The 57,671-nt window shown below is 60.8% G+C and carries 53 protein-coding genes, 1 tRNA gene and 2 pseudogenes (1 of these 56 cut by a window edge); 22 read left to right on the plus strand and 34 right to left on the minus strand.

Annotation, left to right across the window (positions count from 1 at the left end; translation table 11 throughout):
* The 3 genes from KQH60_RS11770 to trmB form a co-directional block, all read left to right on the plus strand.
* Positions 1-835: the 3' portion of a hypothetical protein gene (locus KQH60_RS11770; protein ID WP_237576621.1), read on the plus strand. 122 nt of this gene lie to the left of the window's left edge; the window shows 835 of its 957 coding nt (coding positions 123-957); its start codon lies off the left edge, out of view; the stop codon is at positions 833-835.
* 129 nt (positions 836-964) lie between these two features.
* Positions 965-1,039, plus strand: a tRNA-Gly gene (locus KQH60_RS11775).
* 626 nt (positions 1,040-1,665) lie between these two features.
* The gene (trmB, locus tag KQH60_RS11780; RefSeq protein WP_237576622.1) at positions 1,666-2,454 is read left to right on the plus strand and encodes a tRNA (guanosine(46)-N7)-methyltransferase TrmB; all 789 of its coding nucleotides are present in this window, start codon (positions 1,666-1,668) and stop codon (positions 2,452-2,454) included.
* A 10-nt stretch (positions 2,455-2,464) separates the two neighbouring features.
* On the opposite strand, the gene KQH60_RS11785 is transcribed toward trmB, so the two are convergent.
* The 4 genes from KQH60_RS11785 to KQH60_RS11800 form a co-directional block, all read right to left on the minus strand.
* A complete protein-coding gene (locus KQH60_RS11785; RefSeq protein ID WP_237576623.1) occupies positions 2,465-3,307 on the minus strand; it encodes an undecaprenyl-diphosphate phosphatase in 843 nt (280 codons plus the stop codon).
* A 53-nt stretch (positions 3,308-3,360) separates the two neighbouring features.
* A complete protein-coding gene (locus KQH60_RS11790) occupies positions 3,361-3,882 on the minus strand; it encodes a DUF1439 domain-containing protein (protein ID WP_237576772.1) in 522 nt (173 codons plus the stop codon).
* A gap of 73 nt (positions 3,883-3,955) precedes the next feature.
* Entirely contained in the window at positions 3,956-4,174 is a 219-nt protein-coding gene (locus KQH60_RS11795; protein ID WP_237576624.1) for a DUF6691 family protein, read from the minus strand.
* A gap of 191 nt (positions 4,175-4,365) precedes the next feature.
* Entirely contained in the window at positions 4,366-4,626 is a 261-nt protein-coding gene (locus KQH60_RS11800) for a YkgJ family cysteine cluster protein (protein WP_237576625.1), read from the minus strand.
* 215 nt (positions 4,627-4,841) lie between these two features.
* Here KQH60_RS11800 and KQH60_RS11805 point away from each other — a divergent pair, with 215 nt between their 5' ends.
* Together KQH60_RS11805 and KQH60_RS11810 are read left to right on the plus strand one after the other, a co-directional pair.
* Positions 4,842-5,495, plus strand: coding sequence for a protein-L-isoaspartate O-methyltransferase (locus KQH60_RS11805; RefSeq protein ID WP_237576626.1), 654 nt, complete (start codon positions 4,842-4,844; stop codon positions 5,493-5,495).
* Positions 5,496-5,498: 3 nt separating this feature from the next.
* Positions 5,499-5,822: a rhodanese-like domain-containing protein gene (locus tag KQH60_RS11810; RefSeq protein ID WP_104076705.1), complete on the plus strand. Its 324-nt coding sequence runs from the start codon at positions 5,499-5,501 to the stop codon at positions 5,820-5,822.
* Between the two features lie 121 nt (positions 5,823-5,943).
* On the opposite strand, the gene KQH60_RS11815 is transcribed toward KQH60_RS11810, so the two are convergent.
* The 5 genes from KQH60_RS11815 to KQH60_RS11835 all read right to left on the minus strand — a co-directional run bounded on the left by KQH60_RS11815 (position 5,944) and on the right by KQH60_RS11835 (position 12,516).
* A complete protein-coding gene (locus tag KQH60_RS11815) occupies positions 5,944-7,008 on the minus strand; it encodes a hypothetical protein (RefSeq protein WP_237576627.1) in 1,065 nt (354 codons plus the stop codon).
* Between the two features lie 666 nt (positions 7,009-7,674).
* Positions 7,675-9,012, minus strand: a complete 1,338-nt coding sequence (waaA, locus tag KQH60_RS11820) for a lipid IV(A) 3-deoxy-D-manno-octulosonic acid transferase (protein WP_237576628.1) — start codon at positions 9,010-9,012, stop codon at positions 7,675-7,677.
* 18 nt (positions 9,013-9,030) lie between these two features.
* Positions 9,031-9,915 carry a Kdo hydroxylase family protein gene (locus tag KQH60_RS11825; protein ID WP_237576629.1) on the minus strand — a complete coding sequence of 295 codons (885 nt, stop codon included), beginning with the start codon at positions 9,913-9,915 and terminating at the stop codon, positions 9,031-9,033.
* Between the two features lie 10 nt (positions 9,916-9,925).
* Entirely contained in the window at positions 9,926-10,924 is a 999-nt protein-coding gene (gene waaC, locus KQH60_RS11830) for a lipopolysaccharide heptosyltransferase I (RefSeq protein WP_237576630.1), read from the minus strand.
* A gap of 209 nt (positions 10,925-11,133) precedes the next feature.
* On the minus strand, positions 11,134-12,516 hold the full coding sequence (locus KQH60_RS11835) for a phosphomannomutase/phosphoglucomutase (protein WP_237576631.1): 1,383 nt from the start codon (positions 12,514-12,516) through the stop codon (positions 11,134-11,136).
* Positions 12,517-12,750: 234 nt separating this feature from the next.
* Here KQH60_RS11835 and KQH60_RS11840 point away from each other — a divergent pair, with 234 nt between their 5' ends.
* The 5 genes from KQH60_RS11840 to KQH60_RS11860 all read left to right on the plus strand — a co-directional run bounded on the left by KQH60_RS11840 (position 12,751) and on the right by KQH60_RS11860 (position 18,795).
* On the plus strand, positions 12,751-14,007 hold the full coding sequence (locus tag KQH60_RS11840; RefSeq protein WP_237576632.1) for an oligosaccharide flippase family protein: 1,257 nt from the start codon (positions 12,751-12,753) through the stop codon (positions 14,005-14,007).
* The gene (locus KQH60_RS11845) at positions 14,004-14,828 is read left to right on the plus strand and encodes a glycosyltransferase (protein WP_237576633.1); all 825 of its coding nucleotides are present in this window, start codon (positions 14,004-14,006) and stop codon (positions 14,826-14,828) included. Before KQH60_RS11840 ends, KQH60_RS11845 begins: the two co-directional genes overlap by 4 nt.
* An 8-nt stretch (positions 14,829-14,836) precedes the next feature.
* Complete coding sequence (gene galE, locus KQH60_RS11850) at positions 14,837-15,859, plus strand: UDP-glucose 4-epimerase GalE (RefSeq protein ID WP_237576634.1); 1,023 nt, start codon at positions 14,837-14,839, stop codon at positions 15,857-15,859.
* Between the two features lie 24 nt (positions 15,860-15,883).
* Positions 15,884-16,984 carry a glycosyltransferase gene (locus KQH60_RS11855; protein WP_237576635.1) on the plus strand — a complete coding sequence of 367 codons (1,101 nt, stop codon included), beginning with the start codon at positions 15,884-15,886 and terminating at the stop codon, positions 16,982-16,984.
* 632 nt (positions 16,985-17,616) lie between these two features.
* Complete coding sequence (locus tag KQH60_RS11860) at positions 17,617-18,795, plus strand: O-antigen ligase (protein ID WP_237576636.1); 1,179 nt, start codon at positions 17,617-17,619, stop codon at positions 18,793-18,795.
* A 170-nt stretch (positions 18,796-18,965) separates the two neighbouring features.
* On the opposite strand, the gene KQH60_RS11865 is transcribed toward KQH60_RS11860, so the two are convergent.
* The 9 genes from KQH60_RS11865 to rfbB form a co-directional block, all read right to left on the minus strand.
* Positions 18,966-20,024 carry a glycosyltransferase gene (locus tag KQH60_RS11865; RefSeq protein ID WP_237576637.1) on the minus strand — a complete coding sequence of 353 codons (1,059 nt, stop codon included), beginning with the start codon at positions 20,022-20,024 and terminating at the stop codon, positions 18,966-18,968.
* Positions 20,025-20,210: 186 nt separating this feature from the next.
* On the minus strand, positions 20,211-22,103 hold the full coding sequence (locus tag KQH60_RS11870; protein WP_237576638.1) for a nucleoside-diphosphate sugar epimerase/dehydratase: 1,893 nt from the start codon (positions 22,101-22,103) through the stop codon (positions 20,211-20,213).
* Positions 22,090-23,124, minus strand: a complete 1,035-nt coding sequence (locus KQH60_RS11875) for a glycosyltransferase family 4 protein (RefSeq protein WP_237576773.1) — start codon at positions 23,122-23,124, stop codon at positions 22,090-22,092. Before KQH60_RS11875 ends, KQH60_RS11870 begins: the two co-directional genes overlap by 14 nt.
* 23 nt (positions 23,125-23,147) lie before the next feature.
* Positions 23,148-24,104, minus strand: coding sequence for an NAD-dependent epimerase/dehydratase family protein (locus tag KQH60_RS11880; protein ID WP_237576639.1), 957 nt, complete (start codon positions 24,102-24,104; stop codon positions 23,148-23,150).
* The gene (locus KQH60_RS11885) at positions 24,101-24,922 is read right to left on the minus strand and encodes a glycosyltransferase family 2 protein (protein ID WP_237576640.1); all 822 of its coding nucleotides are present in this window, start codon (positions 24,920-24,922) and stop codon (positions 24,101-24,103) included. The genes KQH60_RS11880 and KQH60_RS11885 overlap by 4 nt, the downstream gene beginning before the upstream one ends.
* 833 nt (positions 24,923-25,755) lie before the next feature.
* Positions 25,756-26,667, minus strand: a complete 912-nt coding sequence (gene rfbD, locus KQH60_RS11890; RefSeq protein WP_237576641.1) for a dTDP-4-dehydrorhamnose reductase — start codon at positions 26,665-26,667, stop codon at positions 25,756-25,758.
* Positions 26,664-27,215, minus strand: a complete 552-nt coding sequence (rfbC, locus tag KQH60_RS11895; protein ID WP_237576642.1) for a dTDP-4-dehydrorhamnose 3,5-epimerase — start codon at positions 27,213-27,215, stop codon at positions 26,664-26,666. The genes rfbD and rfbC overlap by 4 nt, the downstream gene beginning before the upstream one ends.
* Positions 27,200-28,093 (minus strand): glucose-1-phosphate thymidylyltransferase RfbA, encoded by an 894-nt coding sequence (gene rfbA, locus KQH60_RS11900; RefSeq protein ID WP_237576774.1) that lies wholly within the window; start codon positions 28,091-28,093, stop codon positions 27,200-27,202. Before rfbA ends, rfbC begins: the two co-directional genes overlap by 16 nt.
* A 27-nt stretch (positions 28,094-28,120) precedes the next feature.
* Complete coding sequence (rfbB, locus tag KQH60_RS11905; protein WP_237576643.1) at positions 28,121-29,182, minus strand: dTDP-glucose 4,6-dehydratase; 1,062 nt, start codon at positions 29,180-29,182, stop codon at positions 28,121-28,123.
* Positions 29,183-29,702: 520 nt separating this feature from the next.
* Between rfbB and KQH60_RS11910 the strand changes: the two genes are divergently transcribed.
* Positions 29,703-30,578, plus strand: coding sequence for a symmetrical bis(5'-nucleosyl)-tetraphosphatase (locus KQH60_RS11910; protein WP_237576775.1), 876 nt, complete (start codon positions 29,703-29,705; stop codon positions 30,576-30,578).
* A 5-nt stretch (positions 30,579-30,583) separates the two neighbouring features.
* Here KQH60_RS11910 and KQH60_RS11915 read toward each other — a convergent pair whose 3' ends face one another.
* From KQH60_RS11915 to KQH60_RS11950, 8 genes are all read right to left on the minus strand, one after another.
* Positions 30,584-31,465, minus strand: a complete 882-nt coding sequence (locus KQH60_RS11915; RefSeq protein ID WP_237576644.1) for a lysophospholipid acyltransferase family protein — start codon at positions 31,463-31,465, stop codon at positions 30,584-30,586.
* The gene (locus tag KQH60_RS11920) at positions 31,462-32,751 is read right to left on the minus strand and encodes a dihydroorotase (protein WP_237576645.1); all 1,290 of its coding nucleotides are present in this window, start codon (positions 32,749-32,751) and stop codon (positions 31,462-31,464) included. The genes KQH60_RS11915 and KQH60_RS11920 overlap by 4 nt, the downstream gene beginning before the upstream one ends.
* Positions 32,752-32,797: 46 nt before the next feature.
* On the minus strand, positions 32,798-33,862 hold the full coding sequence (locus KQH60_RS11925; RefSeq protein ID WP_237576646.1) for an aspartate carbamoyltransferase catalytic subunit: 1,065 nt from the start codon (positions 33,860-33,862) through the stop codon (positions 32,798-32,800).
* Between the two features lie 112 nt (positions 33,863-33,974).
* Complete coding sequence (pyrR, locus tag KQH60_RS11930) at positions 33,975-34,484, minus strand: bifunctional pyr operon transcriptional regulator/uracil phosphoribosyltransferase PyrR (protein WP_237576776.1); 510 nt, start codon at positions 34,482-34,484, stop codon at positions 33,975-33,977.
* An 11-nt stretch (positions 34,485-34,495) separates the two neighbouring features.
* Complete coding sequence (gene ruvX / locus KQH60_RS11935; protein ID WP_237576647.1) at positions 34,496-34,909, minus strand: Holliday junction resolvase RuvX; 414 nt, start codon at positions 34,907-34,909, stop codon at positions 34,496-34,498.
* The gene (locus KQH60_RS11940; RefSeq protein ID WP_237576648.1) at positions 34,906-35,484 is read right to left on the minus strand and encodes a YqgE/AlgH family protein; all 579 of its coding nucleotides are present in this window, start codon (positions 35,482-35,484) and stop codon (positions 34,906-34,908) included. The genes ruvX and KQH60_RS11940 overlap by 4 nt, the downstream gene beginning before the upstream one ends.
* 66 nt (positions 35,485-35,550) lie before the next feature.
* Complete coding sequence (locus tag KQH60_RS11945; protein WP_237576649.1) at positions 35,551-35,757, minus strand: hypothetical protein; 207 nt, start codon at positions 35,755-35,757, stop codon at positions 35,551-35,553.
* 786 nt (positions 35,758-36,543) lie between these two features.
* Positions 36,544-36,714, minus strand: a complete 171-nt coding sequence (locus KQH60_RS11950) for a rubredoxin (protein ID WP_013436118.1) — start codon at positions 36,712-36,714, stop codon at positions 36,544-36,546.
* Positions 36,715-36,910: 196 nt separating this feature from the next.
* Between KQH60_RS11950 and KQH60_RS11955 the strand changes: the two genes are divergently transcribed.
* Entirely contained in the window at positions 36,911-37,774 is an 864-nt protein-coding gene (locus KQH60_RS11955) for a hydroxymethylpyrimidine/phosphomethylpyrimidine kinase (protein WP_237576777.1), read from the plus strand.
* 195 nt (positions 37,775-37,969) lie between these two features.
* Here the strand turns inward: KQH60_RS11955 and groL are convergent, their stop codons facing one another.
* From groL to KQH60_RS11980, 5 genes are all read right to left on the minus strand, one after another.
* On the minus strand, positions 37,970-39,610 hold the full coding sequence (gene groL / locus KQH60_RS11960) for a chaperonin GroEL (protein ID WP_237576650.1): 1,641 nt from the start codon (positions 39,608-39,610) through the stop codon (positions 37,970-37,972).
* Between the two features lie 42 nt (positions 39,611-39,652).
* Complete coding sequence (groES, locus tag KQH60_RS11965; RefSeq protein ID WP_013436121.1) at positions 39,653-39,943, minus strand: co-chaperone GroES; 291 nt, start codon at positions 39,941-39,943, stop codon at positions 39,653-39,655.
* Positions 39,944-40,116: 173 nt separating this feature from the next.
* Positions 40,117-42,246, minus strand: coding sequence for a TonB-dependent siderophore receptor (locus KQH60_RS11970; RefSeq protein ID WP_237576651.1), 2,130 nt, complete (start codon positions 42,244-42,246; stop codon positions 40,117-40,119).
* A gap of 1,354 nt (positions 42,247-43,600) precedes the next feature.
* Positions 43,601-44,515, minus strand: a complete 915-nt coding sequence (locus tag KQH60_RS11975) for a glutaminase (protein WP_237576652.1) — start codon at positions 44,513-44,515, stop codon at positions 43,601-43,603.
* 364 nt (positions 44,516-44,879) lie between these two features.
* Positions 44,880-45,080, minus strand: coding sequence for a hypothetical protein (locus tag KQH60_RS11980; protein ID WP_237576653.1), 201 nt, complete (start codon positions 45,078-45,080; stop codon positions 44,880-44,882).
* Positions 45,081-45,372: 292 nt separating this feature from the next.
* Between KQH60_RS11980 and KQH60_RS11985 the strand changes: the two genes are divergently transcribed.
* From KQH60_RS11985 to KQH60_RS12010, 8 genes and pseudogenes are all read left to right on the plus strand, one after another.
* Positions 45,373-46,137 (plus strand): L,D-transpeptidase, encoded by a 765-nt coding sequence (locus KQH60_RS11985; RefSeq protein ID WP_237576654.1) that lies wholly within the window; start codon positions 45,373-45,375, stop codon positions 46,135-46,137.
* A gap of 380 nt (positions 46,138-46,517) precedes the next feature.
* Positions 46,518-46,727 (plus strand): annotated as a pseudogene (locus KQH60_RS11990) (MFS transporter); the annotation flags it as partial.
* A 715-nt stretch (positions 46,728-47,442) separates the two neighbouring features.
* The gene (locus KQH60_RS14855) at positions 47,443-48,186 is read left to right on the plus strand and encodes a LysR family transcriptional regulator (protein ID WP_255779120.1); all 744 of its coding nucleotides are present in this window, start codon (positions 47,443-47,445) and stop codon (positions 48,184-48,186) included.
* Positions 48,119-48,556, plus strand: coding sequence for a LysR substrate-binding domain-containing protein (locus KQH60_RS14860; RefSeq protein ID WP_255779121.1), 438 nt, complete (start codon positions 48,119-48,121; stop codon positions 48,554-48,556). Before KQH60_RS14855 ends, KQH60_RS14860 begins: the two co-directional genes overlap by 68 nt.
* 650 nt (positions 48,557-49,206) lie before the next feature.
* Positions 49,207-49,395 (plus strand): hypothetical protein, encoded by a 189-nt coding sequence (locus KQH60_RS15085; protein ID WP_368669347.1) that lies wholly within the window; start codon positions 49,207-49,209, stop codon positions 49,393-49,395.
* A complete protein-coding gene (locus tag KQH60_RS12000; RefSeq protein ID WP_368669349.1) occupies positions 49,389-49,625 on the plus strand; it encodes a hypothetical protein in 237 nt (78 codons plus the stop codon). Before KQH60_RS15085 ends, KQH60_RS12000 begins: the two co-directional genes overlap by 7 nt.
* A 100-nt stretch (positions 49,626-49,725) precedes the next feature.
* The gene (locus tag KQH60_RS12005; RefSeq protein WP_237576655.1) at positions 49,726-50,886 is read left to right on the plus strand and encodes an MFS transporter; all 1,161 of its coding nucleotides are present in this window, start codon (positions 49,726-49,728) and stop codon (positions 50,884-50,886) included.
* A gap of 364 nt (positions 50,887-51,250) precedes the next feature.
* A pseudogene (locus KQH60_RS12010) lies at positions 51,251-51,701 on the plus strand (EAL domain-containing protein); the annotation flags it as partial.
* Positions 51,702-52,013: 312 nt separating this feature from the next.
* Here KQH60_RS12010 and KQH60_RS12015 read toward each other — a convergent pair.
* A complete protein-coding gene (locus KQH60_RS12015; RefSeq protein WP_237576656.1) occupies positions 52,014-52,268 on the minus strand; it encodes a hypothetical protein in 255 nt (84 codons plus the stop codon).
* 42 nt (positions 52,269-52,310) lie between these two features.
* Between KQH60_RS12015 and KQH60_RS12020 the strand changes: the two genes are divergently transcribed.
* Positions 52,311-54,143: a glycoside hydrolase family 15 protein gene (locus KQH60_RS12020; protein WP_237576657.1), complete on the plus strand. Its 1,833-nt coding sequence runs from the start codon at positions 52,311-52,313 to the stop codon at positions 54,141-54,143.
* 150 nt (positions 54,144-54,293) lie between these two features.
* The gene (locus tag KQH60_RS12025; protein ID WP_237576658.1) at positions 54,294-55,847 is read left to right on the plus strand and encodes an efflux transporter outer membrane subunit; all 1,554 of its coding nucleotides are present in this window, start codon (positions 54,294-54,296) and stop codon (positions 55,845-55,847) included.
* On the opposite strand, the gene KQH60_RS12030 is transcribed toward KQH60_RS12025, so the two are convergent.
* On the minus strand, positions 55,819-56,580 hold the full coding sequence (locus KQH60_RS12030; RefSeq protein WP_237576778.1) for an ABC transporter permease: 762 nt from the start codon (positions 56,578-56,580) through the stop codon (positions 55,819-55,821). The two genes, KQH60_RS12025 and KQH60_RS12030, sit on opposite strands and share 29 nt — an antisense overlap.
* Positions 56,580-57,530 (minus strand): ABC transporter ATP-binding protein, encoded by a 951-nt coding sequence (locus KQH60_RS12035; RefSeq protein ID WP_237576779.1) that lies wholly within the window; start codon positions 57,528-57,530, stop codon positions 56,580-56,582. Before KQH60_RS12035 ends, KQH60_RS12030 begins: the two co-directional genes overlap by 1 nt.
* Between the last annotated feature and the right edge of the window lie 141 nt (positions 57,531-57,671).

The raw sequence follows: 57,671 nt of genomic DNA on the forward strand, positions 1-57,671 counted from the left end.
TGATGGGCTGCCCGTAAAAGTACGTACCATCAGCGATGCTGCGACTTCTGAACGACTTCGCGGAAAGTTTACCTATCTAGCCGAAAAGGCTATTAAATTGTCTGCAGCGAACGCACCGCCCCCCTTCGCGTATCGTATGCAGGCTGCCGTTGGAGATGGCACATGGGCTCGGAAAAACGAGAAGTATGCCCACGAAGCGCTGCACTCTGTGCGATTGGCCCTGTATTCGAAAGAATACGGCTCATTTAAATCCTCAAACAAATTTTCCCCGGCACGACGAGAATTGGAAGTCGAGAGGTTGAGGAAAGGGAAATTCGCCCATTGGCACAATCCTTCTGCGATCAACTCCCGTCATAATGTGGCACTTCGGTCGAAAAACATTTGGCAGTCGACCCAAATAAACTGCGATGGACTTGCCGCTGCGGTCACGGACTATATAGCTTATCGGCACCCACTGGCACCCGTTTCAACCGGGGCCTTGCCTGGACACGCTTTTGCCATCATCGGCGCTATTGATCCGGAAAACGTCAATCTTCCGCTGAGTGCTTGGCCGTCTCATATTTACATCTGCGATCCATGGGCGAATATTGCCTGTCCCGCACCGGAATATCCGGATAAATTCGAGCAAAAAATGAAGAAATGGCATGAAAGCGGCAAATTTATCGGAACTGACGGAAAATGGATATCGTCGTTAGACCCAAAGTGGTTGTCTTGCGTCAACGAAACGCCAAAGATTTATACGCGCCGTCAGTTTGCTGATGAGCAATTCGATACTGTTTTACTGGTCGCGCCCCCCGCGAACCTCACCGCGGCTCCGATGGCATCAGGCAATTGAGGCAAATCCACTCCAACATTGTGAGGCCAGCCGGGGCATCCTGAGCAATTACATCGTACACTTTCACGCCAGCACATAAATCACCCGCCTTGCCATCCCGGTGCAAGACTCTGTAAAATGACGCATTCTGCGGGCGTCGTATAATGGCTATTACCCCAGCTTCCCAAGCTGGAGACGTGGGTTCGATTCCCATCGCCCGCTCCACCCCCAGTACACTGCCCACTTTGCCCTAAGGCAAACGCCTACCACTTCGGCGAAGCCGCTTTTCGGCTCCTGCCCACATCCCGCTTGATCGCTGATGCCAGGGCTTTGTTGCCAACCAGGGTGGCCAGCGGTATCGGATTGGAGTGGCCGGCAAATGAAGAATCAGCGTTGTCTTGCGCTCGACGGGCCCATGCTCGAGCGCTTTACGCGACACGAGCCGCATGACCTTGTCCGCCGCGCCGCAAACCGATTGCAGCATGGTAACGCCAGCGGGTTCATTCGTGCGCCATCGGCTTGTGCCTGTATGGATCAAGGCTGTCTGGAGCAAGGCTGTCGGCCAGCGTTGCCACCCTGACCGCGCGCCGAAACGCCAGGCGCACACATCGCGCCCGCCGGTGTCGCGGACAAGAACTGTCCAGTTGACGAAATAGCCAAACCAGGCCACAATCCACGCTCTTCGCGGGAGTTGTACTTTCGCCGGAATGACCGGGACCATGCGTTCATGCCGCATCGCCCACTCGAAGACGCCGAAAGCCGTTCAATCTACGAACGGCTTTTTTGCTTATTAGCCGCATGCCGACCCAACGCACGCGCCGCGCCGAACGGCCTGCCGCAAACGCTGCACGATGACTCACGACCCTTCCGATCGCCACAACGACGCGTCCGCGGACAAACGCGCCGACACCGAAGCCCAAACGGACAGCGACCACGGCGCGACACCGGCCACCGATGCAACCCCGCCGCTGCGCCGCATCCGCAGCTTCGTGACTCGAGCGGGACGTTTATCCAACGCCCAGCGACGGGCGCTGGACGAACTGGGTCCGCGATTCAAGCTGCCCTATACTGGCACACCGCTCGACTGGGAGACGACCTTTGGTCGCGATGCGCCGCGCGTGCTCGAAATCGGCTTTGGCATGGGCACGACAACCGCCGATATCGCCGCACAGCGGCCAGGCGATGACTTTCTCGGCATCGAGGTTCATGAGCCGGGCGTAGGGGCACTGCTGAAGCTGATCGGGGAAAGACAACTGAACAATATCCGCGTGATTCAGCACGACGCGGTCGAGGTCATCGAGCATATGCTGGCTGAGGACAGCGTGGATGGCGTGCACATCTTCTTCCCCGACCCATGGCACAAGGCGCGTCATCACAAGCGCCGGCTAATCCAGCCGCCACTCGTCAAGCTGCTCGCATCGCGGCTGCGCGCCGGCGGCTACTTGCATCTGGCGACGGACTGGCAGAACTACGCGGAGCAGATGCTCGACGTACTGCGCGCGGAATCGACACTCGTCAATGCGTCGGACGAGGCGAGCGGTTATGCACCGCGCCCTGATTATCGTCCGGTGACAAAATTCGAGCGCCGCGGACTGCGGCTTGGCCACGGCGTATGGGATCTGCTATTCACGAAGCGTTGAGCACCGTGGGTCAGTGGCTGAACGTGACGCCCGCCAGATAGCTGGCGACCAGCACCAGCAGTCCAAAACCAATCCGATACCACGCAAACACCGTAAAGTCGTGCGTCGCAATGTAGCGCAACAGCCAGCGCACGCACGCGAATGCGCTGACGAACGCGGTCACGAAGCCGACCGTGAAAGGACCTATGTCCGATACGCTCAGCGCGTCGCGCGCCTTGACCAGTTCATATACGGTGGCGCCGAAGATCAACGGGATGGCGAGGAAGAACGAGAATTCGGTCGCGACACGCCGCTCCAGGCCGGCAAGCAGTCCTCCCACGATCGTTGCCCCCGAGCGTGACGTGCCAGGGATCAGTGCGAAGCATTGCGCGAGCCCGACTTTCAATGCATCGACGACGGTCAACTCATCGATCGACTGCACACGGGCAACATACGCGGCGCCATCGCGACGGCGATGCGCCGCCTCCACCCACAGCAGGATGATGCCGCCAACGATCAGCGCAACCGCCACCGGCACCGGCGAAAACAGCAGCGCCTTGATGTGCTGCTCGAACAGCAGCCCCATCACGACCGCGGGAAGACAGGCGACGATGACGTTGAGTGTAAAACGCCGGGCTGGCGGCTTGGTGGCCAGGCCCCACACAACTTGGCCAATACGTTCGCGATATTCCCAGCATACCGCGAGGATGGCGCCAAACTGAATCGCAATGTCGAAAACCTTGCTGCCGTCGCCGGTGAAATCGATTAATTCGCCCACCAGGATCAAATGTCCTGTACTGGATACAGGAAGAAATTCCGTCAAGCCTTCCACCAGGCCAAGCACCAGCGCCTTGAGCAACAGCAGCAGATCCATTCAATCGTCCTTTGAAGAAGCAACCTGAGCCGGGGCGGCGGCGCGCGACGCCTTTACTTCTCGACGATCTGCACGCGTATGCCATCTGAAAGAATTGTAATTGTACCGGGTTCATATTGCTGTCCGGCAAATTGCAGTTGTTCAGGCTTGAACGTGTAGACTGGGTAGTCAGCCAGCAACTGGGCCACAGCAATCGATGCGGCAGCATGGATCTGTTGCGCGTACGATGCCGCATCGCCGCCGACCTCAATCTGCTCAACATTCGGATTGCGCAGCACGACCGAGCGGCTAGGCGCGTCGTACGCCAGTTCGCTGGACAAGCTCACGACACTGTCCACCGGACGCCCCAGCAACGGACTGGCCAAGTGCGCGTCAACCGTGACCACGACGCGGTTGGCGTCCGCGCGCAATGCGACGACAGGACGGGCCAGCGTCAGGTCCAAAAATGGACCAACGCTGCGCTGATACGGAAACTTGCGTTCGATCGCCCGCTGCACCTGCCGCTGCGAGAACGTGTAATGATCAGGCACGAACGGGAAAATTCCGGCATGCGCGACACCGGGCGCCACGGCCATCGTCACCACCACGCCAAGCGCCGCGATCAACGACAGCGCGGTCGCTGCCCGCACCAGTGCACGGACCACCATTTCAACCATGCAATGTTCCTCGTTCGGCTCGCACGCAGCCCTGCGAATATCGCCGCGAGATGATTTCGAAGACGGCCATGCCGACCAGCATCGCCGTCACGAAACCCGTCGCCTTCGGATAGCCGACGCCGGGCGTCACGAGCGCAGACACCAGACAGAAACCCGTCAAGCGACAGCCGATGCCGAACGCAGCACTGCTCGGCACCAGCCGCGACGTCACCACGCTGCTCGCCGGAAACTGCAGGGGTGACCCGAGCAGCGAGCAAGCGCGCCGCTTGGATGGCGAGCGCGCCGACCGTCTCCCTTGCGGCAGCCGACACAACAGCATATACCGTTGACACGCGTTTCGCACACGCCGCCGAACGCTCGCTACGGCCCGGGCACCACATTCAACGACGTGCCGCCCCCCCGTTACGCCGAGGGGACGGTCAGTTGCTCAAGCTGCGTCAGCCAATGCAGTGCATAGGCGCGGGAGCGTCCGCACATTTCCTCAGACGCCTGCAGGCCACCACAGCACCGCGGCCTGTCAGGAGCGCCAAAAATCCGGCAACGCATGTCCGCCTCCAGCTGAACACATGCCACGCCCGCGGGCTTACCGCCCGGCATGCCGGGAATCGGACTGGAAATGGAAGGCGCAATGCAACAGGCACCGCAGTTGGGACGGCAGTTCATGGGATCCGGCAATGGACGATCGGCGACGTAGCCGGCGCGCTGGAGCGGTACCGCACGCGCGGCCTACGACACCAGACTTGCCACCAAGACCTGCGAGATCAAGCCTGCGGCAGGGGTCTGCAACAGCGGCCTGCGACGGGGGAACCGGCAACGCCCTCAAAGGGTCGAGTATAATTCCAACGCTTACCTTCGTCGATTCGGACCGTCAAGACACCATGAACATCGAGCAAGCACGCTTTAACATGATCGAACAGCAAATCCGCCCGTGGGAGGTGCTGGACCAGGACGTGTTGAACCTGCTGGCGATCGTCAAGCGCGAGCATTTCGTGCCTGCGGCTTATCGCAACATTGCGTTCGCCGATCTTGAAGTGCCGCTGCCCGCGGGCCAGCACATGCTCTTGCCGAAGATCGAGGCGCGGATGCTGCAAGAGCTGGCCGTGAAAAAGCACGAAGTGGTGCTGGAGATCGGTGCCGGCTCCGGCTACATGGCGGCGCTGCTCGCGCATCGCGCGCGCTCGGTGTTGACGCTGGACATTGTCCCGGAGTTGGCGGAGCTGGCCCGGGCCAATCTAGCGGCGAACGACGTGACCAATGCACAAGTTGAAACCGCAGACGGCTCCCGCGGCTGGCCCGCGCAAGGGCCGTATGACATCATCTGCGTATCGGGCGGGCTGCCGATGCTGCCGCAAGCAATGCTGGAGCAATTGAAGATCGGCGGCCGGCTCGCGGCGTTCGTCGGCGTGGCGCCGGTCATGCGCGCACAGATCATCACCCGTGTCGACGACAACCAATACCGGATCGCTGACATCTTCGAGACGTTCGTCGCGCCCCTCACCAACGCGGTCGAGCCGCCTCACTTCAGGTTCTAAGCCATGCAGAATCTCACTGCCTCCGACCTCGCCGCCTGGCTTGCCGACTCGTCTCGTGCCGCGCCCGTGTTGCTCGACGTGCGCGAACCGTGGGAGGTATCGACAGCTCGGCTCGACGGTATTGTGCATATCCCGATGAAGGACATTCCGGCACGCAGCGAAGAGCTCGATGACGACGCGCAGATTGTCTGCATCTGCCATCATGGGGCCCGCAGCGCGAACGTAGGCATGTTCCTCGAGGCGCGCGGCTTCAAGCACATCTATAACCTGCAAGGCGGTATCGATGCGTGGTCGCGGCAAGTCGATCCGTCGGTGCCGACATACTGAACTGCCGCCGGCATACTCTCATCGACAATCGTACACCATGATCGGCCGTGCTGGAGAAAAGGCCGATCAAGTTGGGCCTCCTGCATTCATCGTCCGGCACGACGGCGATTTGCGGGCTGGGCTATTTCGATATGTCCCAACCATTCACGGCGAAGAGATACCGGCGCACGCGCGGGTCGATGTCCACGACGGTATCGACTTCGCGCTGGGGGGAACGCGTGATGATAGTCCCGACCGCCTCCGTTGCAGGATGGCTTTGACCGGCAATTCTTTCAGTTAGTGCCGCTACGTATCGGTCGTACTGGCTCTTGAACGGTGCCCACTTTCCGCCATCAGCCACGTCTTTTTCAAATGCCTCGACGTGTTCCGCCCATCTGCCGGCTGCGGCGGGCTTACCGTTTATCACACAAACCTTTTTATAGGCCGTACATATCACTGCGATAACAGGCAGTGTTCGATCATTTGTGCTTTCCGCCCATTTCATCGCGCACACCATCCCTGGAATGGCTGCCTGTACATCTCTGACGTCCTTTAGTTCTTCCGGTGGCTTGCTGAGCAACTGACGATATTGAAGATCGATCTGCTTGCTTAGTTCGACATATGAAAGGGGCAGAGGATCAGATTTGGAGCGAGTTAGCCGGGGCAGCCGCTTTCGCAACGAGGCCATTGAGTTCGAACGCTCCAGTTTCTTCCATGCGCCTGCAGTCCAGTTCTGAATTCGCGTCGCATTAGCCTTGTCGCCATCCGACAATGAAGTCTTGTTACTTTCTACTTCGGTAGATGAACCATTGCTCCCCGCTCGCCCGCGCTGTGCCAAAGTGGCAGAGCGCGACGTCAATATTACCGTTGAGCCCGCATTCGATGTTAACGTGGCACGGATGCTACAAGGCGCTGGTGTCACATTAAAGCTCCATGCTACCGGTCTACCTCGCTTAATCTGTACGCCGTCTTCGTTGTTATCGTCATGTTTTAAAAGTACAGTACGGCCATCCATCCGTAAGATTTCTGGCCTAGAAATGCATAGCTTTCCTAAAAATTCCAGATCATTCAGCTTACCATTAACGCCCGGTGTACTGGCACCGATGCTCGGTTTCTCCGACTTACAATCTTTGCCGATTTTTCCTGCTTTTTTGATAAAGGATAAAAGGGGTGTGAAACAACCCGTCATCTTCAAATCGGCTGCCACAAAGTCCTCCTCGGCGCACCACGCCGCCACGTTGTATGACTTCCATCAAGCGTTGGAAGAAATCCGCCGTGCAGCGAACTGGCTTGCACTATTGCACCATACTCTCACTACATTGAATGGACGAGAACAACACGAATCCTTCACATAACGAGCGCAGCCAACAGATATGGGGGGCGCTCAATCAATTTTATATCCGCCATATTCGATATATTTTTTTCCAATGCTTTCGCCGATAACATGCGTAGCGCTTGGCCGGCACGCTACGATAAGACTACGTTGTCCGTCGTATGACAGCATGGCAATGTAAACAAGCATCGTTGAAACATCGCCACTTAGGAATCTCAAGTGTCATTTTGATGAAGCGACAGGCTGCCTGCTGGGACGTACATTGGCGTCAACCGCAACTGCGTATCGGACCCATCACCCGTCATTGGAATGTACCGCTGACCCTGCGCTTTGCCAGCAAGGGATCGCGCAGGACTTGAGCGACCTATCGGCCCTTGCCACCACGAAGTCCGGCTTACTAATCTTCGATAAGGCGAACCTTGCACCGATGGCTAGCGCATCGCTCGACGCGATGACGTTGGACACTCGCAACATTGGCGATGTCAAGCCATTCGCGATAACGAAACTGAACGAGCAAAGCGGACAGAACGAGGTGCGCCTTTATCGAGAAGAACAGCCTGTTCGCGGCTTGACGGGCGGCAGTAACGCCTCCAGCGCATCGATCGTGCGACGGGTTGCGCCACGATGACGCGCCGCGAACGCGGCCCCGGCGGCGCCCATCGTCACACGGCGCGCGCGATCAGCCAGCACCGTGCGCACGGCCTGCGCCAACGTGGCCGGATCCCGCACCCGCAGTGCAGCGCCGGCCGCGATCGCGTCGGCGCTCGCCTGTGCAAAATTAAACGTATGAGGTCCGATCACGACCGGCACGCCGACAGCGCATGCCTCAATCAGGTTCTGACCGCCGAGTGGCAGCAAGCTTCCGCCGATGAAGGCCACATCCGCCGCCGCGTAGTAGGCGCGCATCTCGCCCATCGAATCGCCGAGCAGCACTTGCACGTCGGCCGGCATCGGCTCGATGGCGGCCGTCTCGCGCGAGCCCGACCCGACCGATGCGCCGGCCCACTGCGAGCGGCGCGCCAACTTGAGTCCGGCACGCTCGACCAGCGCCGCAACCTCATCGAAGCGCTGGGGATGGCGAGGCACCAGTACCAGCAGCGCATCGGCAATGCCGAGCTGGCGGTAGGCGTCCAACACGAGCGCCTCTTCGCCCTCGCGCGTGCTGCCCGCCACCCACACCGGCCGCCGGCCCATTGCCGCATGCCAGGCGCGGCCGCGCTCGGCCAACTCGGCCGGGGCCTCCATATCGAACTTCAAATTGCCGAGCACCGCGACGTCACGCGCGCCAAGCGCGCTCAGGCGCTGCGCGTCGGCCGGGCTCTGCGCCAGCACACGCGTAAAGCCGCCGAATACCTGACGCGCCGCCGCGCCAAAACGCGAGGCGCGCCGGTATGAGCGCTCCGACATTCGCGCGTTGGTCAGCACCAGCGGCACGCCCGCATGGCGACACTCGTCGATCAGCGTCGGCCACACCTCGGTTTCCATCACGATGCCCAACGTGGGACGCCATGCGCGAAGGAACCGCCGTACCGGGCCGCACATGTCATAGGGCAAATAGCAGCGCAACACGCGCGAGCCGAACAGTTGCTCGCCGGTCGCCCGTCCGCTCGGCGTCATGTGCGTGAGCAGCACCCGCACGTCAGGACGCTCGTCGAGCAGCGCTTGCACCAGCGGTTGAGCGGCACGCGTCTCGCCGAGCGACACCGCATGAACCCAAACCAGCGGGGCGTCGTCGCGCGCCGCGCGGCCCGCTGCATGGCCGAACCGTTCGCCAATGTGCTCAATGTAGCCGCGCTCGCGCCGCGAGCGTGCCACCAGGCGCACGATGGCCAGCGGTGCCACGATGTACCAAAGTGCGCGATACAGAATTCTTAGCATCGATCGTCGGCTAACGGGTTAGACAAGCACGTGGCCCGCGAGACGCTCCAGGATGCCCAGCGGCGCGCGCTGCGGCTGCACCATTGAGCGCACCGGCAGGAAGAAGGTCTGCTCGAGCATGAACTGGCCGGACATCACGGCATGCGACGTCTGGTCCGAAAAGCACACCCAGACGCTGCCCGGCGGAAACGGCACCGTCTGCTGCGGCGCGTTGCGCTGGTAGTCCAGGTCGGCCTTCATCGCGTCATGAAGATGCAGCATCAGATGGTCGTACTCACTGCGCCGCGTCTTGGTCACGTGCAGCAGCTTCAACAGCCATGCAGCCCCAGGCATCGGTTTCGGGATATGAGGCAAGAACCGGCGCGCCACGTCCTCGAACGGCTCGCCGACCCGCCACACGCGCGGCTCACCGTGCGGGTTGACGTTCGTGAACACGCGCAGGATTCGCTCGCCATAGTTCGGCCGCGACGGAAATGCGTCCACGTGCAACCGGCTGTCGTCCTTGCGCCATGACGTCTTACGTGTTTCGACACGATGCAACCGCAGGCTGGTGGGCGCGACACGGAGCTTGCCCGTATATTCCGGAAACAGTCCGTCAATCAGTTCGCGTGCATTGCGTTGGTAACGCGACACCAACGCGCGCACGGCTGATTGCGTGAGCGCATCGCCCAACACGCCATGCAACGCGCCGCCATTGGGCGCCAGGCTGATGTTCTTGCGCTTGGGGTCGGCCATCGCCGGATCCAGCAGCGCTTGTTCACCCCCTTCGATCATAAAGCGCAAGTGGGGGAAGTACAGCACTTTGCCAGATTCAACCGCGACCAGCAGTGTCTCGCGTGGCACCGATAGGTGCTGCCCGTGCCAATCGGCGGCCTGGACCTCGATGATTTGTGATTCGCTCATGAAAATATCGCTACAGCAATCCGAAGCCGACCAGCGCACGCTTGACGTCAGCAAGGCCCGGTGAGGCACCCGCCGTCCCCAGGTTGATGATGGCAGGCGACCAATAGCCACCGGTGCGCCATGCCGTCGCGAAATTGTATAACTCGATCGTCGGGCGCTTAAGCGCCGCGGCGATGTGGACCAGACCGGTGTCAACGCCAACAGTCGCCGCCGCGCCATCGATCAGCCCCGTGACCGCCGGCAGGGATAAGCGCGGTGGCACGATCGCGGCAGCACCGAATTGCTGCGCGAGCCGTTCGCTGGTCGCGCGCTCGACGTCGCTGCCCCAGGGCAGCACGATCGACGCGCCGCGGCGAATGAGCGCCTGGCCCAAGTCGATCCAGCAGCGCTGCGGCCATTGCTTGTCCTCGCGCGAGGTCGCATGCACGAACACCACGTACGGCACCGGCAAGTTCAGCCCCGTGCGCGCCAGTTCGAGCGCCGCGCGGCGCCGGTCAATGCCGAAATTGATGTTTTGCCCATCGGTTAGCGGCGGTGGATCACCGAGCGCGCGTGCGACCAATTGCCGGGAGCGCTCGACCACATGCGTACGCGCCTCAATCGGCACACACGTGCGGTAGAACCAGCGTACCGGCCACTCATAGCCGGCTCCGTCGGTGCGGTTGCCCAACCCAACGAGGTTGCCGTGTGCCCAGCTCGCGACCCATGCGCTCTTAACCAGTCCCTGGCAATCGATCACCACGTTGTACTGCTCAGCGGCCAATGTGCGCCTGAATTGCCGCACTTCTCGCCACGTCGCTGCCGACAGCGGCCGCTTGCGCCAGCGACGCAGAGAGAACGGGATGGCGCGACGCACGCCTTGGACGAGTTCGACAAGCTCGACGAAATTCTCCTCGACCAGCCAGTCGATGACCGCATCGGGATGGCGCCGCCGGATGTCGGCGACCACCGGCATGTTGTGAACGACGTCGCCCAGCGACGACAGCCGAACGATTAGGATTTTTTGCACGCGGATCAATACGCTACGGGAACCACACCGGCCATGTCGCCGGCGAAAGAGGATCGCCGGCGGGCTCTCGAGCACCGGGCGAAAAGTAGCGAATTGTAGCGCGGATAGACACGGCTATCGCGTCGGACCCGAACCTCGTCGGTAGGCCAGCCCCACGCGGCGCCGATAGACGGGTCGCGCGGCCCGACGGCCGCGGTGTGCCGGACCGCCTAGAACGGGAGTTTTGCGTCCGGCTTCTGCGCAATAATCACGCGCCTGAAGTCTTCCTGGATCCGCTTGAGCGCGGCATCATTGTCGGCCTCGAAGCGCATCACGACCACAGGCGTGGTATTAGATGAGCGTGCGAGCCCAAAGCCGTCCGGGTACTCCACGCGCAGGCCGTCGATCGTAATCACGTCGTCGGCGCCGTCGAACGTCGCATGCTTTTGCAGTTGGCCGATCAACTCGAAATTCTCGCCTTCGTTGAGCTTGAGCTGCAATTCGGGCGTCGAAATTGAGTTCGGCAAGCTGTTGAGCAACTGACTCGGGTCAGCCACGCGTGACAGAATTTCCAGCAGCCGTGCACCGGTATAGAGACCGTCGTCGAAACCATACCAGCGGTCCTTGAAAAACACATGTCCGCTCATCTCGCCGGCAAGCGGCGCGCCGGTTTCGCGCAGCTTTGCCTTCACTAGCGAGTGGCCGGTCTTCCACATTACCGGCTCGCCGCCCTGCTCGCGTACCCACTTGGCCAGGTTGCGCGTACACTTCACATCATAGATGATCTGCCCACCCGGGTTGCGCGACAGCACCTCTTGCGCGAACAACATCAATTGCCGGTCTGGATAGATAATCTGGCCGTCCTTGGTCACGACGCCGAGCCGATCACCGTCGCCGTCGAACGCAAAGCCGATCTGCGCGTCGGTCTCCTTCAGCGCGCGAAGCACGTCCTGCAGGTTTTCAGGATGGGCCGGGTCCGGATGGTGGTTCGGGAAATTGCCGTCCACGTCGCAGAACAGCTCGACCAGTTCGCATCCGAGCGCCTTGAACAGCCTCGGCGCAAGCGAGCCCGCCACGCCATTGCCTGCATCAACGATGATCTTCAGCGGCCGAGCCGGCTTGATGTCAGACACGATCCGCTCGACGTAGGCATCACGCACATCATGTTCGCTATAGTTGCCGGCGCCCGTTGCAAAATTGCCGTCGACGATGCGCTGATACAACGCTTGAATCTGCTCGCCGTAGATCGCGGCGCCGCGCAACACCATCTTAAAGCCATTGTAGTCCGGCGGATTATGACTGCCCGTGACGACGATGCACGAATCCACCGGCCGCCCCGCGAGCGGCACGCTGGCCGCGAAATAGCCGAGCGGCGTCGGCACCAAGCCGATATCGATCACGTCCACGCCCGCCGCGCGCAGGCCATCGGCTAGCGCGGCAGACAACTGCGGACCCGACAGGCGCCCGTCGCGACCGATCACCACCGCATCGCCACCTTGCGCGCGCACTTCGCTGCCGAACGCGCGGCCGATCTGCCGCGCTACATCGGCATCGAGCGTCTTGCCAATGACGCCGCGAATGTCGTAAGCCTTGAAAATCGATTGAGAAATCATGAGTGAGTGCCTGTTGGAAACGAAAATTCGAGGGGCCGCCAGAGCGTCGCGCAACGAAACTACGCAGTCTGTTCGCAGTGCCGCTCACGGGCCGCCGGTTCGGGACCCAATCCAATCTATAATTGCAGCTTACTCAGACCCCTTTGTCTGGCCATTTTAACGTGATTAAAGGCCACGATCGCCCAATGGCGGTCCGCACCACGTCAGGACGCGTACTTTCCGCCCCGCCGGCGCATGCTAAACCGAATCAAGAACAATCCGGATGTCGCCCGCGCGCTCGCCAACCTCGGTTGGCTCGGCCTAGAGCGGCTCACGCAAATCGGAGTCGCGATTCTGATTAGCGGCCTGCTCGCCCGCTATTTCGGCGCGGAGTTGTTCGGCAAGTGGCAGTACGCCAACACGCTGCTACTCGTACTGGCACCGCTGACCTGGGTGTGCGGCGCCGAAATCCTGGTCCCCACGATCGTGCACAGCGGCAAGCAGCGGCTGGGCACGATCCTCGGCAGTGCGTTCGCGCTGCGCTTTGCGGTATCGGCACTCGCGCTCGCGCTGACGTGGGCCGGCATCGCCGCCGGGCTGACCGAGCCGACCGTCGGCGCAATACTGGCCGCGTTGGCCGTGACAATGCTGCTGCGCGAGCCACTGGTCGGCGTGGTCAATTCGTGGCTGCAAAGCATCACCTATGCCAAGCCACAGTTGATCACGAGCATGGTCACCGCGCTCGCTAAAGCCGGCGGCGTCTGGCTGCTAGTGCACGTCGCCGCGTCGGCGGCTGGCTTCGCATGGCTGTGGGCGGCGGAGGCAGCGATCGTCGCCGCCGTACTGCTCATCTATTATCGCGCGCGCCACGGCCGCTTGGACTGGCGTGTGGAACGCGCGCTGCTGCGCACATTCGGCAGCGCCGGGACGGTCTTTTGGCTCGGACTTGCCTGCATGTACCTGTTCCTGAAGCTGGACCGGCTGGTGCTGGAGCGCTACGTGTCATTTGCCGAACTGGGCCGCTATGCAGCCGCACAGCAATTGAATGAGAACTGGATCGCGCTCGCGCTGATGCTTGCGCAAACGCTCGCGCCAGCATTCGTTTATCGCGTCGCCGACGTAACGCAGCTACGACGCAATATGGGGCGGCTGCTGTGGATGACAGCGGCGCTGATGAGCGCCGGCGCGCTGCTGCTGGATCTAGCGGCGGGCCTGGTCGTGCGGACCGTGTTCGGCCCCGGTTTCGACAGCGCTGTGCAAATCCTGCGCGTGGCAGTCTGGCTGTCTGTGCCGGCCGGCGTCGAAGCGATCGGCAATCTAGTCGTGCTCAAATACCAGGCCAAATTCGTCTTGCTGGCCAAATGGGTGCTGGCATTGGCCGTCGCGCTCGCGCTGGACTTCGTACTGATCCCGGCATTCGGTGCACGCGGCGCGCTAGGCGGACTGGCCGCGGGCTACATCACGGCGGCCGCGGTAAACTTTTACTATATCCGGCTCAAGCTCAAGCCATGAACGAGGTTAATCACGACGCGCTTGCGGGCGTGAGCGTGCTGATTCCCGCCTACAATTGCCAGCTCGACCTGGAGCGCACGCTTTGCTCGTTTCAAGAGCCAGCGCCGGTGCACGTGCTGATCGTCGACGACGGCAGCACGCCGCCGATCAGTGTGCCCGCTATCGATGGCTTGTCGGTCGAAGTCCTGCGCCTGGCGCGCAATGGCGGGATCGAACGGGCGCTGGCCGCCGGCATCGATGCGCTGGCGGCACGCGCGGTGCGCTACGCGGCCCGTATCGACGCCGGCGATCTTGCCTGTGCGCGCCGGCTTGCGAAGCAAGCCGCCTATCTGGACGCGCATCCGCGCGTGGCCGCGGTCGGCATGTGGGCGCAGGCCACCACGCGCAACGGTGCGCCGCTGTTCACATTGGCCCCGCCGAGCGAGCCGACCGACATACGGCGGCGGCGCTTTGCGCGCACCGCGTTGATCCACCCGGCAGTCATGCTGCGCGTGGACGCGGTCCGGCAGGCCGGCAACTATCGCACGGCGTACCGCGCAGCCGAGGACCTGGACCTGTTCCTGCGGCTGATGCGCACGCACGAGTGCGCGAACCTGCCCGAGGTCGGGTTGGTTTACGAACTGAACGAAGGCGGTATCAGTGCTACAAAGCGGCGCACGCAGATCATCTCGACGCTGAGACTGCAGCTTATCTACTTCGAGGCGGCCAATCCCTACTGGTGGCTCGGCCTGGGCAAGAACCTGCTGCATTGCGTGACACCGTACCCAGTATTGCAATCCATCAAGCGCGTACTGTTCCGTGCGCGCGCGCGTCAAATATGAGGACAACGATGACGAATCAAGGCACGATCCTGGTCACTGGTGGTGCGGGCTTCATCGGCTCGCATACCTGCGTCGAGTTGCTCAACGCAGGCTACGACGTCGTGGTAGTCGACAACCTGGTCAACAGCAAGGTCGACGCGGTACACCGCGTCGAGCAGATCACCGGCAAAACGGTTCAGTTCCACCAGGCTGACTCGCGCGATGACCGCGCGCTTGGACAAGTGTTCAAACATCGCCCGATCCGCGCGGCGATTCACTTTGCCGCGCTCAAGGCGGTCGGTGAATCGGTGCAAAAGCCACTGGAGTACTATGCGAACAACTTGGACAGCCTGCTAGCGCTGCTGCGCGTGATGAATGAGCATGATGTGAAGCACATCGTGTTTAGTTCGTCAGCCACCGTGTACGGCGTGCCACAAAGCGTGCCGATCGACGAGTCCTTCCCGTTGTCCGCGACTAATCCCTATGGCCAGACGAAGCTAATGGCCGAGCAGATTCTGCGCGACCTGGCACACGCCGATGCCAGTTGGAAGGTCGCCACGCTGCGCTATTTCAATCCGGTCGGCGCCCACGAGAGCGGGCTGATCGGCGAGGACCCGAACGGCATCCCGAACAATCTGATGCCGTTCGTCGCGCAGGTGGCCGTCGGCAAGCTGCCGCACCTGCGAGTCTTCGGTGCAGACTACGACACGCCGGACGGCACTGGCGTGCGCGACTACATTCATGTCGTCGACCTCGCGCGCGGACACCTTGCCGCACTCGATACGCTGTTCGACCAAGGCCGCAGTTTTACCGTGAACTTGGGCACCGGCAAAGGTTATAGCGTGCTGGATGTGGTGCGCGCCTTCGAGCGGGCCAGCGGTCGCGAGGTCCCGTACGAGATCGTCGCACGCCGCCCCGGCGACGTTGCGGCCTGCTATGCGGATCCAGCGGCGGCCGAGCGGGTCATCGGCTGGCGCGCCGAGCACGGCATCAAAAGGATGTGCGCGGATCATTGGCGCTGGCAAGCGAACAACCCGAATGGCTACGCCTAAGCGCTGCGAGGAGACGCGGCATCTATGCTTAGCTTCGCTATTGCCTTCTTGATTTCGCTGCTGGTCACGCTCGTCATCGTCCATTACGCGAACACGCACCAGCGCCTGTCAACCGATACCGATCTGCGGGGCGTGCAGAAATTCCATGTCCGGCCCGTGCCGCGCATCGGCGGCGTCGGTATCCTGCTCGGGCTGGCGGGCGGCGCCGTGCAGTTGCGCGGCGCGTATCCGTTGGTGGCTGATAGCATTCTGCTGCTGGCCGCCTGCGGCCTGCCGGCGTTTGCCTCCGGGCTGATCGAGGACCTGACCAAGCGCGTGAGTCCCTTGGCACGGCTCGTCGCGACGATGGTCGCCGCGGCGCTAGCGTATTGGCTGCTTGACGCAGCCATTACCCGTATCAGCGTGCCGTGGCTGGATTTTGCACTCGCATATCCGTGGGTATCCGCGGTGATCTCAGTACTCGCGGTCGCCGGGCTGGCCAATGCGATCAATATCATCGACGGCTTCAACGGGCTCGCCTCGATGGTCGGCTTCATGATGTTCGCCTCGCTTGCGTATGTCGCATTCCAAGTCCACGACCCGATCGTGCTGTCCGGCTCACTGGTCATGATGGGGGCGATCATTGGCTTCTTTCTGTGGAACTTTCCAGCCGGACTGATCTTTCTGGGCGACGGCGGCGCGTATTTCATCGGCTTCATGCTGGCGGAGTTGGCCATCCTACTCGTGATGCGCAATCGCGACGTTTCCGCTTGGTATCCGCTGCTGCTGTTCATGTATCCGATCTTCGAGGTCTGCTTCTCGATCTACCGTAAGCGGTTCGTGCGCGGCATATCGCCCGGCATGCCGGACGGCGTGCATCTGCACATGCTCGTCTACAAGCGGCTGATGCGCTGGATGGTCGGCGCGCGCACCGCACGGGAGTTGACCCGGCGCAACTCGCTGACCTCGCCTTATCTGTGGCTGCTCTGCTTGATCGCTGTGATCCCGGCAACGTTGTTCTGGCGGCACACCGTCCACCTGTTCTGTTTTGTCGTGCTATTCGTGGCAACCTATGTGTGGCTGTACGTGAGCATCGTGCGCTTTAAGGCCCCCCGCTGGCTCGTGTTTCGCAAGCGCCCACACTGATTCGTTGCGGAGTGCTACTGAAAATACGGACAGTTTCCCGATGACGCGGCGGCACGCTGGCTGGTTTGATGCATTGAATCACCAAATGCAAGCATTCACCGTCCCGCCCCGCTGCCGCCGACGTCTGCTGTGCTATTCATGACCAGCAGCAGTGACGAGAAGGACATCGTATTGATGCTCAATACCCGTGCGGATGACTGCATCATGAGGCACGCCAGAAACCGCGGCGCGGCCTGCTGCGCCGCGGTTTAGCACGCGACGCATACTGCTGCTCTTCAGCCCTACTCAAGCCGTTCTATCGTTAGGAACCCCTGCCAGGCACCGGTACGCTTGACGAGATGGCCGGGGGATCGTCTTGCTGCCGCAGCCGTACTTGCAGCCTGATAATTATTAAATCTATTTGCGGGATGTTGTACTAAGATAAGTTAATGCCGCCGATCGTCGCGTCGCGTGGGCAGCAGTTATAATGGAAGCTCTTGCGTTCAAAGTGCCTGGCATACTCAGCATCCAGAATGCCCCCGCCCGGGGGCATTGAAGAGCAAACCATAGCAACTGTATTAATGCAGCGGAACCGATTCCTCACCTTAATCGCCACTGCGGCGATCATTCTTTCGCCAACGTTGATGTTGTCGATGAAAGGAGGCACAGGTTATTGTTTCTTTGTCGTTTTTGCTCTGTCCCTGGTACATCTGGCTTCGTCGAACAATCGGCGCCACGCGGCCGAACTGCTAAGTACGTATCGGCTCTACATTGCCGGCATGACCGCATTGCCACTCGTCATTGCATTCCAGGTCCTGGTATTGCACGAAGGCCGACTTGCGGCGCTGGATCCGATGCTACGGCTAGTGCTCGTCATCCCCAGCTTCCTATTTCTTGCTTCAATGCCATCTCGCTGGCTGCGCCGGATTGAATGGGGTTTCGTGGCCGGGGCACTGCTTACCGGCGTCTGGGCGCTATACGTGTTGGCCAATCCCGGTGCATATGAACCGGGCCGCCTCGGCAACCCGTTCACTAACCCCATTCCGTTTGGCGACACGGCGCTGCTACTCGGCTTTCTCGCACTCGCGTCCATCGAGCGGGGCAAGCGCGTAGGCAGTGCGGAGTTGGCGATCAAGGTACTGGCGCTACTCGCCGGATGTCTGGCGTCCTATCTTTCCGGTTCGCGAGGTGGATGGATCGCACTGCCTTGGCTCATCTGGATGACGGTCAGCGGCCGCCACTGGATCTCCTCTACGCGCTCGCGCATCGCACTGGGCGCCCTGTTGCTCGGCTGCCTTGCAGTTGCCAGTACGACGTCGATGGTGCGAGAACGCTTCGACGCAATCGGCACCGACCTGCGCAAGTTCGAGCAAGGAGAAGTCAGAACTTCGACCGGACAACGGCTTGAACTGTGGCGAGCCTCGCTTCAGTTATTTGTCGAGCATCCGCTGTTCGGCGTCGGCAAGGGGCAACTGGAACCAGCATTGATCACGCTGGCTGATCGCGGCGAGACGCCGCGTTTCATCGCGAACCAGCATGCCCATAACGAGTTTTTTTCAATGCTTGCGGAAGTGGGCGCGGCTGGCATGATTTTGCTGCTGCTGCTCTACGTCGGAACATTCCAATCATTCTGGCGCGAACGCAAGCACAATGATGCGACCATTTCCACCGCGGCTTATCTCGGGCTTACGCTAATCGGCAGCACAATCATTTTCGGGCTGACAATTGACGTGCTGCCAATCGTGATGAATGCGGCGTTTTTCGCGCTGACCTCAGCCACGCTGCTCGCGACGATTGCGAGCCGCAAGAGAGAGCTGGCCGGCACACTGTAGTGGAAGCACGCGGTTAATACCGCAACCTTAACTATTTCTATTATTATGGTGCATGCTTGGGAATCGCCAGTGCGTCCAAACTATCGATCGCTGGCAACACGACAACAAATGCTTCTCGGCCAAATCTCCCCTTTCCTATGGGGACGCTGGTGCCGGACACCAGCCGCATCTCATTTCTTTCCATCTCCCTCTCGCCATCGCACCGCCAAGCGCTTGATTGCAAAAAAAGGGGAATAGATGGCTGGGCACACAGCATATAAGAACATCCGGACACGAAAGCCAATCTTTACTCTACTCGAACTGACAAGCAACAACACTTTGCGCACGAGCGTTGGCGTCTCAAACACTGCATTCGTGTAATTCTCCCGAGCTAGCTTGCTCAGCAACACTACACGCATCCGTTCACCCACCCCAGCCGTATCAGCATCTTTGAGTAACTGTGTGACTTCTGCTATCGCAAAGCGATTAGTCAATCGAATCCGCTCAACAAATTCCTCGACCCTTGCCCAGCGGCGTTTGCGCGACAGCCCTCCACGCCGGTACATCACAAGCGGTTCACGCAAACTGCGCGCACCACCTGACATGATCGCACGGAACGTCATGATCTGATCTTCAGCCATTGCACCCGGCATCATATCGCCAAAGCGGTCGAACAATCTGCGTGACCATGCGTGGGCCGCGCCGACGACATATGGACGATGCCTCGCCCAGTCATCAAAGGAACGATAGGTACTTAGGTCAGTTGGACTCAATCGACCGTGAGCATCGCCCGCGTTGTCAAAATCGACTAAATCCGACGCAATCAGGTCAGGGCGACGGCCCTGCGACAACCAGTAGTCGCACAACACCTCACAACGGTTTGGCAGCGACACGTCGTCACCGGCAGCGACAACAAGCAGTTCACCCGAGCTCATGCGGGCAAGCCTTGACAAGTGCGCGCTGATGCCCTCATTGCGTTCGTTGCGGTTCAAAATGATCCGGTGCGGTCCACAGTAACCTTTCACCGCGCGGCGAATCTCTTCGAACGTATCGTCACTCGAACAGTCATCGGAGATCAGAATCTCGAGCGGAGAATAGGTCTGCTGAAGCGCGCCGCGAACGGCATCAGCCACTACGGCGGCTTGGTTGAACGCAATGAGAAGAACTGAAATCAGTGGCCGAGTGGCGTCATTCATTGGCTCTGCACCGACCGCAGCGATCGTTTCGGGTATCTCATTGGAACTGGTCATAAGGATTGGAGAAAGGTCGTGGATCCCGGGCGAATATAGTGTGCCATCCTGCCCTCCACGGCAATGCCTTCTATCAGCCTTGTTCAATCGAAAGTAGCGTAATCCTGAGTCTGAGTGCTTGACGACTTCCAGTTTCCAAACCTAGTTTGGACGAGTTCTGGATTCAATAGTATTGAAGTTTCACACCTAGGCCGCTCCAGTTAGTTTGTTGGCCGTCTCAAGCGGCAAGCTGCTCAACTGCGCGCCGATCATGGGCTGATATTCGGGCACCCAGCGCCGCAAATCCCGGCGCACTTCATCGTCGGACGGCACGCGATGCTGCATCAGCCACGGCAGCATCGCATTCAGCAAATTCGCAGGTACCTCACGCGCCTTCGCGATACGCAGCTTCGGATGCGGCGTGCGGATCGTCGTTTCTTCGTCGGCGAGCAACTCTTCGTACAACTTCTCGCCCGGCCGCAAGCCTGTGAAAACGATCTTGATTTGATCCTCGTTGAAGCCATACAGGCGGATTAGGTCGCGTGCGAGATCGACGATACACACGGGTTCGCCCATATCGAGCAGGAAGATTTCCCCGCCTTGACCCATGCTTGATGCCTGCAAGACAAGTTGCGACGCCTCCGGGATCGTCATGAAAAAGCGCGTAATGCTTGGATGTGTGACGGTCACCGGTCCGCCACGCGTAATCTGTTCCTGGAACTTCGGTATCACGCTGCCCGCACTGCCCAGCACGTTGCCAAAGCGCACTGTCTCGATCTTGGTCGTATTCGTGCTCTGCTGCAACACCTGGCAGACCATTTCCGCCATCCGCTTACTGGCCCCCATTACGTTGGTTGGATTGACGGCTTTGTCGGTTGATATCAGCACGAAACGGCACACCTTGTGCCGGATCGCGGCGCTGGCAACGCGATACGTGCCGAGCACGTTGTTGCGTATTGCTTGCCATGCGTTAAGCTGCTCCATCAGCGGGACATGCTTGTATGCGGCGGCGTGAAAAACGATATGAGGCGCGTACCTGGCCATCACCTGGTCTATCAGCAACGAATCCTTGGCGTCACCGATTACCGGTTTGATTGACACGTCTGGATAATGGTCGTGCAACTCTTCGTTGAGTTGGTATATCGCATATTCAGACAGGTCTAAAGCAATCAATTGAGCGGGACCAAAGCGCAGGATCTGCCGGCACAATTCCGCCCCGATCGATCCTCCAGCCCCAGTCACCATCACCACTTGGCCCTTCAATAACGCTTCGACATGCGCGGTATCGATTGACACCGGATCGCGTCCCAACAGGTCTTCTAGATCGATTTGACGAACTCTGGACAACGAGGACTGACCTCGAGTCAATGCAGTCAGTCTCGGCAGAACAAAGGCTTGGACCCCTGCTCGCACGCATGCGGTCGCGATACGTCGATGCGCATCGACCGACGCAGACGGAATTGCGATGATAACGTGCCCCACCTTCAGTTCAGTCGCAAACCGCTTCAATTCCGATATAGGCCCAAGCACTTGGTAGCCGTAAAGCTCACGCCCGTGCTTTACAGGATCGTCATCCAACAGGCCAACCAGCCGCCATTCCCCCGACCGTTTCAGCTCACGAACAATACCTGCCGCCGCATTACCCGCTCCCAATACAAAAACTGGTTTGCCTTGGCCAACCAGCCCACCGTATAGATAAAATTCCTTTGCTGCACGATAGATCGCACGAGCGCCGCCCATTCCCAGAAAAAGCAACATCGGCGAGACAGCTAACACAGATCGAGGAATGATAGGAGCCGGCTGGATCATCACGGACGCAATCATCACCAACACGGCGCCAAACCAGATCGCTTTGGCGATCCGCACAAGGTCTGGCAAGCTTGCGAACACCCACATGCCGCGATATAGGCCAAGCAGTCGAAACATGGCGCCATACAGCGGCAACACCCAAACCAGTGCATACAACGCGCCGGTGCGAAAATCGTCCGGAACCGCTCCATTAAACCGGATGATGTAGGCGCAGGCCCAGGCCAACGCAACCGAGCATAAATCAAATGCAAAAGCACTGATCGAAAGCCATGAGACTTTAAGTTTGATCATCGGCGTCAAGACCTTCAGGAAGAGTAGACTTGGCTACATAGCTCCGCCAACGCCGGTCAACCCAATAACCTATCGTGACGAGCACCAGCGCCCAGCCGAACACTGCCATCCACTGATAGAGGGGGGTAAACCGCAAAGCGACAATGGCAAGCATTATGCCAGCCACCATCACCCAATACCAAATTAGCGCCGTAGTCGCATGTCCCAACCCCGAACGCACCATTCGTTGATAGTAATGCTCTCTGTGGGCGTGCCAAAATCGCTCGCCACGCCACAACCGCTTCAGCAGCGTCACAGAAGCATCGCCAATGAAAGGTGCAAATGTCAGCGCCGGAAACCACACAGGCCAGACTCCACCTCTCCATCCCCAATAGCCCAGCGCTCCAGCAAGAAACCCCAGCGGGATCGATCCGGCGTCGCCAAGGAAGACCCGGGCCGGGTGGAAATTGAAAAGCAGAAAACCTGCTACAGCACCGGAGATCACTGCGCTCGCGGCAGCAAGTTGTACGTCTGGATGGTTGACGGAAAGCGCTGCGTATGCATAGCCGCCAAATCCAAATAACGCCATGCCTCCCGCGAGACCATCTGCACCGTCCATGAAGTTGTAAAGGTTGACTAACCACAACAGCAAGAATGCCATGAGCACCAGCGCCCACCAGGGGACAGGCATCCGATAAACACACACTAACGACACCACCGCAATCAAATGACCAGTGAAACGTATCCGAGCAGGTAAGCCGCGCCGATCATCAATCTGTGACAGCGCCGCCAGCAAACCCGCCGCTGCGGTCGGCATCCACAGCTCTGGTGCGCTCATCCAGATGAGTAACACCACGACAGGAACGATACCCCATCCCCCGACGCGTGGCGTCGGCCGCCTATGTAGCGAGCGATCGTTCGGCACGTCTGTGGCAAGACGCCATGCAAGGCCGGTTTGGAGCAAGTAAGCTAAGATGGCAGCCACAGCGACCAGCCCGGCCACGGCGAGCAGCACACACGCCTCTAAAGGGGGGAGTTTCAAAACTTGCACAGGAGACATCCGTTTCAGTGAGCTTCTCGATACCACATAGCGGTTTTCAACAAACCTTCTTCAATGGAGTATGGAACACGCCATCCTAAAACTTTGCTGATATGCGATATATCAAGTCGCAAGTCGTTTACTAGGCGCTCAACCGCTTCTGAGCGGCCAGTAAGTCGGCCCGCAATCCGCAGCATCAGCACCGGCACCGAAATAAGCCGCGCAGGTACATTCAACTGCAGTGAAAGCATCCGCACCCATTGTGCCACCGTCAAATCCAAGCCATCGCTCACATGAAACGTTTCACCTGCGGCAGATGGGTGGAGTGCACAACGCACCAATGCGTCTACAAGGTTATCTAAGAAGATCATGCTGCGGCGCGCGTCGACGGAGCCAAGTGGCAATGGAATCCCGCGGTCAATCGCTGTCATTAATTGTAAAAAGTTGGCGCGCACGCCTGGCCCATACACTAGCGGCGGGCGCACAATGACAATTTCCATCCCGGTGCTGTGTCCGAACGTGATAAGCGCCCGTTCTGCCTCCAGCTTTGACAAGCCATAGGGATCAACCGGCACAGGAGTGACCGTTTCCTTTAAAGGGCTACCGCCATCCGTTTCGCCCGCGGCCTTGATGCTGCTGACGAAGACAAAGCGGCGCGCTCCTGCGGCGCGCGCCGCTTCTGCAACGCGAACTGTGCCGCCGACATTCGTCGCGCGATACGCGGCAAGCGGGTCCGCAGCCTCATCACGCATAACATGAACGCGGGCAGCGAGATGGATTACGCAGTCGCTGCGGACGCGACGCGGCCAAATACGTTCCAGCCCATCAAAATCGTTCCCTACACTCAACCAGTTATGTACGCCTTCACAAGCAGACTGGCCATGACGAGCCACCCCGATGACCCGACCGCCGAGCCCGAGCAACGCTTGGCATAGCCGCCGGCCAATGAATCCATTCGCTCCTGTTACGACGAAACCAGTCATATCCACTTCCAGCCAAAACGGCGGTAAAATTTAAACGCTGATTGGGCGAACATACCGATGTGCTTAACGCCTTTACGCGACGCTCCGCCACCGTGGTGCACGATGCGCACGGACGGCACGTATGCGATCCGCGCAACGGCGTGAGTACGCAGGCTCAAATCGTAATCCTCAAAGTACAAGAAATAACGTGGATCGAAACCGCGAAGTCTCTTGAGAATGTCGGTACGGAATAGCATAAAGCAACCACTAACGATTGGTGGATCCCAGACGACGTCGTGATCGTTAATAACTTCTCGCATCTCATAGTTGGCAAGACGATGATCAAACCAACTTTTAAGAGCTGTAGGAGCAAAGCCACGCAATAGTAAATCGGTGATGGAGGGATGTCGGCGGCAAAGGTATTGCTGGCTACCGTCGCCACCGACGATCAGTGGCGCTATAAGACCGACATCGGCATGCTCGCTGAAGAAAGCGATTGCGCGCCAAAGCGCATCTTGGTCAATCTCGACATCTGGATTTAATATTAAGTGAAAGCACGATCTTGTGTCTTTAAGGGCGAGATTATGCCCTTGCCCATAACCTACATTACCGTGGCCAGAAAGAACAAAAACTTTAATATTGGAATCTGCGAGTGCGGATTCATAGTCTAAAGCATGTAGATCTGAACCGTTATCAACCAGTGTCAGCATAGCGTAAGGCTGAGTGGCTAATCCCTCCAGGCTTTCCAAGCGTCTCAATGCAGCGCCAAGACTTGTTAGCGTATTGCGCAACACTTTCAGCGGCTGACGATAGGTGACAATTGAAACGGAGATCAGCATGGAGCTCTACAATGTATAAGTTAATCAAAGTGCCCTATCGAGGCAGCCGCAACGCAGCCTTTCCACGCAGTGCTGCGCTGCTATTTTACCCCGAGCGTTTCGCGCCGAACTAACCGCAGTGTAGTGGCTAATGCCGCCTTCATGGGCAGCTGCATGGACTAACTCTGCCGACTCGACAGATCGCTAACGACAGTGAGATACAAGGCTGCACTGCCGCTAGATAGGTAATGTCGCTTACCCAGAGCCAGTTGGCCATCGCGGCGGTGGAGTTGCGCACCTAACCCGACCCCAGAAAATCGCGGCAGCCAGACTCTAGTAAAGTTCGTTTTTGGAGAAGAAGACGAACATGAAGAAGCGCTTTACAAAAGAGCAAATCATCGAGTTTTCGAAGAAAACCGGGGCCGCCATGTCGATCAAGGCGCTATACAGGAAGCACGATTCAGTGACGCGTCGTTCTACACGAGGCGCGCAAAGTTCGGTAGACTCCTGTTGCGCCGTTGGGTGGCCGCGCAGCAAGAGCAGGACGCGGCGTGGTTGCAAGGGAGACTGCGATAATGCGCATCGACGAGATCTGATTGGCGACCGAGCCGATCGATATGCGTGCGGGCATCGATAAGATCCTAGTGCGTGTCGTGCCGATTGCTTATCCACCGAACCGACGACATCGCCGCGCTTTTACCGCATCGCTGGTCACCTTGCGCAGCTTAATTGCGATAATTTACGCCCCGGGCATGCCTTTGTCGGGTGCTTATCCTTGAACAAATCTGGGGGGCTTCTATCAAACGGAGCGACTTTGTAAGCCAGAGTCACTTGTGGAACATTGATTTGCACTGTCAATGGAATTGAAGACACCACTTCAACGCCTGATCCCATCGCGGTGGCCGCAAACCAAACACGCTCGCTAACTTATCGTTAGACAAACAAGAATTCGCGGGTCGCTCCGCTTGTGTGGGAAAGTCGGATGCGGGTATCGGCATAACAGTCGGCACACGCTCCAGAGCTATCGCATCAAAGATGGCTTGGGCAAAACCATGCCATGATGTGGAGCCGGCCGCAGTCAGGTGATAAAGACCTGAACGCTCTTGCCACCATTGTCGCGTATCGTGGGCGGCTAGCGCCTGGGATACGATATGTGCGGTCAGCGTCGCGATGGTGTTGCTCCATGTCGGCGAGCCGAATTGATCAGCTACCACTTTGATTTCATCGCGTTCCTTACCGAGACGCAGCATCGTTAGCAAGAAATTTCTGCCACGCATGCCATAGACCCAGCTCGTGCGCAGGATTAGATGGTGCGCACCGGCGCTTGCAATCGCCCGCTCCCCAGCTAGCTTGCTGACGCCATAAACATTCCTGGGGTCAGCCTCGTCTTCTTCAACGTACGGTGAGTCTTTTTCGCCGTTGAAGACGTAGTCCGTCGAATAGTGAATTATCGCAGCCCCCACCCGCCTCGCCTCGTCGGCCAACACGCCGGGAGCCTTCGCATTGACCTGCATCGCTAAGCCGGGATTGTTCTGCGCCGCATCGACCGCCGTGTAGGCAGCTGGATTCACAATCACCGCGGGTCTGATGGCGCGTATGACGGCACGCATCTGATCGGGTTCAGTCAAGTCAAAAGCGACTCTATCCACAGCGATTACTTTGCCCAAGCCCTGCATTGTGCGAACCAGTTCAAAGCCGATCTGTCCCGTCGCACCCGTCACCAGGATCGTCGCTTCGCCGCGCCGTTTTTGCTCGCCGACCGTCATGCATACAGCTCCGCGTCACTCAATCGCTTACCACCCGCGTCCTTCGCTGCGACAATAGGGTTGCCTTGTAGCGGCCATTCGATCCGCAGTTCCGGGTCGTTCCATAAGATGCTGCGCTCGAACTTGGGATACCAGTAATCAGTGGTCTTGTACAAAAACTCGGCACTGTCTGACAATGTCAGAAAACCATGAGCAAATCCAGGCGGCACCCAGAGCTGTCGCCGATTCGCAGCGGACAAATACACGCCAACCCATTGGCCAAAGGTGGGGGAGCTTTGCCGAATGTCCACTGCGACGTCAAAGACTTCTCCATGCACAACGCGTACAAGCTTGCCCTGCGCGTGCTCGATCTGGTAATGCAGTCCGCGCAAAACGCTTTTCACCGAACGCGAGTGATTATCCTGGACGAAAACTGCGTTGGCATCAACCAGTCGTGCGAAATCGCGTGCATTGAAGCTCTCAAATAAAAAGCCCCTCGCATCATCAAACACTTGTGGCTCGATGAGTTTGACCTCGGGCAGTGAAGTGGAGCTTACCTGGATTGCCATGCAATTGGGTCCGTCAGTATTGTTTGCAAATATTGGCCATACTGGCTGTTCGCAAGGGGTGCCGCGAGCTTGCGCAACTGGTCTGCTTCAATCCATCCCAGCCGATATGCGATCTCTTCCGGACACGCGACAACAAGCCCCTGACGCTTTTGAAGCGTCGCGATGAACGCCGCCGCGTCGATGAGCGAATCGTGCGTTCCCGTATCAAACCACGCAAAGCCACGTCCCATCACTTCAACATTGAGCTTGCCGGAGTTAAGATACGCACAATTCACATCGGTAATTTCAAGCTCGCCGCGCGCCGAAGGCCTGATCGACGCGGCAATATCACAGACATTGTTGTCATAGAAATACAATCCTGTGACAGCATAGTGGGAACGAGGCTTAGTCGGCTTCTCTTCGATCGACAGCGCACGAAAGTTACTGTCGAAGTCCACGACACCATAGCGCTCGGGATCGTGTACATGATACGCAAATACCGTGGCCCCCTCCTGCTGTGCATTGGCATACGCCAATTTCTTCATCAGGTCGTGACCATAGAAGATGTTATCACCCAGGATGAGCGTCGAAGCATCGTTGCCAATAAAGTGTCGCCCGATGATGAACGCCTGAGCCAGACCGTCGGGGCAAGGCTGTACGGCATACTGTATGTTCATCCCCCACTGTCCACCGTCTCCCAGCATAACCTCGAAACGCGGTGTGTCATCAGGCGTTGAAATCAAGAGTACATCCCGGATTCCGGCCATCATCAATGTCGACAGCGGATAGTAGATCATTGGCTTGTCATACACTGGCAGTAATTGCTTGGAAACCGCGAGCGTAATGGGATACAGTCGCGTACCGGATCCGCCGGCAAGAATAATCCCCTTACGTTTAATTTTCGTCATGCTTAACGACCTCGACCATTACGCGCGTTGAGTGTAGTTGACCTCGACCCACTTGCGGTACTCGCCGGACTGCACTTCGTTGACCCAATCCTGGTTATTAAGGTACCACTGGACTGTTTTTTTCAAACCACTGTCGAATGTCTCGGCAGGTTTCCAGCCGAGTTCGTCCTCGATCTTACGCGCGTCGATTGCATATCTGCGGTCGTGGCCTGGACGGTCCGCGACGAAGGCAATCAGATCACGATATGAACCGCTGGCCTTTGGGTTCAGTACATCGAGCAGGTCGCACACCGCTTGCACGACCTCAATATTCGTCTTTTCGTTCCAGCCACCTACATTGTATGTTTGACCAGGCGCGCCATGGGAAAGCACCTTGCGTATCGCCGAGCAGTGGTCACGAACATACAGCCAGTCGCGCACGTTTTGCCCATCGCCATAAACAGGAAGCGGCTCGCCCGCCAATGCCCTGATGATCGTCAATGGAATGAGTTTTTCCGGAAAATGATAAGGGCCGTAATTGTTCGAACAGTGTATCGTGACAGTGGGCAAGCCGTACGTGTGATGATATGCACGAACAAGATGATCCGACGCGGCCTTAGTCGCCGAATATGGACTATTCGGCGCATACGGCGTCATCTCGCAGAATTGGGGATCGTCCGGCGACAATGACCCGAAGACCTCGTCGGTCGATACGTGCAGAAAACGGAATGCAGTCCTCGCGTCGGCACCAAGGCAGCTCCAATACGCGCGCACGGCCTCGAGCAGCGTAAATGTACCCACCACGTTGGTTTGTACGAATGGTGCCGGGCCATGGATGGAGCGGTCCACATGGCTTTCCGCGGCAAAATGGACCACCGCGCGCGGCGCGTGTCGAGCAAACAATACATCCAGTGCAGGCCGATCATTGATATCAACGCGCGCAAACCAATGTAACGGGTTGCCTTCAAGCGACTTCAGCGTGCGAAGATTGCCGGCATACGTTAGTTTGTCCACATTGAGTACCGCCTCTTCGCTGCGTTGCAGCCAGTCGAGAACAAAATTGCCGCCAATGAAACCGGCGCCTCCCGTGACAAGGATCATTGAGCTACCTTTGGTTTGGATGCCAACAGACGCGCACGAGCCCGCTACGCCTATCGCGGTTCGGGCCGAATCCGTGCCCGAAAACAAATGTCTAAACGTAAATTATAAAGGGAGAGCCGGCAAAACCTTGACCTGCGGCAAAATTTTGTCCTCGCCATTGACGCGAACATTGCTGGCCTGTGTAGTATTGCAGGGTCCCGATGCGTTTCGTCTGTCATTGCCCTTCCCCGAAAAGGTTTGAAGCGGCACGCACGGTTACTGGCTTACGCGAGGCGTTTAGCCATGAAGCAACGGTACCAGCGCTGCCCGCTTGAGCGATGCAGAAAAATGCGAATGCCGATCCTATTGCAGCCTACAACCTTTTTCACGCTCTAACGGCGCAGGCGAAATGATAGTGCGCAATAATTGAGTGCTTGGGATCGTTAGCCTATTTTAAAAAACGAGCGCCGGATCTGTGTTCTGGCGTCTATTCAGCCGCCCCTTGATGAAGTCGCTTACACGCATGCTGAAATCGCTGCCGATGAACTACGTGGTCGAGCCGCACGCTGTGGCTGGACTCGGCCCCGACGCCGCCAGCCCCCCACCGATTGGCATCGGCGACGTCCAGGGTTGCTGCAACGCATTGGATCGGCTACTCGACAAGCTGGGACCAGCGGCCGATACGCCGCTGTGGTTCGCCGGCGACCTGATCAACCGCGGCCCCGCATCGCTTGCGGCACTACGCCGTGTCATCGGGCTCGGCGACCGTGCCGTGGCCGTGCTCGGTAACCATGACCTTCACTTATTGGCGATCGCGGCCGGCGTGCATCGAGCCAAGCGCGGCGATACGCTCGATGACGTCCTCGCCGCGCCAGACGCCGCCGACTTGATCGACTGGCTGCGGCATCGGCCGCTTGCGCACTACGATGGGCAACGGCTGCTCGTGCATGCCGGCGTGCTGCCGCACTGGGATGTCCGCGTCGCGCTCGGGCTGGCGCACGAGATCGAGACGCAACTGCGGGGCAACGCTTGGCAAGCGTTCCTGCAGTCGCTGTGGGGCAACGAGCCGGATACGTGGAACGATACGCTGCAAGGCGAGGCGCGCTCACGCGTAATCGTCAATGCCATGACACGCATGCGCTTCTGCGATGCGCACGGACGGATGGAGTTCAGCGCAAGCGGCGCCCCGAATACCGCACCGGCTGGGTTCATGCCATGGTTCGATGTGCCGCAGCGCCGCAGCGCCGATACGCTGGTGGTGTTCGGCCACTGGGCGGCGCTCGGCCTGGTGGTGCGCGACGACGTGATCGCGCTGGACTCGGGCTGTGTCTGGGGAGGAAAGCTGTCCGCCGTACGATTGGACGCCGATCCACGGCACCGGACCGTGGTCCAGGTCGACTGCGGCAAGCAACGCTGATGCGCTCAAGGCGAGGCGCGGTCCAACTCTTCGTCCAGCGTCGGGGCCGCGGGCAGTGCCGGACCGCACGAACGCGCGTCGCCCTGTCGCTTCGCATACGCCGGCGCCTGCGCCAGCACCGGCCGTGTCAGCGGCGGCTTCACACGCTGCTGCAACTCGCTCAGCGCATCGCTCACCACGCGTTGCGCATCACGGGCCACGACCCGTCGCGGCGAACCCGCCTCGAGCGCGGCGCCAACGTACAGGTGCACGGTCAACGGCCCGTGGCATAATAGCGCGTCTAAAGATTGTCCAAGCGTGATGTCGCCCACATACGCGGGTGCGGTGGACTGGCGCCCGTGCGCATCCTCGTACATCAGGCAAATCGGTTGGACCAGCGCGCCGGCCGACACCGCAGCTTGGAACAGGTTCGCATGAAAAGGCAGCACCTCGACGCCGTCGGACGTCGTGCCTTCCGGAAATACACAGATCGGCCGCCCGCTTCGAAGTCGCTGCGCCAGTTCATGCATGATCCGCTTTGCGTCGCTGCGCTTGTCGCGCTGCACGAACGCGGTGTCGAGCTTGGCGGCCAGCCAGCCGATCACCGGCCAGTCGCGCACCTCCGCCTTGGAGACGAACGATGTCGGCCGCCACGCATTGATCACATAGATGTCGATCCACGACACGTGGTTGCCGACCACCATCGTGCCGGCGTCGACGCGACGCTCGTCATGGTGTACGACGAGCCGCACGCCGGCGAGCGCGAGAAAGCGCAGGCTCCACTGCCGCGTCAATGCCCGGCGGCCGTCGTCGTCGGTGCGCGAAAAGCGCGTCGCAACCGTCCATGCGCCATGCAGCACGTGCGCGATGAGCCGTGTCTTGCGCCATGCGACTGAAAACCAGTTCACGCCTGCCGGCCCCCGCTGTCGTACGCGACGCGCCCTGCCACAATCGTGGCGCGCACTCGCGCCGGCAATTCGTAGCCCAGGAACGGCGTATTGTGCCCCTGGCTTTTCAGCGCACACGGCTCGACATGCCAATGCGCGGCGGGATCGAACACGCACAGATCCGCAGTGGCGCCGGGCTCGAACTTGCCCGCCGACAGCCCAAGCAACTCAGCCGGCGCACAGGTGATCTTAGCCAGCGCATGTGCCAGCGACCGCTTCTCTTCCGCCGCCCACTTAAGCGTCAACGACAGCAGCAGCTCCAGTCCGGTCGCCCCGGGCGACGCCTCACCGAAGGGCCGCAGTTTTTCGTCGTCGTCCACGGGCGTATGATCCGAGCAGATCGCATCGATGGTGCCGTCAGCGAGCGCCGCGCGGATCGCCTCGCGGTCGCGCTGCGAGCGCAGCGGCGGATCGACGCGGAACTGAGCGTCGAAGTAGCCGATGTCCACGTCGATCAGGTGAACGTGGTTGATCGTGACGTCGCATGTGACCGGCAGTCCTTCGCGCTTTGCCGCGCGCACCAGTTCGAGGCCTGCCGCCGATGACAAGTGTTGCAGATGAACCCGTGCACCCGTGGCTCGCATCAACTCGAAGATCGTGTGCAGCGCGATCGTCTCGGCGGCCACCGGCACCCCCGACAGCCCAAGCCGCGACGCGACCGGTCCGCTGGCGGCGACCCCACCGCGGCCCAGGTACGGGTCCTGCGGCCGTAACCAGACCGTATAGCCAAACGTGTTCGCGTATTGCAGCGCCCGCAGCAACACCGTAGTGTCGACGATCGGCCGGTCTGCCTGCGTGAAGCCGACGCACCCCGCCTCGGTCAACTCGGCCATCTCGGTGATCACCTCGCCCTTCAAGCCCACCGTCAATGCCCCGAGCGGATACACATGGACTTGGTCCAGGTTGCGGGCACGAAACTTCAGCATCTCGACCAGCCCCGGCTCGTCCAGCGGCGGGTCGGTATCAGGCGGACACACGAGGCTAGTCACGCCGCCAGCCAGCGCCGCGGCCATCTCGGACTCCAGCGTCGCGCGATACTCGTACCCCGGCTCGCGCAGCCGCGCGCATAAATCAACCAGTCCCGGGGCGATCGCCAGCCCCGTGGCATCGAGGGTGTGGGCATCGTGAAATGGCGCCGTGGCGGCGCCAATCGAGACAATGCGGCCATCGGCGATCCAAACATCCGCCTGATGCTCGGTGCCCGCCACCGGGTCGATAACGCGACCACCCTTGATATGAATCTTCATGCTCGTAGACGTGTTTTCGAATGCTTGCCGCTGCGTTTGCTGCGTTTCAGTCATTGTTGCCCGCGACGATGCCCATCACCGCCATGCGCACCGCGATACCGAACGTGACTTGGTTTAGGATCACGGCCTGCGGGCCGTCCGCGACGCTCGATTCGATCTCGACGCCGCGGTTCATCGGTCCCGGATGCATGACGATCGCATCGGGCTTGGCATACGCGAGCCGCTCCGACGTCAGGCCCCACGTCTTAAAGTACTCCTGCGCAGACGGCAACAGTGCGCCACTCATGCGCTCGTTCTGCAGGCGCAGCATGATGACTACGTCAACGTCGCGCAAGCCCTGCTGCATGTCGTGAAAAACCCGCACGCCGAGGTGCTCCAGCCCGCCAGGCAGCAGCGTGCGGGGCCCGATCGCACGGATCTCAGGCACACCAAGCGTGGTCAACGCGTGGATATCAGAGCGCGCGACGCGCGAATGCAGGATGTCGCCGACGATGGCCACCCGCAACTGCGTGAAGTCGCGCTTGTAGTGGCGAATCGTATACATGTCCAGCAGCCCCTGCGTCGGGTGCGCGTGGCGACCGTCTCCGGCATTGATTACATGCACGTGCGGCGCGCAGTGCTGCGCGATCAGGTACGGCGCACCGCTTTGCGCATGCCGCACGACGAACATATCCGCATGCATCGCCGATAGATTGTTGATCGTGTCTAGCAGCGACTCTCCCTTGCTCGTCGATGACGCATTGATGTTTAAATTCAGCACGTCCGCGGACAGCCGCTTCGCGGCAATCTCGAACGTCGTGCGCGTGCGCGTCGAATTCTCGAAGAACAGATTGAACACCGATTTGCCGCGCAACAATGGCACCTTCTTGACGTCGCGGTCCGTCACGCTGACGAACTGGGCCGCGGTGTCCAGGATATGCGTGAGCACCGCGCGAGGCAGGCCTTCGATCGTCAGCAGATGCTTGAGCTCGCCGTGACGGTTCAATTGCGGGTGGCCGCGCAGGAAACCCGGGCGGAATGCGGCGGATGCCGGTGCAGCGGGGCGCTGCCCGTCAGCATGCGGCGCGGCAACGCGCGTCGGTTCGGCGGGCTTTGGGGTAGCGGTATTCATGGATAACGCAGTTCAGTCATGAACGTGGTGACAGCCGCACAGCCGTCACTGGATGAAATAAGCAATGCAACGCCGGCCAACGCGGGGTACGCCCATGCGCACGGCGCCGTCGTCACGCTCGCGCTTCGATGACGAACGCCAGCGCACCGTGGCTGTCACGCCGCAGCACAAGCGTTTCGGTCTCCGGCACGTCGAGCACCGCGCCAACGAAGCGCGCAGCGATTGGCAACTCGCGGCCACCGCGATCGACCAGCACGGCCAACTCAACGCACGCCGGGCGGCCATAGTCGTACAGCTCGTTGATCGCGGCACGGATCGTGCGCCCGGTGAATAGCACGTCATCCACCAGCACGATGCGCATGCCATCGACGCCGAACGGCAACGACGTAGGCTGCGCCTGGCTGTGCAGGCCTTTTTTCGCATAGTCGTCGCGGTGCAGCGCCACATTGACTACGCCAAACGAGGCCGCGCCCAGATCTTGGGCAAGCCGCTCGGCAATCCACGCACCGCCGCTATGGATCCCCGCCAGTGCGGTCGTGCCCGAGCGTATCGCATCGCCCAGCGCAGCCTGCAACGGGTCGCGCATCGCGCGATACAACTGTTCCGCGTCAATCGACGCGATAGCGGCACTCATCATCGGCTCTCGGATCGCTGTTCGTCAAAATACTGTTGAAGGATGATGCATGCGGCCTGTGCGTCCACGATGGCACCGCGCGCGCCTGCCGCTTCGGCCTCGACTGATGAATAGCGCTCGTCGACCCAGGTCACCGGCAGGTTGAAGCGTCCATTGAGTTGGTTGCCGAAACGCCGCGCCTGGTGCGTCATCTCGTGCGGTGCGCCATCAGGATGCACTGGCAGCCCGACGACCAGCCGCAGCGGCTGCCATTGGGCGATCAATTCGCCCACCGCGGCGAAACGGTATTCGCGATTGCGGTTTGGGACAGTCGTGAGCGCCCGAGCACAGCGGGTCAGCGTGTTGCCAATCGCCACGCCGATACGCTTGTGTCCGTAGTCGAACGCGAGCAGCGTGGCCGCCGCCGTACTCATGCGTGGCCCGCCTCGCCGGAGAGCATCGTCGCCGAGATGCCCAGCAGCGCGAGCGCCGCATTGAAACGTTGCTCGGCCGGCACGTCGAACACAATCTTTGGATCCGCCTCGACACTCAGCCAGCCATTCTTCGAAATCTCGTCCTCCAGTTGCCCTGCGCCCCAGCCGGCATGCCCAAGCGTCAGCAAAAAGCGCTTGGGCCCGTTGCCATTCGCGACTGCTTCGAGCACGTCCTTCGACGTGGTCATCTCCAGCCCGCTGGGCACCGACATCGACGACGTATAGTTGCCGCTGCCGACCGGCTCATGCAGCACAAAGCCGCGCTCGGTCTGCACCGGCCCGCCGAAATAGACGGGTACGTGCAACAATGGCTCGATCTCCAGCTTCAGGTCGATGCGAGAAAACAGCGCCTGCAGGTCGATATCGGTCGGCCTGTTGATCACCAGCCCGAACGCGCCGCGCTCGCTGTGATCGCAGAGGTACACCACCGTTCCGGAAAAAGTGGGATCGGCCATGCTCGGCATGGCGATCAAGAACTGGTTGGTCAGGTTGATGCGATCAGTGGTCTTTGACATGTTTCGGATTTTAGCAAAGACCCGAGGGTCTCTAACGACTTCGACGATGGCACTTTGCCGACTCCACTATAGCCCGGCCACGCGCCAACTGCCTTTGATTGCACGGGCCAGGTCGAACAACACGGTAGCCGGATCGGACACCAGACTGCCAGCGGCAATCTGGTGCAACCGCCGCTTGCGCGCCTCGCCCGAGGTTTGCCGCACACTTGCCGGCACCACTGGCCGCCCCGAGGCATGACCCGTTGACGCAGCCAGCGTGCCTGTGCCTATCACGCAGCCAACGTGCCTATCGCGGCATGCAAACGCGTCGCCACGCTAGCCCCACCGCTGCGGCGAGGCTCGACAACCCGCCCAGGCCCAACGTCCACGCCCGCGCGCCAAGCCGATACGACGCCTACGCGGCACCCAGCGCCGCATACGCATCGGCACCGTGGAGCGAGGGCCTGCATTCGCGCCGTGGGGCGAGACCTGCATCGGCGCCATGGGAAAGGCCTGTGCCACGCCGCTGGCCTCGCCTAGTTGGTCCATTGCGGCATCGACCCGTTGCAGGAAGTCATCGAATGCGCACGCCGGATTGATCCGCGACGGGCCTATCCGGCTCGGGTCAGCGCGGGCCGGCTACCGGGCGCGCGAGCAGTAGGTAACCATGCGATCACGCGCTTGGCATGGGCCTGCGCCACATCGCTGCCAACCTGCAGCCGTTAAAACGCGCGCAGCGCACCGGCGGCCAGCCGCCACACGTTTTAAGGAGCAGAACACACTCACTCCGCGATGCAACCCTGCAACCTGCCCAGATAGCCGCCCCCATACTCAAGCAACGCCGGCGTGTCGTCGACATAGGCTCGCAGCATCGACAGCAGCGCGTGCTTATACCGCACGCCGCACGCGCAGGTGAAATCACGTATCCGGGCACGGCCTCACAGTTCGGCACCGCGCCGCCGCGCGGCTCCATCGTTGCAAGGCTGCAGCCATCGGGCAGCAGCCGGGACTTCATGGGCCCGCCAATCGATGCGCATTCGCATCGCTCGCTACCGCTGCAACGTGTCAGCGCTCGGTGGTTCAGATTTGAACCATCTCGAAATCTTCCTTCCGTGCACCGCACTCGGGACACGTCCAGTTGATCGGGACATCCTCCCAACGCGTGCCGGGCGGGATCCCTTCTTCCGGAAGACCGGCTTCTTCGTCGTAGATCCAACCGCAAATCAGGCACATCCAACTCTTGTATTCCATCTTGTTGCCGCGTCGAGCGAGTGATCCGTTACAATGAAAGACACGATGGTACCTTGTCGTCGCGTCGCTGCCTAGCAACGACTATGCAGCTTAGCAACGACTACGCTGCACGGCTGGTCGATTCGAAGCGTGTGACGCGGGTTCATGCCGCCCATGCCACGGCCATCGTCACTCCCTGTAACGCTTCATGCCCTTCATGTCCAGCGACGCCCCTCCGATCGTTCTCACCTTTGGCCTGTCAGACCCGACCGGCGCATCAGGCCTGCAGGCCGACCTGCTCACGCTGGCCAGCATTGGCTGCCATGGGGCGTCGGTGTTGACCGGCTATGCAGTGCGCGATTCGGCGGCCTCCGGCGACGTGACCGGCCTGGACCCCGAGGCGGTCGCGTCGCAGGCCCGGATGCTGCTCGAGGACATGCCAATTGCCGCTTTCAAGGTCGGCGCGACGACGCGGGCCGAAATTGTCAGCGCGATTGCCGAAGTTGTCGCAGATTATGACGATCTGCCGCTGATCCTAGTTCCGGACTTCACGCTCGACGAGCAGCACGTGCTGGCCGGCGACGAGTTGCGCGAGTCGATCGCGGAACTGCTCGCGCCGCAGACGACGGTGCTGATCGCAGACCCGACGACGCTCGTGCAATTGGCACAGCCGGATTCCGACGCCGATCCGATTACGCTCGACGGTGCTATCACTCATCTGCTCGGGCAGGGCTGCGAATACGTGCTATGCACCGACGCGCGGCCCTCGCAACTGCTTAACACGTTGTTCAGCGAAGAAGGTCAGGTTCGGCAGGATGCATGGGAGCGCGGCGGCGAGCGGCTGATCGGACTTGCCGATACACTGGGCGCCGCGCTCACGGCTCTGCTCGCCAATGGCCAGGACCCGGGCGAGGCGGTGCGTGAGGCGCAGGAGTACGTGCACCAGGCGATCCGGCACGCTTATCGACCGGGCATGGGCGGATACATGCTGGACCGCTTCTTCTGGGCCCGCACCACGGACAAAGGACAAAGTCCGCCAGCTGCGGAGCCGAACACGCCAACCGGCGCATTGCGCCATTGACCCGGCCCGCTACTGTTCACGCGGGACCCAACGCCGTGCTGTCCTGGCCGCCCTGACCAGCGATTAGCGGCAGCAGTCGGCACACTATAAAAAAACCCGCATCGCTACAACCAGTAGCGATGCGGGTTTTTTAGGGATCGGGCGAACGGCGCCCCCGACGGGGCGCCGCCCGGACTCCATCCGGCGCGAGCCGAATTACATGTCCATGCCCATGCCACCCATGCCGCCCGGCATGCCAGCCGGTGCCGGTGCGTCTTCCTTCGGCAGCTCGCACACCGCCGCATCAGTCGTCAGCAGCAGACCCGCAACGGACGCAGCGTTTTGCAGCGCGGTGCGCGTAACCTTCGTCGGATCGACCACGCCGGCCTCAACCAGATCGCCGTACTCACCGCTTGCCGCGTTGTAGCCGTAGTTGCCCTTGCCGGCCGCCACGGCCGCGACCACCACGCTCGCCTCTTCACCGCCGTTCGCCACGATCTGGCGCAGCGGCTCTTCCATCGCACGCAGCACGATCTTAATGCCGGCTTCTTGGTCGGCGTTCTCGCCCTTGACGCTGGCGATCGCCGTGCGGGCACGGATCAGCGCGACGCCACCGCCCGGCACGATGCCTTCTTCAACGGCGGCACGCGTGGCGTGCAGCGCGTCTTCGACACGCGCCTTCTTTTCCTTCATTTCGACTTCGGTGGCCGCGCCGACCTTGATTACCGCCACGCCGCCCGCGAGCTTCGCGACACGCTCTTGCAGCTTTTCGCGATCGTAATCCGACGTTGCTTCTTCGATTTGCGTGCGGATCTGCTTCACACGCGCTTCGATGTTCTTCGCTTCGCCCGCGCCGTCGATGATCGTCGTGTTTTCCTTCGCGACTTCGATCCGCTTGGCTTGGCCCAACTCCTGCAGCGTGGCCTTTTCCAGCGACAGGCCAGTTTCCTCGGCGATGACCTGGCCACCGGTCAGGATCGCGATGTCCTCGAGCATCGCCTTGCGACGATCGCCGAAGCCAGGCGCCTTGACCGCGACGGTCTTCAAGATACCGCGAATGTTGTTGACCACCAGCGTCGCGAGCGCTTCGCCTTCGACGTCTTCCGCAATGATCAGCAGCGGACGGCTGGCCTTGGCCACTTGTTCGAGCACCGGCAGCAGGTCACGGATGTTCGAAATCTTCTTGTCGTGCAGCAGCACGTACGGATTCTCGAGGACAGCGACTTGCTTGTCCGGGTTGTTGATGAAGTACGGCGACAGGTAACCACGGTCGAACTGCATGCCTTCGACCACTTCAAGTTCGTCGGCGAGCGACTTGCCGTCTTCGACGGTGATCACACCTTCCTTGCCAACCTTGTCCATCGCTTCAGCGATGCGCTCGCCGATCGACGTGTCGCTGTTGGCCGAGATCGAGCCGACTTGCGCGATTTCCTTGCTCGTCGTGCACGGCTTGCTGATCTTGCGCAACTCGTCGACTGCGGCGGCAACCGCCTTGTCGATGCCACGCTTCAGGTCCATCGGGTTCATGCCCGATGCGACATACTTCATGCCTTCACGCACGATCGATTGCGCGAGCACGGTCGCCGTCGTCGTACCGTCGCCGGCGTTGTCGCTGGTCTTGGAAGCCACTTCCTTGACCATTTGCGCGCCCATGTTCTGCAACTTGTCCTTCAGCTCGATTTCCTTTGCGACCGACACACCGTCCTTGGTCACCGTCGGGCCGCCGAAGCTGCGCTCGAGCACCACGTTGCGGCCCTTCGGACCGAGCGTCACCTTCACTGCGTTGGCGAGAATGTTCACGCCCTCAACCATCTTCGCACGGGCGGAATCGCCAAATACGACGTCTTTAGCTGCCATCTTCTAACTCCTTGAAATCTTTGGAAAGCCGAACCGCGACCGTTACTTCTGGACGACCGCCATGATGTCTTCTTCGCGCATGACGAGCAACTCTTGCCCATCGACCTTGACCGTCTGACCGGCATACTTACCGAACAACACACGGTCGCCCACCTTGACGTCGAGCGCGATCTGCGCGCCCTTGTCGTCACGCTTGCCCGGGCCAATGGCCAGGACTTCGCCCTGATCGGGCTTTTCAGCCGCTGCATCCGGGATCACGATGCCCGACGCAGTCTTGGTTTCCTGGTCCAGACGCTTGACGATGACGCGATCGTGCAAAGGACGAAGGTTCATACACACTCCTTTTGTATTTCAGGCTGAAGAACGCTTGTTTAACGTTGGCGCCCGGCAAGCCAGGCACCCTGGCGGCACGGGTTGTTAGCACTCACGTGCAGCGAGTGCTAATTATATGGACGGGTGAAGACTATTTCAAGAACCCTAATTTTCCCTGGAGCACAGCATCGCGCTTACAGATGCCACTTGACCGTGGCCGTCAGCGTACGGGGTTCGCCAGGCAGGTTGAACATATCAGCATTGCCATGCGCCGAGATGAAATAGCGGCGATCGAACAAATTGTCTAGCGTCAGCGTCACATCCATTTTCTTACTGCGATAGCCAGCGCCCAAATTGAATACAGTAAACGACGGCAGCGCGACCTGATTGCTCGCCGATGCGTAGCGCGCCGATTGGAACTGTGCGCCGGCGGCCGCGTAAAAGCCGTAGGGCAGCTCGCGCTTGAGCCACAGGCTCGCGCTATGGCGCGGCATCAGTCCCGGCGTGTTGCGGGCCAGCGCCAACCCAGCCGCCGTCGACTGCGGCGAGCCGTCAACCGTGCCGTTCAAATACGCATAACCGGCGTAGACGGACCACTTCGGTGCGATTTCGCCGGAAAAGCCCAGCTCCAAGCCCCGTACGTGCTGAGTGCCGATCGGCAGCGCATATCCAGGGTTGGCCGGATCGCCGATTTGCTGGTTCGTCTGCCGCATGTCGAACAGCGCAACGGTAGCCGTCGCCTTGCCACCGAGGTCGAACTTCGAACCGACTTCGTATGCGGTGGTCTTTTGCGGCGCCAGCGCTGCACCATTGGCAAACGTACCCGAACTGATCAACGTATCCGCAAGCGGCGAGAAAGACTGGCTGAACGAGCCATACAGCGTCAGCCACTCGAGCGGCTCGTAGATCAGTCCGACGCGCGGACTCCACGCGCGGTCGGTACGCGCAAGATTCACGTTGGACGACGTGTAGTCGTGGCGAATCTGATCCAAATAGTCAAAGCGCAGGCCGGCGAGCAGCTTCCACTGCGGTGTCAATGTCATGAGATCCTGTGCATACACGCCGGCCAGGCCAACGACCGTCGCAGCATTCGTGCGTGCCGGCCTCCCGGCCGGCACGCCGGGTAAATCGATCAGCTGTGGATGGAGCAGATTGTACGTTGCCACTTTCGATACGCCATAGATCGTGTCGAATTTCTGCTGCTGCGACAGTTCGATCCCATACAACAGTTCGTGGCGCAGGCCAAGCAGCGTCGTTTGCTGCGTCAGCTCCAATACACCATCAACGCCATGCTCGCTCCGCTGACGCGTCGTCTGGTCGAGCGTGACGCTTGGACGCACAGCCGCCTGGATCGGCTGGAACGTGACATAGTTCTTCCGCTCCAGTGAGAAATCATAGGCACGCAGCGCGCCGTGGAAGGCTAACGAATTACTGAAACGGTGATCAAGCGACACCGTTGTGCTTTTTGCCAAGACGTCATTGTATGAGCTGTTCGCCGCATCGGCAGAGCCGTAGTAAGTGTTGATCGGCACTTCGACCGGCCGCCCCATATAGGCAGGCAAACCCTGATCGGACGTTCGGCGATCGTGTAGGTAGTCGAACTCGACATTCACTACCGTATCCGGACTCAGCTTGAATTGCGCCGAAGGCGCGACTGTTTGGCGGTTCAACGCGAATTGATCGCGAAAACTACGTGAATTCTCAGCAGCGCCGGTGATCCGGAAGCGGGCCGCATCGTTCGCGTTCCAGCCCATGTCGATTTCACCGCGACGCTCGCCACGCGTACCCAGCATCACGCCGATATCCTGCACTGGCTCGGCCTGTGGCCGCTTCAGCACACGATTGACGATGCCCCCTGCCGAGCCACGCCCGTACAGTACCGCTGCCGGTCCTTTTAAAACCTCGATCCGCTGTACATTGGATAAGTCGCGATAGTACATCGCGTCGTCGCGTAGGCCGTCGACATACTGGTCCGTGAGGCTGTTAAAGCCACGGATCGTGATTTGGTCGCGCTGGCCATCGCCAACAGAAAAACCGACTCCCGGCACGTTGCGCAACGTGTCTTGCATCGATACCGCATTCTGGTCATCGATCATCGCACGTGGCACGACGTTGACGGTCTGCGGCACCTCCATCAGAAGCATGTCCGTCTTAGTCCCGGTACGCGAACGGCTTGCATCGTATGATCCGTGCTCGGCTGGCGCGCTAACCGCAATCGTGGGCAGCACGGGCTGCGCAACCCCGTTCTGTGCAAAACTCGGCTTGACGCTGACGAATAAAGTGGTGATCAGCAGAGAGCGATAAGTCTTTTTGTTACGCGTCATGGAAAAGTATACGTACGAGTTGCGGCGAAAAGGCGCGCTAGAGCCCTCGTCCGGGCAGCGCGGGCACTTGGAACGGGGTACGAACACCCATAATTATAATGATAATCATTTGCATTATTAATCACAATAGCATGGCAGGCACGACGCGCCGTTACGCACTCACGACAACCCGTATCGTAATCACACACGTCACCCACAGCACCGCAACGATGCACGTCGAGCCTTTTATGCGGCTCGTCGCGGTACGACCCTAGCCGATTAACGACCTTAGGCTGACATGCCACTAGACACGTCGATGCGAGGCTAATCAGTACAATGCCACCGGCTGCCGTCGTACCTGAGAAGTATCAGCGGAAGGCACCCTCCAGAACACCGGATGCGCGATACGTGCGCGGATCGCACGACGCGGCACCGAGTGCGTACAAGGCCAGCGATAGAACGTCATCAATGCCTTCCGTCGAAACGAAACTATATATAACGGGCTGGCCACGACAGGGCGCAGCGCCTGCGCCCCGCTGCGGCACTTGCTAGAGCAGAGCGACCAGCATATTGAGCCATGCGCACAGCGGCGCGTCCAGGCCAGGCGTGTGCACTCATGCTGCGCAGATGTGGACGTGCCGCGAGATTGGCCGCCCCGAATCCATTACGCCATGCAGATCCGATCCCGACTGTTTCGACGCACGTGCATGATGATCGTGGCGAGTTTGCTCGCTCCCGGCCGGAGTCTTCTACGAGCGCTTCTTCAACCTGGTTGACCACTTCCTGAAGATCGATCCGCGATTGCACGGCCGGGCTGCCGCCAAGGCCGCCCAGAAGGAACCGGTTGCGCCGCTGCCCGAACCCGCCGCCACTCCAGCCGACGCCCCGCTCAAGATGAGCACGTCCGTGGTGCCGACTCCGTCGGCCATGCCATTGCGGGCCCGTTCGGCCAGCACAGGCGTCGACGCGGCTGCCGCGTCGGCTGAAGCAACACAAAAACTCGCGCCAGCATCAGGCTCTACCGCGGCGTCGGACGCCGTCGCAGTCCCGGCTTCCAACGAGGGTGCCCGTCCCGCTCAAGCGCCAACCTCTACATCCATGCCGGCGCCAGTATCGACCCGGGCCTCGGTGTCCCCCGTAATGTCTAACACGGCACCCGCGTCGGCGTCGGCTCCGGCACCCTCATCGCCCTTGGCGCCCTCCTCTCAAGCATCAGCATCCGCTCCGGCGCCAAGCTCCACGGTGGCAACGGCTGCCCCGCCATCCTTATAGGTCATCGCAGTATCAGCGCCGCCCGAAACGTACCGGCGATCCAACGCGATGCATTCCCGCTGCCGCAGCATGAGCGCCGCCCGCGCCAGGCCTGCGCGACGCGTCAAAATATCGACCGTCCGCTGAGCGTCGTCAGCCACTCGAGCGCTTGCATGCCGGCCAGTGAATTGCCGTTCGCGTCCAGTGCAGGGGACCACACGCAGATGCCGAGCTCCCCTGGCAATACTGCAACAATGCCGCCACCAACGCCGCTCTTGGCGGGCAATCCGACGCGGTAGACGAAGTCCCCGGCAGCATCGTACGTACCGCAGGTGAGCATCAATGCGCTCAATCGTTTCGCCGGGCTCGCGCCGAGCACGCGCTCGCCACTGTGCGGCACCACGCCACCGTTGGCCAGGAATAAAACCGCCCTGGCCAGGTCGACACAGTTCATTTCGATAGCGCACTGCCGGCAATACGCGTCGATCACAGTGTCCACTGACATCTGCAGGTTACCAAAGCTCTTCATGAAATGCGCCATCGCGCGATTTCGGTCCGAATGCGCGAGTTCCGATTCCGCGACATGGGCGCTGTAGTCAATATCCGAGCGCCCGGCCAGACGACGCATGAATTGCACGAGCGCTGTTTCCGCCTGGACGAAACGTCGGCACAGCACGTCAGTGACAACCAAGGCGCCTGCATTGATGAAGGGGTTACGCGGCACCCCGTTCTCATGCTCGAGTTGCACCAGTGAATTGAACGCATTGCCCGAGGGTTCCCGGCCGACGCGTTGCCACAACGCATCACCTTGCAACTGGAAGGCCAGGGTGCACGCGAACAATTTCGAGATGCTCTGGATCGAGAATGGAAACCAAGCGTCGCCGACGCAGAAGACCTCGTCTCGCAACGTGACGATTGCCATGCCGAAATGCGACGGATCGACCTTGGCAAGCTCGGGAATATAGTCCGCGACGCGGCCTTTGCCGAGCCACGGCGTGACGTCGTGCTGGATTTTATGAAGGATCGCCTGATAGTCCATTGCGGCAGGCCGTCGGAGATCGCGGGACCGCGATTCTATCGGGGCCGCGCACTGCTGTCGAGCCACTGTCGAGTGCGCCATACGCAATGCACACGTAGACGTCATCGACGAGACCTGTGCGGACTTGCCGGGGTGGTCCATCGCTGCCTATATCGGCATTCGGGCTGACGTCGGCCACGTCTGCGCCGCCGCTGCGTTCCGGCACCTTGGGATTGGGCGCCGCCGCGTACCTAGCGGCACGCCGGCAGGTAACGCGAACTCCGACGGTGCGGCACGGTCTATCGGCGATGCAAAAAACACACCATCCATCCCCTATTCACCATCGATCAACGCACAACGCACAGCTCCCGGCTTGCGGCCGCGCTCAGTTCGACTGCGCTTCAGTCAGATTGCCACACGGCCGTATGCTCGCGCTCGCATGGATTGCGCTGACGCTTTGGACACCGATGCCGGCGGTGAGCTCATCACAGCAGTCCGACGCAAGCGTCGGCGCAACGGCGGCCGAACCTGCGTCGTGGCCGAGATCGGCCGCGCCATCGACCGTCGAAACAGTCAAATCGATCATCGAAGTAGCGTCCATACCTGTCGCATCGCCCGCCCCCAGCTCATCGGCTGCCCCGAACTCATCGGCTGGCCCGGGCTCATCGGCTGCCTCCAACTCATCCGCCGCCTTAGGCTCACCCTCGGCCTCGGGTCAACCAACTGCCCCAAGGCAATCGTCTGCCATTGGCTCGTCCTCAATGCCGGCTCCAGTGCAAACGCCGGCTCCGTCACCCGCGCGGCCACCGGTCCAACCTACGGCCTCGGCCACCCACGCGCCGCCGCCCGCTCCCCCCATCCTGCCACGCTATACCCCTGTGCCCTCCGCGCTCGATTATCGAAAACTGTATGCGCAGACTGTCGACCTCACCCTATCGGTACCCGCCGCTGCCCAAGCGCACTATGGACAACTGCTGCAGAACGCGCTCAGCCAAGCCGGCTTGCCCGACGTGGCAAGCGAATTCGTCGCCGTCGTGGACTGCAATCCGTTCGTACAAGCATTTATGCTGATGTGGCGTCAAGCGTCGTCGGACCCTTGGCAGGTGATCGGTGCATCGCCTATTTCCACCGGCATGCCGGGTCGCTATGACCATTTCATCACGCCACTCGGGGTGTTCCGGCATACTCCGGACAACATGGACTTTCGCGCCGAAGGCACGTTGAACGACAATGGCATTCGCGGCTATGGCGCGCGCGACCAGCGAATCTACGACCTCGGATGGACGCAGGCACAGCGTGGCTGGGGTCATCGTGCAACGAGCCAGATGCGGCTGCAAATGCACGCTACCGATCCCGAGCGGCTCGAATCGCTACTCGGCATGCGGCACTCGAAAGGCTGTATCCGAATCCCGGGCACGCTTAATACGTTTCTGGATCACTACGGCATACTGGACGCTGACTATGAGACGCGCATTCGGGAAGGCCACCTCCTGTGGGTGCTTAAGCCGGATCGCGAGGCATCGCGCTGGGCCGGGCGCTATATCGTGATCGTCGATGGCGGTGCAACACAGCGTCCGACGTGGTCGCCAGCGCCGCGCGGCCCCAAGGTCAAGCATGGTGCGCGGATCGACACCGCTGACTGATAGGACCCGCATCCAATAGCGGCCTGACGCACGCCGGCGGTGGCACGCTATCATCACTGCGATGCCGGCGCGGCGGCCTCCCAATGGCGACAGCATGCCCCCGCGAAACCCTAACGAGCGCCCTCGAGAATACCGCCCGACCGCCCCGGCGAACGCAATCGCCTGCAAGCACTCCGCTTTCTCGCCCGCTACGTGCATGTGTATCGTGGCACCAGCGGGTCGTCACCGTATCGCCGATACTCGTGATCCGCGCGTTGGCGGTGTGGGCGGCGATCCGCTTGGTGCAACCCGCGCCCCTGACACGAGCACGATGACTATGAGCCCCGCCGGCAGTACGTTCTGGACGCGTACGATCGTGCATCGACCGGTGGTACGGTACGCTCATGCCAGCAGCCAACTGCGGGGCGGCGTTGTCCGCCTATTGCGTGTTCCTTGATTTGTCGCTGGGCATCACCGAACCTTCAGCTGGACTGATCGCCGGCAACTTCGAGTATGAATCAGTCTATTTGTTTGCCGCGGTCGCCGCCATGCCAAGTATTGTATGGCACGTACCCGCAAAATACATTGGAGCGCGTCGCCGGTCTAGCTGAACAGCTTCGAGGAACGCCGGCTCCATCGCGCCAGCAGAAAACAAGACTGAAACAATATAGCAAAAAACTTTCCAATTGACACGAATATCGAAATCAAAAAACTAAAACGACCGAACATACCAATACAATATTCCCCAAAAATGCATGACCGCTGTATCTTTAGACTCCAGCAATCCTGCAGCACAAGGCCACCGATATAAGTCGAAACAAAGCGAGGCGTTATAGGCGCAAACTGTTTTCCGACCGTGGCCAATCGTCGGCTGCATCACGATAAAGTAGTCAAGCCGGGCGAGCCGGTGAAGATATTCATCTTAGGCGTCTGCCAATGGCGGTGTATGCAGACGGTTACTCATTGAATGCAACAACGGAACACAATTGCGCGTGCCTGTTGACGCTTTTGAAATAGCTTGCACAAAACGCCGAGGTTGCCTCCACCCCGTGTACGGGAACGCGGCTGCATGAAAGTGCCGCGATACTGGGGGGGATAACGTGATATCGGAGTGCATTACGCGCTGAGGGTACGTCCACGCGTTGATGCAATCCGCATACGAATTGTCGATTTTTGTCGCGCCCCGTTTGCTTGGGCTGCGCAATCCTCTATAAACTGTGTGAGATCCCGAATGGATTTCCCCAACGGAACACCGAAGGCCGGGCAACTTTAATATGGGAAAAACAATCGGCTGTCAAACATAATTTTCTCGACCACGAGCTCAGAATGAATCAGATCCAGGCCATGCGCGTGTTCACCCGGGTCGCGGAAACACAGAGTTTTCGGCGCGCGGCACAGCAACTGAATGTCTCCAATGCCCTGGTCACGCGTTCGATCGCGACATTGGAAGCCCACCTGAACACGCGGCTCATCAATCGCACGACACGCAATGTGTCGTTGACGGAGGCAGGATACGTTTACCTACAGGGTTGTCGTCGACTGCTCGAGGAACTTGACTTCATCGAAGCAACCGTGGTCAACGGTGACGACGAGCCTCGTGGCACGTTGCGCGTCGCCGCTTCGGCATCGCTTGGCGACGAATTAATCGGACTGGCCGAAGGGTTCCGCCAGCGTCATACGCGAATCCGCTTACACGTCACACTAGGTGACCAGGCCGTGGACGCGCTCGGCGACAGCTACGACGTTGGCCTGGTGCAAGCCACGGTGGCACCGGGCAATGGACTCTCCTGCCAGGTCCTGAGTTCTTGCGCGTCGTTGATCGTCGCCTCGCCGGCTTACCTGCTCGAGCACGCCGCGCCGCAAGCGCCGAATGACCTGCCTGCGCTGTCGTTGCTGGCGCAATCGCACAGTGACCGCAGCCGGCTTTGGCACCTGCGCGATGCGCATGGCACCGAATCAGTTAGCGATGCCCGAGCCGGTCTACGTGGTCAACAACGCGCAGATGCTACGCGCCGCGGCTGTCGGCGGCATGGGCATCGCGTTGCTGCCGCAGCACGTGGTCGAGCGTGACATGGCCAGCGGCAAGCTGGTCCAGCTATTGCCCGACTGCGAGATCCTGGACAGCAAGACGACGCTGTCCGTGGTCTACCCGGAGCGGCAATACATGGCGGCCAAGACACGCGCATTCGTCGAGTTTGTCTGCGCACACTACGGCCAGGCTGGCGACAGTGGCTATGACGCCGAGCAAGCCTGCCATGCATCGCAGCGCGACATCGGCTGCGGCACGTCAGAACGACAGCACCCGGCCGATGCGATGGTCACACGCGACAATGCGAGCGGCTCGATCAGCAGCACGAAGAGCCCGCACGCCACGGCGCAACCGGCATCGCGTCCAGCGGCGCCATGGCCTTTTGCGACGGGGGAATGGCGCGTCAGTTGACCGGCGACGCCTGCGGCCGGACGCGGACCGCGTCCGGCACACCATGTCGCCGCGTCAATCCGTGTCACCCTGCGATAGACATTCGTCGGCGTCACCATGATAACCGCGGTACTCGGCCAGCGCATCGGCTTCGCGTTCAGGCCAGGGTACGGGTCGGCACCCCCGGCGGCAAACCTCCGCCTGTCACGATCGAATCCGCGGTGTCCTGGCAACGGCACGAGCCCAATATTTGGAGCCAGAGGCAGTGCAGATACGAATTCGCGAGCAGCGAGAGCGATGGCCATCGAATACGGTGACATGAGTGCGCGTGCGGCGGGCATCGCACCTTTCCTGTCCGGCCCGCGCCTGGCCACCCGCGGCACCGTTGAAAAACGGCATACACCTTTCCTTTCTTGTGGTATCTGCCGGCTCCGCCGCCCATTGTGGCTTTCGCACAAAACGGCCATCGCGATCGACGGCGTCCGGCAGCAGGGTTTTCCCGGATACAGTAAGATGGCGCTTCACGGCCTGCGTGCACGCACATCCCGCGCGCCCCGAACCACGGTTCCCCACCACGAAGCCTGCCCATGCCCTTGCCGCTCGTTGCCCCCGCCATTGCCGCCTTCGGCATCGGTACCACCGAGTTCGTGATCATGGGATGACTGCCGGACGTGGCGCGCGACCTGCGCGTATCGATTCCGACCGCTGGCATGCTGGTGTCTGGATACGCGCTGGTCGGCGTTGCGTGTGCGCTGGCGGTTTTCTCGTTCACAATCAAGCTTTCAGCGGCGGCCATCGCCACCGTGTTCGTCTGGGGTAACCTGTCCTTCGCCGTGTGGTACCGCCGGTTTAGATGCTGATCGTCGAACGGGCGAGCGCGGCCCCCAACCTCGCTTCGACGTTGAACCAGGGAGCGTTCAACCTTGGCAATGCGAGCGGCGCATGGCTGGGCGGCGCCACGATTGGCGTGGGCTGGCCACTATGTTGGCTGCCCTACGTGGGCACCGCGATCGCGCTCGGTGCACTTGGACTGGCAGCTTGGCCCTACAGTGTGGAGCAGCATGCGCCGGCCTGCTTGACACGCTTTTGAGCACCTAGACAAGCCGCGCCGCCTGGTGCGATCACCCGCAGGCGCGGCGTCACGACAACGGGTCCGCCGCCATGGGTGCGCCGGCCCCATAATATTACGAATGAAAGTTATCTTTACACGCGACTTCTTCGCGTTGATCGCCAGCGTTGCCGTTGTTGGTTTAGGCATCGGCGCCACGCTGCCGCTGACCGCCCTGGCGTTAATGCAGGCCGGCTATGGCTCGCACGTGATCGGCATGCTGACCGCCGCCCAGGCGGGCGGCGGTATCGCGATTGTGCCATTCGCGTCGCGCATCACGTCGCGTATCGGCGCGCGGCGCGCCATCATCGGCACGGTGTGGATAACGTCGATCGCGACGCTGGCAATGCAATTGACGGTCAACCTCGTTGCCTGGACGCTCCTGAGGGCGATTGCTGGCGCCGCGTTGATGCTGCTGTTCACGATCACCGAGGCCTGGGTAAACCAGCTCGCCGACGATCGATCGCGTGGGCGCATCGTCGCGCTGTACGCGACCAATTTCACACTGTTCCAAATGGCTGGTCCGCTACTGGTCCGCATGATCGCCGACTACCCGGAATGGCGTTTTGCATTGTGCGGCGCGATCTTCCTGCTGGCGCTGCCGGGCCTGTGGATGATGCGCATCGCCCGCGACATCGGCCCGGCCGACGACGAACCCCATGGCGCCTGGCAAACGGTATTACCACGCATGCCAGCACTGGTGGTCGGTGCGGGCTTTTTTGCGCTATTCGATACACTAGCTTTGTCGCTGCTGCCGTTGTTCGCGATTCATCATGGCGTCGCAACGGAAGTGGCCGTCGTGTTCGGCTCCGCGATCCTGCTTGGCGATACGGTGTGCGCGTTTGCCCTTGGATGGCTGGCCGATCACATCGGTCGAGCGCGCGTGCACTTGGGCGCCGCGCTGGTCGTGGCGCTGCTGCTGCCGACATTGCCGATGATCGCCGCGCAGCCATGGCTGCGCTGGCCTGTGCTGATCGTGCTCGGCGCAGCTGCGGGCGGGGTTTACACGTTGTCGCTGGCGGCGATTGGTGAACGTTTTCGCGGCCCGGCGCTGGTCACCGCCAGTTCGTTGATCGGCGCATCGTGGAGCGTGGCGAGTTGCTTTGGGCCGATGATTGCTGGCGCGCTGATGCGCACGATCAGCCCCGACGCGCTGGTCGGCGTGTTGTTCGCCGGCGTCGTCATGTTCATCTGTGCGCATCTGTGGGAACAACGCGCTGCGCAGGCCGCGACGCAAGATTAAAAAAGCGCCGGTGAACCGCCCGATTTGCCAGCCCGAGCAGAAGCCCCCGGTATCCGCGACCTTCGAGTGCCCGGCGCGCCGGCGCGCGACCGGCGGCATGCCGCTCGGCGCGGCCGCGTCAGTCAATCTTCAACGCCGGCAGCACCGTGCTACTAACTAAAACGGCCGAAACCGATCCGGTACCCGTCGCCCTGGCACTATCCGATCAGAACCAGGTCATCGCCGTCATCGAGAAAAGTGCGCGTCGAGCCGTCCGCCCACTTCAACGGCTCGCTGAACCCCCGTGACGCACAGCGTCACCTGCAAGTTTAGGTCGACACCACGGAGGCCGGACGCGCGCAGGTACAGCAACAAGGGTTGCGGCGGCCTGCTGTTCCTGAACGTGCACGAACGGTTATTGAAGAGCGTCAAGTACGACCACGGACGCCATTTCTCGACCGTGCTCGTGTCGCTCGGCTTAAATCCGGCGCGTGTGGTCATCGAGCTGCCGGAGGCGGCCGTTGCGCATCGCACGTTTCTTGGCCACTTGACAAAAAGCTACTAAAGCTATGGCTTCAAGGTCGCGGGCAACCTGCCCAATGCCGGTCAGATCCTGTTAGTCAGTGTCGGACATGGCGCGGCTGGACTTCATCACGATGAACTCGGGCTCGGCGTTGCGCGATGCAGTGGTCAAGCCACGGGTGAGCTACGCCAGCCGGCGGAAGATTCCGCTGATCTTCACGCACGTTATGGACGAGGCGCAGTTCGAGTTGCTACAGCAATACGATGTGCGGTACGTACAAGGCCCGGTGTTTGACTCGGTCGGCTCAATCTAGCGGACCGTGCGGGCCCCATCTATCCGATGTCGCACAGCCGGGGCATCGCCCCCCTCAGTGACGGGCACAGCGATGAGTATACGCCGAGCAGTTGGACATAGCACGCACGCCGCGCGGGGTCCGGCACGGCGCGCGCGCAGCGTAACCCTGCCACCCATCGAGTTGTCGCGCATCCACACCCGGCGCCCAGGCCAGCGAGCCATGCCGCACCAAGCGCAGTCTCGACTTCCTGCTCGATCGTGACGACCGGATAGCCGGTCACATCGGCGATGATCCGCCTGCATCAGTTTGAATGCTTGCGCATTGCGCCGCTCACGGCAGGCACGGCGTATCGAAATAGGCGCGACGTATCGGGAGGTTGCGCCCGGGCGTGCCGCGCGATATTGCGCGCTCACGCGTGGCCAGCAGCGCCTTCGTGCTCGGTGCGTTGCGTTCCGCATCGCGAATCGTGCGTGTCGATTTCGCAACCGACGTGCGTTCAACCTTGCGCGACACCGCGGGGCTGGCGCAGACTGCACGCTGCGCGCCGTGCACGGTGCGGCCATAGTTGAGCCACGCGCCGTGCACGCGCCTGCTTCATCCCAACTTAGAACGCCGAGGTATTTCGCGATGATCCCGTTCTCCACCGAGTCATCCCCGACGCTCCCCCTGCGTGCCGCCCCTCATCGCTCGCTCGATGTCGGCGTCATCGGCAATTGCGCGTTCAGCGCGCTGATCGACAAGATGGGCTGCGTCGTCTGGAGCTGCTTGCCGCGCTTTGATGGCGATCCGGTCTTCAATGCACTCATCGACACCTCGGACTACGCTGGCCTGTGGAGCATCGAACTCGAGAACTATGTGCATGGCGAGCAGTTCTACGAGCCGAACACCGCGGTGCTGCGCACGCGCCTGTACGACACGAACGGGCAGGGTATCGAGATCACCGACTTCGCGCCGCGCTTTTACTCGCGCGGGCGTTATTTCCGCCCCACGACGATGGTGCGCCGCGTGAAGCCGCTGCAAGGCGCGGTGCGCGTCACGGTACGGCTGCGTCCGCGTTTTGACTGGGGCCGGCTGCCACCGACGATCACGCACGGCAGCCACCACATCCGCTATGTCGGCCCCGCGCAAACGCTGCGGCTCACGACCGACGCGCCGTTGTCCTACATCGTCGCGGAACAGCAGTTCCTGCTCGATCGCGAGGCCAACTTCATCCTCGGGCCGGACGAGACGCTGGCCACGGGCATCGAGAACACCGCGCGCGATTTCGAGCAGGACACGATCCAATACTGGCGCACATGGACCGGCCGGCTCGCGATACCGCTGGAGTGGCAGGACGCAGTGATTCGCGCGGCGATTACGCTGAAGCTGTCACTATTCGAGGATACCGGCGCGATCATCGCCGCGATGACCACCAGCATCCCGGAGGCGCCGAACAGCAGCCGCAACTGGGACTACCGCTATTGCTGGCTGCGCGATGCATTTTTCGTCGTGCGTGCGCTGAACAGTCTGTCCGAAGTCGGCACGATGGAGGACTACCTGCGCTGGCTGCGCAACATCGTGCTGCGCTCCAAGGGCGGACATATTAAACCGCTGTACGGCATCGGCCTGGAAGCGTCGCTGCCAGAGTCAATCATCGAGCATCTGGGCGGATACCGCGACCACGCGCCGGTGCGCGTGGGCAACCAGGCGCACGAGCACTTCCAGCATGATGTGTACGGCAACATCATCCTGGGGGCGACACAGGCTTTCCATGACCGGCGCCTAATACGCCCGGCCGGCCTGTTCGAGTTCGAGCACCTGGAGGCCGTCGGCGAGAATGCCTACCGAATCTATACGAAGCCGGATGCCGGCATGTGGGAGCTACGCTCGCGCGCGCGCATCCATACGTCGTCGGTACTCATGAACTGGGCCGCTTGCGACCGGCTCGCAAAGATCGCGCATACGCTCGGGCTGCCCGAGCGCGAGATGCTGTGGCGCGGGCGCGCCGACGCGATCCGCGAATATCTGCTGAATAACGCGTGGAACGAGGCACGCGGCGCGTTTACCGAAAGTGTCGGTGGCCAGGACCTGGACGCGAGCGTGCTGCTCATGGCCGAAGTCAACATGATCGACCCGAAGGATCCCCGCTTCGTATCCACTGTCGATGCGCTCGAGCGCTCGCTGTGCGATGGGCCCTACATGCGGCGCTATGAAGCACCGGACGACTTCGGCAAGCCGGAAACCGCGTTCAACATCTGCACATTCTGGCGCATCGACGCGCTGGCCAGGATCGGCCGTCGTGAAGAGGCGCGCGCGATCTTCGAAGCGATGCTGGCGGCGCGCAACCATCTCGGATTGCTATCAGAAGACACGCATCCGGTCACCGGCGAGATGTGGGGCAACTTCCCGCAGACCTACTCAATGGTCGGTATCATCAACTGCGCGATGCGGCTTTCCGCGCCGTGGGATTCGGTCATCTGAGCGAAGCGCTTACCCTATTGGCGGCGCCCACCGTTCAGGAAGACCAATCTTCGTAGTTTGACGGCTAAACCGCCGATTTCATCGGCGGTGGCGCGCCCTGCCCCGTTGCCGCCGTGCTACGCTACAGTGGATTTTTACGACGGGGGTTCGATGATCGAGGTTGGGTCCGGCACCAGCCGTACGCGGGCACGCCACGCACGGCCTCGCTACAGGATGCAGGCGCTATTGTTCGCGTGCGCGGCGCTGAGCGGATGCATGGCAAGCCCCGATTTTCGCCGCCCCGACGCTCCACAGACTGATCGTTACACGCGCTCGCTGATGCCGCAGCGCACTGAGCAGAGCACGGGCCAGTCGGGCGCCGCGCAGCGTTTCGCGCCGGGCGAGGACATCCCCGCCGCATGGTGGTCATTGTTCCGCTGCAAGTCACTAGACACGCTGATCCGCCAGGCGCTGGCCGACAGTCCGAATGTCGCATCGGCCCAGGCGGCACTGCGCCACGCGCGTGAGAATTATGCGGCGCAAGCAGGCGCGAAGCGGCTGCCCGGCATCGACGCGCAGCTTGGCGGCCGGCGCCAGAGGATCAATGGCATCACGTTCGGCCAACCGGGCTTGTCGCAGGTGCTGAACCTGTACAACGCATCGATCGACGTCTCGTACAACCTTGACCTGTTCGGCGCCACGCGGCGCGAACTCGAATCGCTGCAGGCGCAGGTCGCATACCAGGACTACCAGTTGCAAGCCGCCTATCTGGCGCTCACCGCGAACATCGTCACGGCCGCCGTGCGCGAGGCGTCGCTGCGCGCACAGATCGAAGCCACTGTGCAGATTGCCGCGCATGAGCACGACCAACTCACCGTGCTGCAACAGCAATTCGAGCTCGGCGGCGTGGCGCGCACCACCGTGCTCGCGCAACAAACCCAACTTGCTCAGACGCGAGCGAACCTGCCGCCATTGCAACAATCGCTTGACCAGGTGCGTCACCAGTTGGCGATCCTGGCCGGCAAGCTGCCAAGCGACGCCGAGTTGCCCGAGTTCCGGTTGGACATGTTCACGCTGCCTATCACGTTGCCTGTCAGCGTGCCGTCGGCACTGGTGCGCCAACGGCCCGACATCCTCGCGTCGGAAGCGCTGCTACATCAGGCCAGCGCGCAAGTGGGCGTGGCCACAGCGGCGATGTACCCGCACCTGACGTTGAGCGGCAGCCTCGGCGCCGAGGCATTGACGCCGGCGCAAGTGTTCCGGGCGGCCAATACCCTATGGAACGTCGGTGCGGGGCTAACCCAGCCGCTATTTCGTGGAGGACAGTTGCGCGCCCAGCGTCGCGCCGCGGTGGCGGCACTCGAGCAAGCGCACGCGCAATATCGGGAAATCGTGCTGCTTGCGTTCCAGAACGTGGCTGACTCACTGCGCGCACTGGACCATGATGCCAGCAAACTGCGCGCGCAAACCGACGCATGGCATGCCGCGCGCGACGCGCTGTCGCTCACGCGCGACCAGTACCGGCTGGGCTCGGTCGGCTACCTCGCCCTACTAGACGCACAACGGCAATATCAACAAACCGTCATCAACCTGGCCCAGGCACAGGCTGCGCGCTATGCCGATACGGCCGCGCTGTTCCAGGCGCTGGGCGGGGGATGGTGGAACGCGCGCGACGGGCAGGCTGGCGCCGGCATACTCAACTCTTCAGACGGTACCCGGTCTTGAAGATCCATGCGACGATCGCCACGAACACCGCCAGGCATGCGAGTGTCACGCCCACGCATACGCCGATGTGCACGTCGGCCTCGCCCTGGAAACTCCAGCGAAACCCGCTGACCAGATACACAACCGGGTTAAACAGCGCCACCGTGCGCCAAAATGGCGGCAGCATGTCGATCGAATAGAAGCAGCCGCCGAGAAACGTCAGCGGCATGATGATCAGCAGCGGCACAACCTGCAGCTTCTCGAAGTTGTCGGCCCACACGCCGATGATAAAGCCGAACAGCGCGAATGTGAACGCGGTCAGCAGTAGAAACAACAGCATGAAGCCCGGATGGTTGACCTGGACCGGCACGAACAGATGGGCTGTCGCGAAAATGATCAACCCCAGCATGATCGACTTGGTCGCGGCCGCGCCAACATAGCCGATCACGATCTCGACATACGACACCGGCGCGGACAGCAACTCGTAGATCGTCCCGGTGAAACGCGGAAAGTAGATGCCGAACGACGCGTTTGAGATGCTTTGCGTGAGCAGCGACAGCATGATCAGTCCGGGTACGATGAATGCTCCATAGCTCACGCCGTTGACATGCTGGATGCGCGAGCCAATGGCCGCACCGAACACGATGAAATACAGTGACGTCGAAATCACCGGTGACACGATGCTCTGCATCAACGTGCGCCAGGTGCGCGCCATTTCGAAGCGGTAGATCGCACGGATCGCATACACATTCATCATTGCGCCTCCCGTCGTTGTGGTTCGCGGCGCGCCTCCATGAGGCTCACGAAGATATCTTCGAGCGAACTTTGTGTCGTCTGCAAGTCCTTGAACGCGATATTCGCGTCATCCAGCGCGCGCAGCAACTCGATGATGCCCGCATGCTCGGCGCGCTCGTCATAAGTGTAGATCAACTCGTTGCCGCTGCGCGCCAACTCGAGCCGATAAGGGGCAAGCTGCTGCGGCACGCTTTGCAACGGCGTGTGCAGCTGCAGCGTGAGCTGCTTCTTGCCGAGCTTGCGCATCAACTCGGCCTTCTGGTCGACAAGCATGATCTCACCGTTGCGAATCACGCCAATGCGATCAGCCATCTCCTCCGCTTCATCGATATAGTGCGTGGTCAGTATGATCGTCACGCCGCTGTCGCGCAACGAGCGCACGAGTCGCCACATGTCGCGCCGCAATTCGACGTCCACGCCTGCGGTCGGTTCATCCAGGAACAATATACGCGGCTCGTGCGACAGCGCCTTGGCGATCATCACGCGCCGCTTCATGCCGCCGGACAGCGTGCGTATCTTGTTGTCTTTCTTGTCCCAGAGCGACAGCGCCTTGAGCACTTTTTCGATATGCGCAGGATCGGCCGGCTTGCCGAACAAGCCGCGGCTGAACGAGACCGTGCCCCAGACCGATTCGAACGTGTCGGTGGTCAACTCCTGCGGCACCAACCCGATGGTCGCACGTGCGGCGCGATAATCGGTGATGATGTCATGGCCATCGACCATCACGCGGCCCATGCTCGGATTGACGATGCCGCAGATGATGCTGATCAACGTCGTCTTGCCCGCACCGTTCGGTCCGAGCAGTGCGAAGATCTCGCCACGCCGGATATCAAGGTTGATGTCGTGCAGCGCCCGGAATCCGGACGCATACGTCTTCGAAAGGTGGGATACGGAAAGAATGATCTGCATGCCTGGGACAATAGCAGAAGCCAGCATTTCGTTCAGCATCGACGTCCCCCGAAAACATGCTCGCCACGGCCCCTGACATGAGGAGAGCGGCGCCGGTGCACTGTTATGTTATACCGCCGCATCAAACGTTATGTTATATCA

Origin of the sequence: Mycetohabitans sp. B8 (assembly GCF_021991875.1) — a bacterium.
Taxonomy (GTDB): Bacteria; Pseudomonadota; Gammaproteobacteria; order Burkholderiales; family Burkholderiaceae; genus Mycetohabitans.

Bases quoted from the DNA above. Each gene is read 5' to 3' on its own strand.
- trmB (WP_237576622.1), top strand. From the start codon at position 1,666: ATGACTCACGACCCTTCCGATCGCCACAACGACGCGTCCGCGGACAAA.
- KQH60_RS11785 (WP_237576623.1), bottom strand. From the start codon at position 3,307: ATGGATCTGCTGCTGTTGCTCAAGGCGCTGGTGCTTGGCCTGGTGGAA.
- KQH60_RS11790 (WP_237576772.1), bottom strand. From the start codon at position 3,882: ATGGCCGTGGCGCCCGGTGTCGCGCATGCCGGAATTTTCCCGTTCGTG.
- KQH60_RS11800 (WP_237576625.1), bottom strand. From the start codon at position 4,626: ATGAACTGCCGTCCCAACTGCGGTGCCTGTTGCATTGCGCCTTCCATT.
- KQH60_RS11805 (WP_237576626.1), top strand. From the start codon at position 4,842: ATGAACATCGAGCAAGCACGCTTTAACATGATCGAACAGCAAATCCGC.
- KQH60_RS11810 (WP_104076705.1), top strand. From the start codon at position 5,499: ATGCAGAATCTCACTGCCTCCGACCTCGCCGCCTGGCTTGCCGACTCG.
- waaA (WP_237576628.1), bottom strand. From the start codon at position 9,012: ATGCTAAGAATTCTGTATCGCGCACTTTGGTACATCGTGGCACCGCTG.
- KQH60_RS11825 (WP_237576629.1), bottom strand. From the start codon at position 9,915: ATGAGCGAATCACAAATCATCGAGGTCCAGGCCGCCGATTGGCACGGG.
- KQH60_RS11835 (WP_237576631.1), bottom strand. From the start codon at position 12,516: ATGATTTCTCAATCGATTTTCAAGGCTTACGACATTCGCGGCGTCATT.
- KQH60_RS11840 (WP_237576632.1), top strand. From the start codon at position 12,751: ATGCTAAACCGAATCAAGAACAATCCGGATGTCGCCCGCGCGCTCGCC.
- KQH60_RS11845 (WP_237576633.1), top strand. From the start codon at position 14,004: ATGAACGAGGTTAATCACGACGCGCTTGCGGGCGTGAGCGTGCTGATT.
- galE (WP_237576634.1), top strand. From the start codon at position 14,837: ATGACGAATCAAGGCACGATCCTGGTCACTGGTGGTGCGGGCTTCATC.
- KQH60_RS11855 (WP_237576635.1), top strand. From the start codon at position 15,884: ATGCTTAGCTTCGCTATTGCCTTCTTGATTTCGCTGCTGGTCACGCTC.
- KQH60_RS11860 (WP_237576636.1), top strand. From the start codon at position 17,617: ATGAAAGGAGGCACAGGTTATTGTTTCTTTGTCGTTTTTGCTCTGTCC.
- KQH60_RS11865 (WP_237576637.1), bottom strand. From the start codon at position 20,024: ATGACCAGTTCCAATGAGATACCCGAAACGATCGCTGCGGTCGGTGCA.
- KQH60_RS11870 (WP_237576638.1), bottom strand. From the start codon at position 22,103: ATGATCAAACTTAAAGTCTCATGGCTTTCGATCAGTGCTTTTGCATTT.
- KQH60_RS11880 (WP_237576639.1), bottom strand. From the start codon at position 24,104: ATGACTGGTTTCGTCGTAACAGGAGCGAATGGATTCATTGGCCGGCGG.
- KQH60_RS11885 (WP_237576640.1), bottom strand. From the start codon at position 24,922: ATGCTGATCTCCGTTTCAATTGTCACCTATCGTCAGCCGCTGAAAGTG.
- rfbD (WP_237576641.1), bottom strand. From the start codon at position 26,667: ATGACGGTCGGCGAGCAAAAACGGCGCGGCGAAGCGACGATCCTGGTG.
- rfbC (WP_237576642.1), bottom strand. From the start codon at position 27,215: ATGGCAATCCAGGTAAGCTCCACTTCACTGCCCGAGGTCAAACTCATC.
- rfbB (WP_237576643.1), bottom strand. From the start codon at position 29,182: ATGATCCTTGTCACGGGAGGCGCCGGTTTCATTGGCGGCAATTTTGTT.
- KQH60_RS11910 (WP_237576775.1), top strand. From the start codon at position 29,703: ATGAACTACGTGGTCGAGCCGCACGCTGTGGCTGGACTCGGCCCCGAC.
- KQH60_RS11920 (WP_237576645.1), bottom strand. From the start codon at position 32,751: ATGAAGATTCATATCAAGGGTGGTCGCGTTATCGACCCGGTGGCGGGC.
- KQH60_RS11925 (WP_237576646.1), bottom strand. From the start codon at position 33,862: ATGAATACCGCTACCCCAAAGCCCGCCGAACCGACGCGCGTTGCCGCG.
- ruvX (WP_237576647.1), bottom strand. From the start codon at position 34,909: ATGAGTACGGCGGCGGCCACGCTGCTCGCGTTCGACTACGGACACAAG.
- KQH60_RS11940 (WP_237576648.1), bottom strand. From the start codon at position 35,484: ATGTCAAAGACCACTGATCGCATCAACCTGACCAACCAGTTCTTGATC.
- KQH60_RS11950 (WP_013436118.1), bottom strand. From the start codon at position 36,714: ATGGAATACAAGAGTTGGATGTGCCTGATTTGCGGTTGGATCTACGAC.
- KQH60_RS11955 (WP_237576777.1), top strand. From the start codon at position 36,911: ATGTCCAGCGACGCCCCTCCGATCGTTCTCACCTTTGGCCTGTCAGAC.
- groL (WP_237576650.1), bottom strand. From the start codon at position 39,610: ATGGCAGCTAAAGACGTCGTATTTGGCGATTCCGCCCGTGCGAAGATG.
- groES (WP_013436121.1), bottom strand. From the start codon at position 39,943: ATGAACCTTCGTCCTTTGCACGATCGCGTCATCGTCAAGCGTCTGGAC.
- KQH60_RS11970 (WP_237576651.1), bottom strand. From the start codon at position 42,246: ATGACGCGTAACAAAAAGACTTATCGCTCTCTGCTGATCACCACTTTA.
- KQH60_RS11975 (WP_237576652.1), bottom strand. From the start codon at position 44,515: ATGGACTATCAGGCGATCCTTCATAAAATCCAGCACGACGTCACGCCG.
- KQH60_RS11980 (WP_237576653.1), bottom strand. From the start codon at position 45,080: ATGATCGATTTGACTGTTTCGACGGTCGATGGCGCGGCCGATCTCGGC.
- KQH60_RS14855 (WP_255779120.1), top strand. From the start codon at position 47,443: ATGAATCAGATCCAGGCCATGCGCGTGTTCACCCGGGTCGCGGAAACA.
- KQH60_RS14860 (WP_255779121.1), top strand. From the start codon at position 48,119: ATGCTACGCGCCGCGGCTGTCGGCGGCATGGGCATCGCGTTGCTGCCG.
- KQH60_RS12000 (WP_368669349.1), top strand. From the start codon at position 49,389: ATGCTGATCGTCGAACGGGCGAGCGCGGCCCCCAACCTCGCTTCGACG.
- KQH60_RS12005 (WP_237576655.1), top strand. From the start codon at position 49,726: ATGAAAGTTATCTTTACACGCGACTTCTTCGCGTTGATCGCCAGCGTT.
- KQH60_RS12020 (WP_237576657.1), top strand. From the start codon at position 52,311: ATGATCCCGTTCTCCACCGAGTCATCCCCGACGCTCCCCCTGCGTGCC.
- KQH60_RS12025 (WP_237576658.1), top strand. From the start codon at position 54,294: ATGATCGAGGTTGGGTCCGGCACCAGCCGTACGCGGGCACGCCACGCA.
- KQH60_RS12030 (WP_237576778.1), bottom strand. From the start codon at position 56,580: ATGAATGTGTATGCGATCCGTGCGATCTACCGCTTCGAAATGGCGCGC.
- KQH60_RS12035 (WP_237576779.1), bottom strand. From the start codon at position 57,530: ATGCAGATCATTCTTTCCGTATCCCACCTTTCGAAGACGTATGCGTCC.